This window comes from Candidatus Poriferisodalis sp. (assembly GCF_965219595.1).
Lineage (GTDB): Bacteria > Actinomycetota > Acidimicrobiia > Acidimicrobiales > Poriferisodalaceae > Poriferisodalis.
Map to the genome: position 1 here is coordinate 1,265,625 of NZ_OZ244781.1, position 55,185 is coordinate 1,320,809.

The 55,185-nt window shown below is 67.5% G+C and carries 66 protein-coding genes and 1 tRNA gene (2 of these 67 running past the window's edge); 37 read left to right on the top strand and 30 right to left on the bottom strand.

Annotated elements, in window-relative coordinates:
• Window positions 1-390 carry the 5' portion of an ATP-binding protein gene (locus ACOQPE_RS05510; RefSeq protein ID WP_420610865.1) on the bottom strand. It extends 993 nt beyond the left edge of the window, so only the first 390 of its 1,383 coding nucleotides appear in the window; its start codon is at window positions 388-390; its stop codon lies beyond the left edge, outside the window.
• Between the two features lie 179 nt (window positions 391-569).
• Entirely contained in the window at window positions 570-929 is a 360-nt protein-coding gene (gene dndE / locus ACOQPE_RS05515; RefSeq protein WP_420610866.1) for a DNA sulfur modification protein DndE, read from the bottom strand.
• A gap of 151 nt (window positions 930-1,080) precedes the next feature.
• Between dndE and ACOQPE_RS05520 the strand changes: the two genes are divergently transcribed.
• Entirely contained in the window at window positions 1,081-2,244 is a 1,164-nt protein-coding gene (locus tag ACOQPE_RS05520; protein WP_420610867.1) for a hypothetical protein, read from the top strand.
• Between the two features lie 280 nt (window positions 2,245-2,524).
• Here the strand turns inward: ACOQPE_RS05520 and ACOQPE_RS05525 are convergent, their stop codons facing one another.
• Entirely contained in the window at window positions 2,525-4,333 is a 1,809-nt protein-coding gene (locus tag ACOQPE_RS05525) for a UGSC family (seleno)protein (RefSeq protein WP_420610868.1), read from the bottom strand.
• A gap of 46 nt (window positions 4,334-4,379) precedes the next feature.
• Window positions 4,380-6,134: a uracil-xanthine permease family protein gene (locus ACOQPE_RS05530; protein WP_420610869.1), complete on the bottom strand. Its 1,755-nt coding sequence runs from the start codon at window positions 6,132-6,134 to the stop codon at window positions 4,380-4,382.
• Window positions 6,135-6,217: 83 nt separating this feature from the next.
• Between ACOQPE_RS05530 and serS the strand changes: the two genes are divergently transcribed.
• Complete coding sequence (gene serS, locus ACOQPE_RS05535) at window positions 6,218-7,471, top strand: serine--tRNA ligase (protein ID WP_420610870.1); 1,254 nt, start codon at window positions 6,218-6,220, stop codon at window positions 7,469-7,471.
• A gap of 25 nt (window positions 7,472-7,496) precedes the next feature.
• Here serS and ACOQPE_RS05540 read toward each other — a convergent pair whose 3' ends face one another.
• The 9 genes from ACOQPE_RS05540 to orn form a co-directional block, all read right to left on the bottom strand.
• Entirely contained in the window at window positions 7,497-7,826 is a 330-nt protein-coding gene (locus tag ACOQPE_RS05540) for a CrcB family protein (protein WP_420610871.1), read from the bottom strand.
• A complete protein-coding gene (locus ACOQPE_RS05545) occupies window positions 7,823-8,239 on the bottom strand; it encodes a CrcB family protein (protein WP_420610872.1) in 417 nt (138 codons plus the stop codon). Before ACOQPE_RS05545 ends, ACOQPE_RS05540 begins: the two co-directional genes overlap by 4 nt.
• Window positions 8,240-8,248: 9 nt before the next feature.
• Window positions 8,249-8,947, bottom strand: a complete 699-nt coding sequence (locus tag ACOQPE_RS05550) for a poly-gamma-glutamate hydrolase family protein (protein ID WP_420610873.1) — start codon at window positions 8,945-8,947, stop codon at window positions 8,249-8,251.
• Between the two features lie 6 nt (window positions 8,948-8,953).
• Entirely contained in the window at window positions 8,954-9,871 is a 918-nt protein-coding gene (locus tag ACOQPE_RS05555; RefSeq protein ID WP_420610874.1) for a cytochrome c biogenesis CcdA family protein, read from the bottom strand.
• An 85-nt stretch (window positions 9,872-9,956) separates the two neighbouring features.
• Window positions 9,957-10,697: a TlpA family protein disulfide reductase gene (locus ACOQPE_RS05560; RefSeq protein WP_420610875.1), complete on the bottom strand. Its 741-nt coding sequence runs from the start codon at window positions 10,695-10,697 to the stop codon at window positions 9,957-9,959.
• Between the two features lie 296 nt (window positions 10,698-10,993).
• Window positions 10,994-11,347 (bottom strand): WhiB family transcriptional regulator, encoded by a 354-nt coding sequence (locus ACOQPE_RS05565; protein WP_420610876.1) that lies wholly within the window; start codon window positions 11,345-11,347, stop codon window positions 10,994-10,996.
• Window positions 11,348-11,476: 129 nt separating this feature from the next.
• Window positions 11,477-11,719, bottom strand: coding sequence for a hypothetical protein (locus ACOQPE_RS05570; protein ID WP_420610877.1), 243 nt, complete (start codon window positions 11,717-11,719; stop codon window positions 11,477-11,479).
• Between the two features lie 112 nt (window positions 11,720-11,831).
• Complete coding sequence (locus ACOQPE_RS05575; protein WP_420610878.1) at window positions 11,832-12,920, bottom strand: MBL fold metallo-hydrolase; 1,089 nt, start codon at window positions 12,918-12,920, stop codon at window positions 11,832-11,834.
• A 31-nt stretch (window positions 12,921-12,951) separates the two neighbouring features.
• Window positions 12,952-13,548 (bottom strand): oligoribonuclease, encoded by a 597-nt coding sequence (gene orn / locus ACOQPE_RS05580; protein ID WP_420611362.1) that lies wholly within the window; start codon window positions 13,546-13,548, stop codon window positions 12,952-12,954.
• Between the two features lie 55 nt (window positions 13,549-13,603).
• On the opposite strand from orn, the gene ACOQPE_RS05585 reads away from it, so the two are divergent.
• The gene (locus tag ACOQPE_RS05585) at window positions 13,604-14,431 is read left to right on the top strand and encodes a potassium channel family protein (RefSeq protein ID WP_420610879.1); all 828 of its coding nucleotides are present in this window, start codon (window positions 13,604-13,606) and stop codon (window positions 14,429-14,431) included.
• Window positions 14,432-14,446: 15 nt separating this feature from the next.
• Here the strand turns inward: ACOQPE_RS05585 and ACOQPE_RS05590 are convergent, their stop codons facing one another.
• The 8 genes from ACOQPE_RS05590 to ACOQPE_RS05625 all read right to left on the bottom strand — a co-directional run bounded on the left by ACOQPE_RS05590 (window position 14,447) and on the right by ACOQPE_RS05625 (window position 18,646).
• Entirely contained in the window at window positions 14,447-14,737 is a 291-nt protein-coding gene (locus tag ACOQPE_RS05590; RefSeq protein WP_420610880.1) for a hypothetical protein, read from the bottom strand.
• Window positions 14,738-14,789: 52 nt separating this feature from the next.
• On the bottom strand, window positions 14,790-15,224 hold the full coding sequence (gene dut, locus ACOQPE_RS05595; protein ID WP_420611363.1) for a dUTP diphosphatase: 435 nt from the start codon (window positions 15,222-15,224) through the stop codon (window positions 14,790-14,792).
• Window positions 15,225-15,305: 81 nt separating this feature from the next.
• Window positions 15,306-15,842, bottom strand: a complete 537-nt coding sequence (locus ACOQPE_RS05600) for a hypothetical protein (protein WP_420610881.1) — start codon at window positions 15,840-15,842, stop codon at window positions 15,306-15,308.
• Between the two features lie 26 nt (window positions 15,843-15,868).
• Window positions 15,869-16,342: a hypothetical protein gene (locus ACOQPE_RS05605; RefSeq protein ID WP_420610882.1), complete on the bottom strand. Its 474-nt coding sequence runs from the start codon at window positions 16,340-16,342 to the stop codon at window positions 15,869-15,871.
• Window positions 16,339-16,908 carry a hypothetical protein gene (locus ACOQPE_RS05610; protein WP_420610883.1) on the bottom strand — a complete coding sequence of 190 codons (570 nt, stop codon included), beginning with the start codon at window positions 16,906-16,908 and terminating at the stop codon, window positions 16,339-16,341. The genes ACOQPE_RS05605 and ACOQPE_RS05610 overlap by 4 nt, the downstream gene beginning before the upstream one ends.
• 116 nt (window positions 16,909-17,024) lie before the next feature.
• Window positions 17,025-17,312, bottom strand: coding sequence for a hypothetical protein (locus ACOQPE_RS05615; protein ID WP_420610884.1), 288 nt, complete (start codon window positions 17,310-17,312; stop codon window positions 17,025-17,027).
• A 159-nt stretch (window positions 17,313-17,471) separates the two neighbouring features.
• On the bottom strand, window positions 17,472-18,341 hold the full coding sequence (locus ACOQPE_RS05620; protein ID WP_420610885.1) for an IS3 family transposase: 870 nt from the start codon (window positions 18,339-18,341) through the stop codon (window positions 17,472-17,474).
• Window positions 18,338-18,646, bottom strand: coding sequence for a transposase (locus ACOQPE_RS05625; protein ID WP_420609181.1), 309 nt, complete (start codon window positions 18,644-18,646; stop codon window positions 18,338-18,340). The genes ACOQPE_RS05620 and ACOQPE_RS05625 overlap by 4 nt, the downstream gene beginning before the upstream one ends.
• Here ACOQPE_RS05625 and ACOQPE_RS05630 point away from each other — a divergent pair.
• The 5 genes from ACOQPE_RS05630 (at window position 18,645) to ACOQPE_RS05650 (ending at window position 24,620) form a co-directional block, all read left to right on the top strand.
• A complete protein-coding gene (locus ACOQPE_RS05630; RefSeq protein WP_420610886.1) occupies window positions 18,645-22,139 on the top strand; it encodes a pre-peptidase C-terminal domain-containing protein in 3,495 nt (1,164 codons plus the stop codon). The genes ACOQPE_RS05625 and ACOQPE_RS05630 overlap by 2 nt on opposite strands.
• The gene (locus tag ACOQPE_RS05635) at window positions 22,132-23,007 is read left to right on the top strand and encodes a hypothetical protein (protein WP_420610887.1); all 876 of its coding nucleotides are present in this window, start codon (window positions 22,132-22,134) and stop codon (window positions 23,005-23,007) included. The genes ACOQPE_RS05630 and ACOQPE_RS05635 overlap by 8 nt, the downstream gene beginning before the upstream one ends.
• Before the next feature lie 477 nt (window positions 23,008-23,484).
• Entirely contained in the window at window positions 23,485-24,009 is a 525-nt protein-coding gene (locus ACOQPE_RS05640; protein WP_420610888.1) for a hypothetical protein, read from the top strand.
• A gap of 192 nt (window positions 24,010-24,201) precedes the next feature.
• A complete protein-coding gene (locus ACOQPE_RS05645; protein ID WP_420610889.1) occupies window positions 24,202-24,480 on the top strand; it encodes a hypothetical protein in 279 nt (92 codons plus the stop codon).
• A complete protein-coding gene (locus ACOQPE_RS05650) occupies window positions 24,480-24,620 on the top strand; it encodes a hypothetical protein (RefSeq protein WP_420610890.1) in 141 nt (46 codons plus the stop codon). The genes ACOQPE_RS05645 and ACOQPE_RS05650 overlap by 1 nt, the downstream gene beginning before the upstream one ends.
• Window positions 24,621-24,624: 4 nt before the next feature.
• Here ACOQPE_RS05650 and ACOQPE_RS05655 read toward each other — a convergent pair whose 3' ends face one another.
• Together ACOQPE_RS05655 and ACOQPE_RS05660 are read right to left on the bottom strand one after the other, a co-directional pair.
• The gene (locus ACOQPE_RS05655) at window positions 24,625-25,281 is read right to left on the bottom strand and encodes a hypothetical protein (RefSeq protein WP_420610891.1); all 657 of its coding nucleotides are present in this window, start codon (window positions 25,279-25,281) and stop codon (window positions 24,625-24,627) included.
• A 196-nt stretch (window positions 25,282-25,477) separates the two neighbouring features.
• A tRNA-Lys gene (locus ACOQPE_RS05660) sits at window positions 25,478-25,550 on the bottom strand.
• Between the two features lie 80 nt (window positions 25,551-25,630).
• Between ACOQPE_RS05660 and ACOQPE_RS05665 the strand changes: the two genes are divergently transcribed.
• The 4 genes from ACOQPE_RS05665 to ACOQPE_RS05680 all read left to right on the top strand — a co-directional run bounded on the left by ACOQPE_RS05665 (window position 25,631) and on the right by ACOQPE_RS05680 (window position 27,450).
• A complete protein-coding gene (locus ACOQPE_RS05665) occupies window positions 25,631-25,828 on the top strand; it encodes a hypothetical protein (RefSeq protein ID WP_420610892.1) in 198 nt (65 codons plus the stop codon).
• 23 nt (window positions 25,829-25,851) lie between these two features.
• The gene (locus tag ACOQPE_RS05670; protein WP_420610893.1) at window positions 25,852-26,274 is read left to right on the top strand and encodes a hypothetical protein; all 423 of its coding nucleotides are present in this window, start codon (window positions 25,852-25,854) and stop codon (window positions 26,272-26,274) included.
• Between the two features lie 292 nt (window positions 26,275-26,566).
• Window positions 26,567-26,983, top strand: a complete 417-nt coding sequence (locus ACOQPE_RS05675) for an IS5 family transposase (RefSeq protein ID WP_420610894.1) — start codon at window positions 26,567-26,569, stop codon at window positions 26,981-26,983.
• A gap of 29 nt (window positions 26,984-27,012) precedes the next feature.
• Complete coding sequence (locus tag ACOQPE_RS05680; protein ID WP_420610895.1) at window positions 27,013-27,450, top strand: transposase; 438 nt, start codon at window positions 27,013-27,015, stop codon at window positions 27,448-27,450.
• A gap of 373 nt (window positions 27,451-27,823) precedes the next feature.
• On the opposite strand, the gene ACOQPE_RS05685 is transcribed toward ACOQPE_RS05680, so the two are convergent.
• The 5 genes from ACOQPE_RS05685 to ACOQPE_RS05705 all read right to left on the bottom strand — a co-directional run bounded on the left by ACOQPE_RS05685 (window position 27,824) and on the right by ACOQPE_RS05705 (window position 29,908).
• Window positions 27,824-28,096: a hypothetical protein gene (locus ACOQPE_RS05685; protein WP_420610896.1), complete on the bottom strand. Its 273-nt coding sequence runs from the start codon at window positions 28,094-28,096 to the stop codon at window positions 27,824-27,826.
• Between the two features lie 5 nt (window positions 28,097-28,101).
• Window positions 28,102-28,308, bottom strand: coding sequence for a hypothetical protein (locus ACOQPE_RS05690; RefSeq protein WP_420610897.1), 207 nt, complete (start codon window positions 28,306-28,308; stop codon window positions 28,102-28,104).
• Window positions 28,301-28,570: a hypothetical protein gene (locus ACOQPE_RS05695; protein ID WP_420610898.1), complete on the bottom strand. Its 270-nt coding sequence runs from the start codon at window positions 28,568-28,570 to the stop codon at window positions 28,301-28,303. Before ACOQPE_RS05695 ends, ACOQPE_RS05690 begins: the two co-directional genes overlap by 8 nt.
• Window positions 28,571-28,580: 10 nt before the next feature.
• Complete coding sequence (locus ACOQPE_RS05700) at window positions 28,581-28,913, bottom strand: hypothetical protein (RefSeq protein ID WP_420610899.1); 333 nt, start codon at window positions 28,911-28,913, stop codon at window positions 28,581-28,583.
• 290 nt (window positions 28,914-29,203) lie between these two features.
• A complete protein-coding gene (locus ACOQPE_RS05705; RefSeq protein ID WP_420610900.1) occupies window positions 29,204-29,908 on the bottom strand; it encodes a histidine phosphatase family protein in 705 nt (234 codons plus the stop codon).
• Between the two features lie 62 nt (window positions 29,909-29,970).
• Here ACOQPE_RS05705 and ACOQPE_RS05710 point away from each other — a divergent pair, with 62 nt between their 5' ends.
• From ACOQPE_RS05710 to hemL, 10 genes are all read left to right on the top strand, one after another.
• Window positions 29,971-30,213, top strand: a complete 243-nt coding sequence (locus ACOQPE_RS05710) for a MoaD/ThiS family protein (RefSeq protein WP_420610901.1) — start codon at window positions 29,971-29,973, stop codon at window positions 30,211-30,213.
• 14 nt (window positions 30,214-30,227) lie between these two features.
• Entirely contained in the window at window positions 30,228-31,241 is a 1,014-nt protein-coding gene (locus ACOQPE_RS05715) for a hypothetical protein (protein ID WP_420610902.1), read from the top strand.
• 72 nt (window positions 31,242-31,313) lie between these two features.
• On the top strand, window positions 31,314-32,585 hold the full coding sequence (locus ACOQPE_RS05720; RefSeq protein ID WP_420610903.1) for a glycosyltransferase: 1,272 nt from the start codon (window positions 31,314-31,316) through the stop codon (window positions 32,583-32,585).
• Window positions 32,582-33,058 (top strand): YbjN domain-containing protein, encoded by a 477-nt coding sequence (locus tag ACOQPE_RS05725; protein WP_420610904.1) that lies wholly within the window; start codon window positions 32,582-32,584, stop codon window positions 33,056-33,058. The genes ACOQPE_RS05720 and ACOQPE_RS05725 overlap by 4 nt, the downstream gene beginning before the upstream one ends.
• Before the next feature lie 162 nt (window positions 33,059-33,220).
• Complete coding sequence (gene proC, locus ACOQPE_RS05730) at window positions 33,221-34,012, top strand: pyrroline-5-carboxylate reductase (RefSeq protein ID WP_420610905.1); 792 nt, start codon at window positions 33,221-33,223, stop codon at window positions 34,010-34,012.
• A gap of 62 nt (window positions 34,013-34,074) precedes the next feature.
• Complete coding sequence (locus tag ACOQPE_RS05735) at window positions 34,075-34,872, top strand: SAM hydrolase/SAM-dependent halogenase family protein (protein ID WP_420610906.1); 798 nt, start codon at window positions 34,075-34,077, stop codon at window positions 34,870-34,872.
• Between the two features lie 220 nt (window positions 34,873-35,092).
• Complete coding sequence (locus ACOQPE_RS05740) at window positions 35,093-36,352, top strand: glutamyl-tRNA reductase (protein WP_420610907.1); 1,260 nt, start codon at window positions 35,093-35,095, stop codon at window positions 36,350-36,352.
• A gap of 11 nt (window positions 36,353-36,363) precedes the next feature.
• Window positions 36,364-37,257 carry a hydroxymethylbilane synthase gene (gene hemC / locus ACOQPE_RS05745; protein ID WP_420610908.1) on the top strand — a complete coding sequence of 298 codons (894 nt, stop codon included), beginning with the start codon at window positions 36,364-36,366 and terminating at the stop codon, window positions 37,255-37,257.
• Between the two features lie 117 nt (window positions 37,258-37,374).
• Window positions 37,375-38,142, top strand: coding sequence for a uroporphyrinogen-III synthase (locus tag ACOQPE_RS05750; RefSeq protein ID WP_420610909.1), 768 nt, complete (start codon window positions 37,375-37,377; stop codon window positions 38,140-38,142).
• Window positions 38,143-38,243: 101 nt separating this feature from the next.
• Window positions 38,244-39,533 (top strand): glutamate-1-semialdehyde 2,1-aminomutase, encoded by a 1,290-nt coding sequence (hemL, locus tag ACOQPE_RS05755; RefSeq protein ID WP_420610910.1) that lies wholly within the window; start codon window positions 38,244-38,246, stop codon window positions 39,531-39,533.
• 12 nt (window positions 39,534-39,545) lie between these two features.
• Here hemL and ACOQPE_RS05760 read toward each other — a convergent pair whose 3' ends face one another.
• A complete protein-coding gene (locus ACOQPE_RS05760; protein ID WP_420610911.1) occupies window positions 39,546-40,811 on the bottom strand; it encodes a geranylgeranyl reductase family protein in 1,266 nt (421 codons plus the stop codon).
• Between the two features lie 9 nt (window positions 40,812-40,820).
• The gene (locus ACOQPE_RS05765; RefSeq protein ID WP_420610912.1) at window positions 40,821-41,600 is read right to left on the bottom strand and encodes a c-type cytochrome; all 780 of its coding nucleotides are present in this window, start codon (window positions 41,598-41,600) and stop codon (window positions 40,821-40,823) included.
• A 343-nt stretch (window positions 41,601-41,943) separates the two neighbouring features.
• Between ACOQPE_RS05765 and ACOQPE_RS05770 the strand changes: the two genes are divergently transcribed.
• The 15 genes from ACOQPE_RS05770 to nuoH form a co-directional block, all read left to right on the top strand.
• Complete coding sequence (locus ACOQPE_RS05770) at window positions 41,944-42,378, top strand: hypothetical protein (RefSeq protein WP_323671406.1); 435 nt, start codon at window positions 41,944-41,946, stop codon at window positions 42,376-42,378.
• An 11-nt stretch (window positions 42,379-42,389) separates the two neighbouring features.
• Window positions 42,390-42,806 (top strand): 4Fe-4S dicluster domain-containing protein, encoded by a 417-nt coding sequence (locus ACOQPE_RS05775; RefSeq protein WP_323671405.1) that lies wholly within the window; start codon window positions 42,390-42,392, stop codon window positions 42,804-42,806.
• Window positions 42,807-42,953: 147 nt separating this feature from the next.
• On the top strand, window positions 42,954-43,670 hold the full coding sequence (extP, locus tag ACOQPE_RS05780) for a selenite/tellurite reduction operon b-type cytochrome ExtP (protein WP_416246634.1): 717 nt from the start codon (window positions 42,954-42,956) through the stop codon (window positions 43,668-43,670).
• A 27-nt stretch (window positions 43,671-43,697) separates the two neighbouring features.
• Window positions 43,698-44,465, top strand: coding sequence for a menaquinol-cytochrome c reductase cytochrome b subunit (locus ACOQPE_RS05785; protein WP_420610913.1), 768 nt, complete (start codon window positions 43,698-43,700; stop codon window positions 44,463-44,465).
• 12 nt (window positions 44,466-44,477) lie between these two features.
• Window positions 44,478-45,368, top strand: a complete 891-nt coding sequence (locus ACOQPE_RS05790) for a ubiquinol-cytochrome c reductase iron-sulfur subunit (protein ID WP_420610914.1) — start codon at window positions 44,478-44,480, stop codon at window positions 45,366-45,368.
• The gene (locus ACOQPE_RS05795) at window positions 45,361-46,500 is read left to right on the top strand and encodes a c-type cytochrome (protein ID WP_420610915.1); all 1,140 of its coding nucleotides are present in this window, start codon (window positions 45,361-45,363) and stop codon (window positions 46,498-46,500) included. Before ACOQPE_RS05790 ends, ACOQPE_RS05795 begins: the two co-directional genes overlap by 8 nt.
• Window positions 46,497-47,393 (top strand): hypothetical protein, encoded by an 897-nt coding sequence (locus ACOQPE_RS05800; RefSeq protein ID WP_420610916.1) that lies wholly within the window; start codon window positions 46,497-46,499, stop codon window positions 47,391-47,393. Before ACOQPE_RS05795 ends, ACOQPE_RS05800 begins: the two co-directional genes overlap by 4 nt.
• A gap of 69 nt (window positions 47,394-47,462) precedes the next feature.
• The gene (locus ACOQPE_RS05805) at window positions 47,463-48,005 is read left to right on the top strand and encodes an NADH-quinone oxidoreductase subunit A (RefSeq protein WP_420610917.1); all 543 of its coding nucleotides are present in this window, start codon (window positions 47,463-47,465) and stop codon (window positions 48,003-48,005) included.
• Complete coding sequence (locus tag ACOQPE_RS05810; RefSeq protein ID WP_420610918.1) at window positions 48,005-48,613, top strand: NADH-quinone oxidoreductase subunit B; 609 nt, start codon at window positions 48,005-48,007, stop codon at window positions 48,611-48,613. The genes ACOQPE_RS05805 and ACOQPE_RS05810 overlap by 1 nt, the downstream gene beginning before the upstream one ends.
• A complete protein-coding gene (locus ACOQPE_RS05815) occupies window positions 48,613-49,143 on the top strand; it encodes an NADH-quinone oxidoreductase subunit C (protein WP_419854841.1) in 531 nt (176 codons plus the stop codon). Before ACOQPE_RS05810 ends, ACOQPE_RS05815 begins: the two co-directional genes overlap by 1 nt.
• Entirely contained in the window at window positions 49,140-50,429 is a 1,290-nt protein-coding gene (locus tag ACOQPE_RS05820) for an NADH-quinone oxidoreductase subunit D (RefSeq protein WP_420610919.1), read from the top strand. Before ACOQPE_RS05815 ends, ACOQPE_RS05820 begins: the two co-directional genes overlap by 4 nt.
• Window positions 50,430-50,556: 127 nt before the next feature.
• Window positions 50,557-51,186 (top strand): NADH-quinone oxidoreductase subunit NuoE, encoded by a 630-nt coding sequence (gene nuoE, locus ACOQPE_RS05825; RefSeq protein WP_420610920.1) that lies wholly within the window; start codon window positions 50,557-50,559, stop codon window positions 51,184-51,186.
• A 58-nt stretch (window positions 51,187-51,244) separates the two neighbouring features.
• Entirely contained in the window at window positions 51,245-52,681 is a 1,437-nt protein-coding gene (gene nuoF, locus ACOQPE_RS05830; RefSeq protein WP_420610921.1) for an NADH-quinone oxidoreductase subunit NuoF, read from the top strand.
• Window positions 52,674-55,163 (top strand): NADH-quinone oxidoreductase subunit NuoG, encoded by a 2,490-nt coding sequence (gene nuoG, locus ACOQPE_RS05835; RefSeq protein WP_420610922.1) that lies wholly within the window; start codon window positions 52,674-52,676, stop codon window positions 55,161-55,163. The genes nuoF and nuoG overlap by 8 nt, the downstream gene beginning before the upstream one ends.
• Window positions 55,160-55,185, top strand: the beginning of a protein-coding gene (gene nuoH / locus ACOQPE_RS05840; protein WP_420610923.1) for an NADH-quinone oxidoreductase subunit NuoH. It continues 1,288 nt past the right edge of the window; the window shows 26 of its 1,314 coding nt (coding positions 1-26); the start codon lies at window positions 55,160-55,162; its stop codon lies off the right edge, out of view. The genes nuoG and nuoH overlap by 4 nt, the downstream gene beginning before the upstream one ends.

Here is a 55,185-nt window from a genome sequence, read left to right on the forward strand (position 1 = left end):
GACGGTCAGCGGGAACATCTCTACGCGAGTCACCCTTCCGGTGCCCGGCCATGTCCGATGATCGGTCTCGGCTCGTACCGATCCAGTCAGGATGAAGCGTCCTGGACGGGGATCACGGTCACACGCGCGCTTCACCGCCCCGAGAACTTCGGGCACCTCCTGCCATTCGTCCAGCAGGATGGGTTCCGCGAGCCCGTCGAGCGCTGCATCGGGATCCGCTGCTGCTACCTCGGCCTCGGCTGGACGGTCGAGATGGATGACTGTGCTGGCGTGCCGGAGGGCGGTTGTTGTTTTGCCCGCCGCCCGCGGACCGACCAGCGATACAGCCGGCAGCGTCTCGAGCAATTCCGCGATCAGCGGGTCAGCGAGCCGCTCCAAGTAGCCGTCCATGCAGCGAGCGTAGCTGCCGAGTCTGGAATGTCGGTTTGCAACAGCCTGTGATGTCGGTTTGCAACACTTCATAATGTCGATTTGCAACATCATGCGATGTCAGTTTTCGACAACATGCTGCGATCTCAGCCCCAGCGTGAACTGCTGACCGTGCCTCGCACGGGGCAGCCCCCTCTCGGCTAGTCCCGGATTGCGAGTGAGATCATCCCGCTGAGCGACTTGGTGTCCTCATCACCGATCAGGTACTTGATCCCTCGGTGTAAGTGCAGCCGGAACTGATTCGCGACAGCGTCCGGCGTCTGCTCAATGCCGTCTGCCTCGCAGCGCGCTCGGACGAGCGCTGCATAGAGGTCAGCCGATGCTCCTCCGAAGGTTGACCAGGACATCTCGACGCTCGACATCATGCCGATGTCTTGTTGCGCTGGAGCCGATTCCTCGGCGAGAGAAGCACACAGGGCCCAGCGGCACAGCACATTCCAGTTCTTGATTCCCGTGCGGCGCTTAAGCGTCGTCAGATGGATCTTTGCGCGTTCGTCCACGCGGACCACATCGACGGGTGCCCCTCTCAACGATCTGCAGGGGACGAAGGTCGACCTGCCACTTGCCGCGATTGAGTACGACAACCCGACACTACGCACCGGGCCTCCGACGAAGTGGTCGGCGATCTCGTCGCTCCAGGCATTCGTTCAGATGGTCGAGCGGGCCCTCTTCCTCGGTGAAAAGTACGTCGACAACGTCAACCTGCCGGTGAGGGGTCGGCCGCCTGAGCTCACTAATGACACGTTCTTTCGAGAGCAACTTGACGTGACAACGCTCTTCCCGGCGAGCATTGCCACTAGCCGTGGTTCCTTCGACAGGGAGGAGCTCAGTCGCTTCAGCTTTCCGCGCGAGGCGGTGGGTGGGTTGACGGAACGATTCCTCCAGGGATGGGGCCGCGGCCTCCTGCACCTCCTCGGCAACGTGCTCCCGTATCGGGTCCACGCGAACGCGCTGTCCGCACTTGCTGAGCAATGGCAGCCTGCCGACGAGAGCGCGGTTGATGCCTTGGCGAGGGAGGCTGTCTTTGAAGGCGTCGGGATGTACTGGATTCTCTTGAATAGCTTCCGCCGCTGGACCGATGATGGCGGGATGGGAGACTCGACGCCTGATGTGGTGAAGGCATGGAATCACCTGACATCCAAGCGCGACGCGTTCAGACAGCTGAGGGCGACGGAATACCTCAGCGAGGAGTTCGCCGGAGATGACACCGCCGCATGCGACGATTTCTTCAGCGTGGTCAGCACTCAGGCATGTCAAGCTGGCCTGGCGCTCACGTTTGCCACACTCGCGCGAAAGTCGGGTGCCAAGGGCGAGGGGATCGTCGGCGTAGCGCGCAGCCTGACGGCTGCCATCAACGCCGGTCTCGCGGGGCGGGGCAGCAGTGGCCGCTCGCGCAGGCTCTGCTTGGCGCAGCGTGTCGAGCACCCGTTCAACCGTGTCCGGAACATGAATCCCGACCGATCGGTCGAGTTTCGATACCAGTGGCTCGAAATCGCGGTCACGCCGGAAGGACTCGCTGCGTATGCGGAAGCCGGAGGCCGTGTGGATGCCGAACTCCTGCTCGAACTTCGCAACCTTGCGCGAACCCGTTACGCAACACTGCTGATTGACGAGCGTGTCCAAGAGGCTCGACGGGGCCGAAATCTGAGTAGGGACGATGTTCTGCTGGCAGCCACCGTCGAGGTGACAGCAGCGCTGCGCACGGCGCTGTCGGAGTGGTTCAACATTGGGGGCAGCGAGTTCGATGAGTGGGCTGCAGATGCTGATCTCAGCCTTGCCGAGAGCAGCGACAGCGAGTCCGACGAAGACCTCTGATGTCCGGCCACGCGGCGAGCCGATGTGGGCCGGAAGTCAACGGCTGCGCACTGGACTGCTCGTCAAGTGGGACGATATAGAGACGCTCGAGTTCACACCGCTCAACCAAGGAGACAGCAATGGCTCGCGATAGCAGGGGCGTAGGACTCTTCGAACGTCGTGGCGGTTACATGCCAGACGAGGAATTCCCGCCTGAGCAGGTTCCGACGGATATCTACGATTCGCCACCCGTCAGCAAGCCGCCCGTGAGCCCTCCTCCGTCTGACGAGGACTAGGAAACTCAGCTGCGGCTGAGCTGCTCGACCGCGACGGCGGTGTAGTCGCCGTGGGGGCCGTCGTGGCTGAACACGTAGGCGTTGGTGCGGTTCGCGTCGCCAGCGACCGCGATGACGAACTTCGCCGGCTCCGAGACGATCGGCACCAGGCGGTCGGGATCATCTGAGGCTGCGAACTGCGACGGCAAATCGCCGGCCGCGACCACGTCGGTGAGCCGGGGGCGGCCTGCCGCCAGGTTGGTCCACTCGCCGATGAGCTTCTCGAATCGCCATGCCGGGATGCGAGCGTGCTCAAAGAGCGCCTCGGCCAGGTTCGCTTTCGTCCAGCCGGCTGCCGCGCAGGTGCGCGCCAGGATCGGCGACAGCACCAGCAGCGGCCGGTAGTGCATGCGCCCGAGCCCGTACAGGTGCCCGAGGTCCCAACCGGTGATCCGCGCCAAGCCGTCGGCAAGATACGGCACGATCTCGTGGGGTGTCGAGCCGAACGCGCTGCCGACAATGGCACCGCTGTTGAAGCGGGCCATGGTCAGCACGTCGTCGTTCCGGCCGAAGCCGAACTCGGCGCTGACGGGGTCCCAACCGATGTCGGCGAGGGCGGCGGCGTCCTCGCACAGCACCACGCGGAACGAGTTCCCGAAGGTGGACTTGTCGTGCTCGGCCGCAGTGAAACCGAACACGTTGCGCTGGTAGAGCCGCAGCCAGCGGCCGACGCTGGTGTTGGCGCGCACACCGTCGCGCAGTGCCCCGACGCCGGAGTTGAAGCCGAGGCCGGCAGCGCTCGGGCCGTCGAGGATCATCAGCGCGTCGGCGCCGGTGGTGTTGCCCGAGTGCTCAGCTCCGTAGTGCGGGTCGGCCAGGATGCGTGCTGCGGCGAGCAGCACACCGAGATGTCGTGGCTCGCAGCCCGCCATGACGGCGTTGGTTGCCACCGACCACACGGTCATGTCGCGGCCGGTCGTTCGGGCAATGCCCAGCGACTGCTGAGGATCCAAACCCGTGCCGGTCAGGAAGCGCTCGACCCGGTCCCGCGTCGGCGGCACGATCGGCAGGCCGTCGGACCATCCCCGCTCGGCGAAGGCGTCGTTGATCTCGTCCACCGAACCGCTGATCGCTGTGTCGTACGGGCCCAAGGCAGTCGATTCGCCCATGTCCTGATCGCCGGGCCAAGCCGTTCCGTTCGTGCCGTTGCGTGCGGCGGACGCTCCGGTCAGCCCGGCGACGATGGCGTCCACGGTGTGATCGACGAAGTTGCTCTCCATGTCCGAAGCGGACTGGGCGTCTACGTGGCCCACCGTGACTGCCAAGGGCAACCCTTCGAACCCGAACCCGCGTGCGGTCGCGATGGCCTGGCCGTCGAAGCTCTCGCACACGATCGAGACCGACGGCACCCCTGCGACCTCGGATGCGACTGCTGCCCGCGCCACGGCGGGCGTGCAGCTGCCTCAGCAGCCCATGCCCGACACCACGGCGTCGACAGCTCGTGAACGCAGCGAGTCGGGCAGGCGGTCGATGACGGCGGCTTCATCGCCGCCGTGGGTGTTGCCGAACGTCTCGTAGCCGACGAATGTCACGCCCTCGTAGCGGGCAGCCAGCTCGCGTTCGAGAATCGGGAACAGCTCATCGCCCCGGAACAGGTAGTCCCACAGGAACCCGATCCGCTTGCCGTCAAGCGTGTCGAGCCTCGGCGCCAAGTTCCGGCGCTCGATGCCTGAGGGCGCTCCGGGCCACACGACGTCGTAGGACGGTTCGGTCATGGGAGCATCCCCCTGCCGGCGCAATGGCTGTTGTTTCCCGCTCTTGTTCCCGATCCCCATGTGATTGGGCTCACGGGCCGCTCGGGCCACGGCTTCGCCATTCGGCTCAGCCTCTGGGGTCGGGCACGTCAACGTGGACGGTCGCGATATCCACCTCGTGATACTGCTGATGATTCACCGATGCTGCGTGATGCCGGAGCATCCGCAAGGACAGGTCTCGCTCGACTGGCCTCTCGGCGCTGTGCGAATCCAGCACGGCGAGCCGGTCCTCGATGTTCTCCTCGCTCGCCGCGGCCACGAACTCGAGGACGGCACCGCCGTCCTGCTTGCTCGCTGTCAACCGCAGAGTGCGGCCCTCGCCTGCACCAGCAGGCCGTTCGGCGTCGATCAGTGTCAGCAGCGCCTCCTCGGCCACTGCGTCGAGGCGGTCCGACATCAACCGGTTCCAGCCGTTGCGGTCGGCGAAGCGGCCCAGGAACACCCGAACCTGCGGCAATGACTGGGCCGTCAACTCGCAGCGCATCCGCTGAGGGCGAGCTTGGGCGACCTCGGTGAACAGCGTCAGGACAATGGCCGTGAGCCCGCCGGCCGTCATGCCGTTCTCGAGGAAGCCGCCGGCAAAGCCCGACAGGTACTCGGGGAAGATCACGCCGTTCTGGAAGCCCACGCCGATCCAGAACGAGAAGCCCGCGATCAGCCCCTTGCGGTAGTCGGTGGCGTCGGCGATGACGATCTGCATGCCGGTCACGAACAGCATCGCCAGCAGGATCGTTGCGTATGCCGCGACGACGGCGTCGGGCACCGCCATCACCGTGGCCAGTGCCTTGGGCACGAACGCCATCACGATGAACGCGGCACCGATGGCCACGCCCACCCGGCGCGCTGCCACTCCGGTCAGCTCAGTGACGGAGATGCTCATGGAATAGGTGGTGTTGGGCACCGTGCCGGCCAGTCCCGACAGCAGATTGCCGGTGCCGTCGGCGGCGACGGCGCCTTGCACTGCCCGGTAGTCAACGGCTCTTGGCCGCCGCCAGGACACCCGCTGAATGGCCACCGAATCGCCGATGGTCTCGATTGCGCCGATGACGGTGGCGAACACGAAACCCGGCAGGAGGATCCAGAACTCGGATCCGAACGTGAAGTCGAAACCGGGCCAGCCGCCGTCGGGCAGTCCGATCCAGCCCGCACCGGCAATCCGATCGAAGTCGTACAACCCGAAGAATGCTGCAACCGTCGATCCGACCACGATGCCGATGACTGGCGCCCACAAACGGAGACTGCCGCGGGCCTTCAGCGCGATCACCACAATGACGCCGACGGCCACGAGAGCGCTGACGGGCGCACTCGCCGCGGCCGCGCCTTCGGGTGACGCAGCCACCATGTCGAAGATGAGCGGCATCACCGAGACTGCGATGAGCATGACCACAGTCCCGGCCACGGTCGGCGTGAACAATCGCCGGAACAGGGCGAGCTTGGCAGCCAGCAGGAACTGGAACAGCGACGAGGCAACGACCAGGGTGGCCAAGAGCCCCGGCCCGCCGTCGACGAGCGCCGTGACGCACACCGCGATGAAGGCTCCGGATGTACCCATCAGCAGCACGTATCCCGCGCCGATGCGTCCGAACCGCACGGCTTGCAGGATGGTGCTGATGCCGCTGATCGCTGCGGCGGCGAACACCGCCCACGCCAAGTACGCGTCTGATCCGTCGGCGGCCCGGACAACGATGGCAGGTGTCAGCACGATGCCGGCGATGGCGAGGATGGCGAACTGCAAGCCGAGTCCGGCGGTGATCGGCAGCGGGGGTGTGTCAGAGGCTTCGAAGCGGATGTGACGACCGGGGGTTGTTGCGGGTTCCTGCATTGAAGGATGCTCGCAAGTCATGTCCCGAAGCGCAAGCACTCCGAGCCCATCGGGAGCGTGCGGGGCCGGTAGCTTCACCCGGCGTGATCGATCTCCGCCGGCTTCGGGATGACGCCGCCTATCGCGACGGCGCCGTGCGCAAGGGCGCGTCGCCGGAGTTCATCGACGACGTGCTCGCGGCCGACGAGGCGTGGCGAGGGATCACACATCAGGCCGAGGAAGCGCGCGCTGCGCAGAACGCTGCGTCCCGCGAGATCGGGCGCGCCGCTCCCGAAGACCGCCCGGCCAAGATCGCCGAGGCGGGCCGCCTCAAGGAAGAAGTCGAGAGCCTCGAGACTTCCGAGCGTGCTGCTACTGAACGCCGTACCGAGCTGGCGCTGCGGGTTCCGAACCCGGCTGCCGCCGATGTTCCCTCCGGCGGCGAGGAGCACTTCGAGACGGTGCGCGAGGTGGGGGAGCGCGGCGATCCGCCCGCGTACGACCATGCAGAGATCGGAGCGCTGAGCGGTCTGGTGGACTCCGAAAGCGGGGCTCGCAACAGCGGCACGCGGTTCGCCTACATCAAGGGCGCCGCGGTACGGCTGGAGTTCGCCCTGGTGCAGTGGACCATGGACGTGCTGGAGCGCAACGGCTTCCTGCCCGTGGTGCCGCCGGTGCTGGTGCGCGAGGAGCTGATGGTCGAAGCCGGGTTCTTCCCTGCCGACCGCCACCAGGTGTATGAGATCGACGGCGACGACCTGTTCCTGATCGGCACCTCGGAGGTGGCGCTGGCCGGTCTGCACCGGGGCGAGCGCTTGGAGCGGGACGGGTTGCCGCTGCGCTATGCCGGGTTCTCGTCGTGCTTCCGGCGCGAGGCCGGCACCCACGGCAAGGACACCCGCGGCATCTTCCGCGTCCACCAGTTCGACAAGGTGGAGATGTTCTCGTTCTGCGACTCGGAGACGAGCTGGGACGAGCTGGAGGCCTTGCGTGCCATCCAGGAGGAGATCGTCGCCTCGCTCGACCTGCCCTACCGGGTCATCAACGTGGCAGCGGGCGATCTGGGCGCCGCGGCGGCCAAGAAGTACGACCTCGAGGTGTGGCTGCCGTCGGAGCGGGCGTACCGCGAGGTCACCTCGTGCTCGAACTACACCGACTATTCGGCACGCCGGCTGGGCACACGCTGGGTGGACGACGACGCCAGCGGCTTGGTGCACACGCTCAACGGCACCGCGTGCGCTGTCGGCCGCACGCTCGTGTTCATCATGGAGAACCACCAGCGCCCCGACGGCTCCATCGCAGTGCCCGAAGTGCTCCACCCCTGGCTCAACTTCACCGAGTTTCCCGCCCCCGCCTGAAGCGCCCTGAGCCGGCTGACTGGCGCTAGACGAGCCGGAGGCCCACGGTGGCGGCGGCGGTTGCGCCGGTAATGGTGAGCGAGACGTAGCCGAGTGCCAGCAGCGGGCTGGCTCGCATGAGACGTGCGCTCTCGGGAAAGATGCCCGACACGGTGGTGAGGGCCCCGAGGCCCGCTGTGCCCACGATGGTTGCTGGGGCGCCCGATGTGCTCGCGAGCAGTCCGAGTGCGAAGGCGCCGGCGATGTTGATGAGCAGTGTCCCGCCCGGCCCGAGCGTGGTGCTCGCCCGCCACCGGAGCAATGTGCCGACCGCGGCCGCGACGCCGAACCCGACTGCCGTTGCGAACACCGTCATGGCCGTCTTCCGTAGCTGAGCACGACAGCCAAGCGGCTCATCACAAATGCCGCGGTGCAGGCCGCGGCCGTCAGGCCGAGCCATGCCGCCGCTGTCGCGATGCGGCCGTCGTCGAGGTATCTCGCGAGCTGCAGCGCGAGCGCCGACATGCTGGTCAGTGCGCCGCAGAAGCCAGCCGTCAGCCCAGGCGACGGCGCCGCAATACTCCGGCCGGTGCTGTCGATGCCGCGTCGAACCGGCGCGCGGTGCCGGGTCCGCTCGTGGCGGGCGGTTGCCCAGCCGACGATGCCGCAGCCCATGACGTTGACGATGAGCAGCGCCCAGTTGTCGTCAACCTGTGTGGCGACAGTCCAACGGATTGCGGCGCCGACGATTCCTGCTGCCGCAACCGCGGCTGCGACACGCAACGACATCGGCGTGTCTCAGTCGGCGAGCGCAGGCTCGGGCACCAGCTCCCTGCCGGCGCTGTGCGGGGCCTCCGAGGCCGTCCATGCACGCGCTGCCGCCGCTAGGCCTTCGATGAGTGCCTCGTGATGGGGCACCCGTCCGGGGCCGCGGAATCCTGTCCACATCGGGCTCTTGCCGCGGATGCGCGGCGGCAGCTCGATCTGAACACCGCCGTGGCGGGGCAGGTTGCAGGGGTTGCGCGGGTGCTGGCCGGCCAGCGTCTTGGGGATGTCGTCGAGACGGTGAAGGATCTCGTAGTGAGGCAGTCGCCCGATCAGATGCACCGCGACATGGGCCGCCAGCGTCCGGTTGCGCCCGCCCAGCAGCACCGCTCGCAGCAGCCGGGGGCTGCCGAATCCGTGGACTGCCACCACGACATCCACATGGTCGAGGAACTCGCGCAGCACCGGCGAGTCTGCGGGATCGAAGCAGTGGCTGGGCAGGTGCCACTGATCGTCGGGGCCCTGCAGGCATGCGTACACCGAGGCGCCGCTGCGCTCGGCGGCCGCCGCAGCGATGTCGTCGGTGACCTCTTCGAGCCACCCGCCGTGAAAGGCCATGAAGCCGAATCGCGAGCGGAGTCGCAGCATCTCGGTCACACCGGGTCGGGCGAGCAGTTCGGCGAAGGGCCGCTCGGCATCGAGGAGCGTGCGGTCCTTCAGGTGCAGTGCCACGGTGGCTTAGTTCAGCACCTCAGCGGCACTGCCCGCTTGATCCGGCTCAGAGGATTCATCGGCGAGGTCCGACGCCGCTGGGTCGTCGCCGCCGCGTCCGGACACAAGCATGGCCATGCCGCCGATGGCGAGCACGATGCTCATCACGAGACCCAGCCGCAGCCCGCCGACCGAGGCGACCCAGTTGCTCAGGCTGCTGCTCCACCGTTCGACCGTCACCACCAGTCCGTCGCCGCCGCGGTCGGTCAGGTCGATGAACCAGTACCAGATGGTGAACGCGCCGGCAGCGATCATCAGCACTGCCGCGATCGTGTCGGTGTAGCGCATAAGCACGCGGAGCTTGCTCAGCAGCCAGCCGCGAGCCAGCGCCAGGCTGACGGCCAGCGACGTGAGCACGAGGCCCATGCCGAGCGCATACAGCACGAATGACACGATGCCGCCGACGAAGCTGTCGTCGCCGGCCGAAGCGGTGACCACCACCAGGAACGTCGCCAGCCCGCACGACACCGAGGCCACGGCGTAGCTGACGCCGAACAGGAACAGCGAGCGGACGTCCCGGCCCGAGGCGCCTCGCTCGAACTTGGGCAGGTATGCCGTCAGGCGAAAGCCGGCGAGGATGGCGACGCCGAGTGCGATGAGGCCGACACCGATCACGATGGCTGCCCACGGCACGTAGTCGCGCAGGGCGCTCAAACCCGCCGACAGCGCGATGCCGACGATGCCGAACACCACCACGATGCCGGTGGTGACAACGGCGCCGGTGGCCAGTGCCCGTCCCACGCCGGCGCGGGAGCTGCCCTCGCTGGCGCGGCGGTCGATGCCCAAGAAGAACGACAGGTACGCGGGCAGCATGGCGAAGCCGCACGGGTTGATGGTCGCCACGATGCCGGCTGTGAAGGCGAAGGTGAGTCGAGCGCTGTTCATATGCCGCTGCGTCCTTTCTGCGGGCTCATAGCCCGCTGCGCTAGTTGCTTCGGGCTCATAGCCCGCTGCGCTAGTTGCTTCGGGCTCATAGCCCGAAGTGCTCCTCTGCTCGGGTCGTGATGTCGTCGAGGGTGAGCAGGCCGCTGTGTGTCTCGAGAATCTCACCGTTCGGTGACACGAACACCGTGGTGGGCATGCCCAGCCCGCCGAAGTCGATGAACAGCTCGCCTTCGTCGAGCCCGGTGGGGTAGGTCACGCCGCGGTCGATCACCGTGGCAATGGCGTCCTCCAGCCGATCATTGGCCGCCAGACCCAGCACAGCCACCTGCGTGCCGTGGGCGTTCCAGAAGCGTTCGAAGTCGGGCATCTCGGTGACACAGGGAACGCACCACGACGCGAAGAAGTTCACGATGAGCGGGCAACCTGCGTAGCCGGCGAATGCTGCGGGTTGTTCTTCGAGTGTCACGAAGCCGAGCGCGTGCACGCCGGTCAGGCCCGAATCCACGTCGTGCTCGACCGGGTCGATGTCGTTGCACGCCGGGGGTGGTTCCGACGCTGCGGTCGCTGTGGAATCCGATCCGGCCGCATCAGTTGCAGCTCCGTCGGCACTGGCTGAGTCGGCTGAGCTGGCCTGGCTAGCGTGCGCTGCAGCATCGCCGCCTTCGACCTCGGCTTCCATCGCCACTAGCGAGGTCATGGCGGGTTGCCCGCCGCCGGCCAGCAGGAACACCGTCGCCCCGAGTGCGTAGAGGCCGAGCAAGGCGAACAGTCCGCCGCGCCAGCCCCTGAGCTGTGCCCGCCAGCGTGCGCCGCCCGGTGAGTCCATGCAGAGGCGAGGCTACTTGTGCCCCTTGCGGCGATTGGCTCAGGACGGCAGCGGCAACACGAAGGGCCGACGAGTGGCGACGGCCGGACCGCTTCACCGCTCGACGGCCCGCCCCGGGGCTGCCAGCCGCCCATTTCGGGCAGCCTCAGTTCACCGGGGCGGGCCGTCTTGATGAGGCCTGCGGGGGCACTGCAGGCCTTGGTGCCGGGTTTGCCGGAGGGGGTCGGCAGACCCAGCGGAGGGACCCGTCGCAGAAGCTGGGTCCACTCGGAGGACGCGCCTGAGCAGGGGAAGACTCAGGCGCGGGCCAAGTCGGGAGGCAGCGGCACCTCCTCGATCATGAGCTGCGGGTGGCCGCTTCTGGGCGGCCGGCCGCGCGGGCGTTTGTCCCTGCAGACGCGCCCGTTCTCGAAGAGCTCGCCGCCCCACACGCCCCATGGCTCGTGGCGTGCCTTGGCGGCGTCGAAGCACTCGCTCATCACTGGGCAGGCCGAGCAGATGGCCTTGGCGCGAGCGATCTCGTAGAAGTTCTCCGAGAAGAACAGCGGCGTCAGGGTGCCCACGAGGTCGCGGCAGCGACCCCGTGCGCGCCAGCCCTCATTGGCGAGGGCCGCTGCGTCGTCGGTGTTGTCGATGACCAGTTCCAGCATGAGCTTTCTCCTGTGTCTTGTGAAGCAGTTGTGGTTGACGGGCAGTGGTGTCGGTGCGTGCACCGGAAACGCAAAACGGCCGCCGGGTTGTCCCAGCGGCCGTTCGGAGAGTTCTGGTGTCTCAGTGGACTACATCAGATACTCCGAAGGCCGCAGGCGGTGACGCTTGGTCGTTGGCGTCGGGTAGGCACCGTGACCGCGCACCGCATGCTGGAACATGACCGGCATGGGACCCACCGCCGCGAACTGGCCGATGGCCGTGCCGCGCGCCCGCATGCGCGTGACGGGCCGCCAACAGCGCACGCCAGTTGCCGGCACCCGTACGCGATACCCGCAGGCACGCGCTGCGGTGTAGGCGCCGTGGTCGAACATTGGGGATCCAATCGTGCGAGAGGTCGGGGCTGGTGGCCAGCTGCGGATACCCGACGATAGGCCGCAGCGGCGCCAACAGCACCACGTCGCGGCAGGCCGTGTCAAGTTATTTTCAGTCGAACTCGTATTCGAGGACGTCATCGGGGCGCCGGGAGACGCTGACCTCGCCGATGTAGCGCAGATGCTCCAAGTGAGCGAACGTCTCCGACTCGGCCATCGGGCCCCACGAACGCTCCTTGAACAACTGCTTCATGTAGTCCTGCACGGGGGCACGGCCGAGCCGGTCCGAGGAGTTGCGAAGCAGGTCGAGGCGCTCGTTGTGGTGACGCTTGATGTCCTCCACGCGTCCCGACAGGTCGGTGAACGGCTGGCCGTGGGCCGGCAAGCCCATCGTCACGCCGTCGAAGCTGGCGACCCGGTCGAGGCTGGTGAAGAAGTCCTTCAGCGGGTCACGCGCCGTGGTGATGCCCGAGATGTGCGGCGTGATCGTGGGCAGGACATGGTCGCCGCAGATCATGAGCCCGCCCTCGGGATCGAACAGGCACAGGTGATCGATGGTGTGCCCGGGGGTGTGCACTGCCACGAACTCGCGCCGCGCCAGCTTGATCCGGTCGGCGTCCTCGACGTGGTGTGTGGGATGAGGGGTGGCGAACCAGCGCCCGCCCCACCCGTTGCGCATCGCCCAGTAGCCGAGCTTGGCCCGGATGGGCATCTTGTAGCGCTGGCCGCCCCATGGTGTGGGGCCGCCCGGTCCGGTATCGCGCCCGCCGTGCACGGGGTCGGCCACGAGCTCGTTGTTCTCCCCGTCGGACGACACCTGCTCGAGGGCTTCCTCGTCTTCGTCGGCAGTGTCCCACCACAGCCGGAACGTGCGATGGGTCACCAGGTCGGCGCCGTACTCGCGGACGAAACGGCCTGCCGCCCCGAAGTGATCCGGGTGGCTGTGCGTGACGATGATCGAGTGGATGCGCTCCGGCGGCACCTCGGCTTCGGCCAGCCCCGCCATGAGCGCTTTCCAGTTGGCCGGGCCCGGCAGGCCGGGATCGACGAGGGCGGCACCGCGATCGTCGTCGAGGATGTAGCAGTTCACATGCCCGAGACCGGGCATGGACATCGGCAGCTGCAGCCGGCGCACGTCCGGCGCGAGCTCAGTGATCTTGCCGTCGGGCGGCATCTGCTCTTCGCGAGTCGGACCTGACACGGGGTGCAGACTAGCGAGCCGCCCCAACCTTCTAAAGAGCGTTCGATTCTGTGCCGGGCTCGGTGGCTGGGCCAGTCGCACTCGGTTGGAGCCACTGGTCGCGGTAGAAGCGCAACTCGTCGATGCTCTGGAGCACGTCGTCGAGGGCTCGGTGCTTGGTGGTGTTGGCGCGGGCCTTGGCCAGTCCGGCCCACTCCTCGGCAACCTCGGGCCGCCAGCGCTTGGCGAGCTCCTTGATCGACGACACGTCCACCACGCGGTAGTGCAGGTGCCCCTCCAGCGCCGGCATGTACTGGTCCAAGAAACGGCGGTCGGTGCCGATCGAATTCCCGCACAGCGGCGCGGTGCGGGGCTCGGGAACGTGTTCGGTCACGAACGCGAGCGTGCGTTCCTGCGCTTCAGCCACAGTGACCTGCGACGTCCCGATCTCGTCGAGCAGCCCGGTGCCGGCATGCATGGTGTGGACTTCCGGGTCCATCGCGTCCAGGTCGGCTTGGGATGCCCCGATGACCAGCGACGGTCCCGTGGCGATCACTTCGAGGGCATCGTCGGTGATCACTGTCGCGATTTCCACAATTCGATGGCGCCGATGATCCAGTCCAGTCATCTCCAAGTCGAGCCAGACCATCACATGCTGCATGGTAGGCACGAGCCGGGCTGCTGACCGCAATAGCGTTCAGTCGATGAAGGGCGTGCTGCGACGACGGCGGTCGCGTCGCGGCCAGCGACGCCGCGGCGGATCACGTCGGCGCCTGGTCTCTGGCGGACTTGAGCCCGTCGAGCGGCTCATTGCCGGCCTCTCGGTGCTCGCGGTCATCTTGGCGGCCGGCACGACGGGCTATGTGCTGCTCGGGCTCGGCGCGCTCGATGCCCTGTATCAGACCGTCATCACCGTCTCGACGGTCGGCTACAGCGACCCGGCGGGCACAGGCGGCCGCTACCAGATCTTCACGATCGCTCTCATCCTGCTCGGCACCGGCACGTCGCTCTACACGATCGGCGTAGTCATTGAGATGCTGTTCGAGGGACGACTCGACGACCACATCAGGAGGCGGCGCATGCAACGTGCCATCGACAGTCTTTCCGGCCACGCAGTGGTCTGCGGTTACGGCCAAGTCGGCCGGGCCATCGCCGCGGCCATGATCGACGCAGGCACCGATGTGGTGCTGATCGACCGCGACGCCGACGTCGATCCCGGCGATCTGTATCTGGTGCCCGGCGATGCCACCCACGACACAACCTTGCGGAACGCCGGGCTCGAGCGGGCCAGTTCGCTGGTGGTGGCCTTGGACTCCGATGCCGACAATCTCTATGTCGCCTTGAGCGCCCGCGCGCTGTGCTCCGAGCTGTTCATCGTGGCGAGAGCGAACTCGGGCGACGCATTGCCGAAGCTGCAACAGGCGGGCGCCGATCGTGTCATCAACCCGCACCAGATCGGCGGGGCACACATGGCGGCGGCTGCCCTGCGCCAGGACGCGACCGAAGACGGCGCGAGCCCGTCGGTGTCGTAACGGCAACTGCGCGACTCAGTCGGCCACGAGGTGCATGGCGCGGCGCGCCTGCTCGATGCGCTCGTAACCCTCGGTGTCAGCGAGGTAACGACGCTTCGCCAGCCGCGCACGGGCGCGGCGCCTGCGGGCCTTCACGGCTGCGGCACTTGCAATCTTTCGGCCAGCGCCTGCGGCAACAAGGCCGCTGGCTGCCAGCCCCGTGGACGGGGGCCGGGACGGCGTCTTGGCGGTGCGATCGGCCTCGAATTCGAACTGGGAGAGATCGAACAGGGTGAGCGGCGGCTGCGTCGGCGGGTTCGTGGCCATGCCGTCATGGCTACCGGTGGGGTGTGACAACCAAAGCGAACGATCCCCGGCTTCAGCGGCCCGAGTGCCCGAACCCTCCAAGACCCCGCTCGGTCTCGTCGAGCGTCTCCACCTCGTGCCACTCGGCCTGCTCGACGCGCTGGATGACCAGCTGGGCGATCCGGTCGCCGCGCTGGATCTCGTAGGGCTCGCTGGGGTCGGTGTTCAGCAGCAGCACCCGCAGTTCGTCCCGGTAGCCGCTGTCGATCAAGCCGGGCGAGTTCACGCAGGTGATCCCGTGCCGCCACGCCAGCCCGCTGCGGGGCTGCACGAATCCTGCGTAGCCGGGCGGGATTGCCACAGCGATACCGGTAGGCACCATGGCCCGGCCGCCGGCTGCGGCCAGCGTGACCGTCTCGGCGGCCAGCAGGTCGCATCCTGCGTCGCCGGGCTTGGCGTACGCCGGCAGTGGAAGGTCGGGGTCCAGGCGTCGTATCGGAACTGCCACCACGGCGAGCACTGTAGGTGAGCATCGAGCAACGTCGGTTGTTGACAGCAGCGGCTGGCGAGCGTGCGCCGGGGCGGTACTTCACGAACTGCGTGTGCACACAGCCTGCGGCTTGCCCGAACTGGCGGATTGCTTGTCGGCCCTGTTGAGTTCGTCCGTGGTCGTGGGGTCATTGTCACCCTTGCCAGTGGGCCGCTTGAAGATGGCTTCGACGTCGAGGTTGGTGTCGCTGTAGAGGATTTCGAGGCGTTCGCAGCGGGCCGTGAAGTAGAGCTCCCAGCGTTGCCAAGTGTTGTAGCGGGCGTCGTCGGGTGATGCCGTACGGGCTTCGCGGATGACGGTGTCTGCGGCGACGTTGGCGGCTGTTTCGCGTGCGCTCGCGCCGCCGAGTTGTTCGGCGGTGTCGTCGACGACGTTTTGGACGAGGACGACGGCGAGGGCGGCGAGTCCGGCGACGGCGGCAACTATGAGCAGCCATTCGAGGGTGGTGAGCCCGGCCTCACCACGCGGAGCGCGTCGAGAGCGCGGTCCGCTGCTGAGTGCTGAGCCGGAGGATTCGGAGGCTGGGCGCCCGGTTCGGCAGGCCCGCGTGGGCGGTCTATTGGATAGCGCGTTCATGAAGGTTCCTTTCGTTGACGACGCGATCAGGAGGCAGTGACGAACTGTGCAGCGAGGCAGACGGCCGTGCCCACGGCAAGCGCAGGAGCGAAGGGGATAGCGGCCCGGGATCCGTGATCGCGACGGGCAGCAACGGCGTGGGGCGTCGCAGCGGCTGCGGCGACGGTGAGGGCGAACCATGGCCAGGCCGGGCCCCACCAGGCGAGCAGAAGGCTGTTGGTGTTGATAAGGCGGATGTCGCCGTAGCCGATGCTGTGGGGTCGTGCTCGCCAGAACAGCTCGGTGAATGCGACGACCGCTCCGACACCGATGACGACCGTCAGCAGGTGGCGGGGTGTGCCGCTCGCGATGGCCGCAAGGCTGTATAGAGCGGCGATCGCTGTGGCGGCCCCCCAGCAGGCGTGCCGACGGATGACGCGCATGCGCAAGTCAGTGACGATGGTGTGTGCTGCGAGCGCGACCCACACGGCTACGGCCGCTGCAAGCGCCGCGGTGCTCATTGAGCTGACTCCGGCGGCGCTTCGGCCTGCTGCCCGGGCGGGAGTAGGTCGCCGGAGCGCGTCGTGGCGATGTGGGTGCCGTAGCCATACACCGTGCGTGCCGGGAACAGGCCGCGCACGGGTGCGGCGGCGCCATCAGCGTCGCAGGCGACTTGTGCGGTGACGACATGGACGATGGCGACTGGCCTTGAGCTGTCGCCGCCGATGATGCCGATGTCGGCGGCAGTGTGCGCGGTCCAGCTCCCGTCGGGATAGCCGGGCTGGGGTCCGCCCGCACAGAGCCGTTCCAAGGACGGCCGACCGGTGACGACCGTCTCGGCCACGAGTTCACGGGCGGCCGTGGCATCAATGGCGTTGCTGCCATCCATGCCTTCGTCGTCGATGGGTTCGAGGCGGTCGTCAGCCGTCTCTCGGTTGGAAGCGCTGTCGACTGGGCGATTGCAGCAGACCGCTGCGGCGACGGCAGCTTCCTGCGCGGCGAGGCTGGTGGCGAGTTCGGCTTGGGCGCTGCGCCCAGCCCACAGAATGGTCAGTACCAGCAACGCGCACATGGGCGTGAGTGCCATGAGCTCGATTGCAGACATAGATCCGCGCTCGTCACGGCCTCTTGCAGAGCGGAGCGAGGCGAGCGCCACCGCGCGGGGGGTTCGGCGCCAGTCGGTCATGCGGGGATGTCGTGGTGTCATGGCACGACGGGGTTGCCGAACGCGGTACGAGTGGGCGTGCTGTCTGCCGTTGCGAGTGCGCCGGGCTGGGTTGGGCTGCGGGGGAACGCTGTGCAGGCAGGCAGTGCTGTGGTCGCATCTTTGCCGGCGACGGGCTGAGCGACGATGCCGAGCGATTGGCCGGTGATGGTGATGCCGCGAGGCCAGATCTGTGCGGTGTCCCAGCTTTGAGGGCCCCACGGGGCGGCAACGCCGAGTTGGACGGCCTCGGCGACGATGGTGCTGTCGGCGATGTGGCAGGGCACGTGAGCGTGGTGCGCATCGTCTGGTGCATGCGTGGCGATGCTGCTGTAGGCACTGGTGTACGTGCCGCTGAGCCCGTTTGCGTCGATGCCGCGGGTGCCGAGGCTGGCGAGCAGCGAATGGGTCGCTGTGGGCTTCCCCCCAAATTTAGGAGGGTTTGGTCAGTGGTTGTTGGCTTGTTCGTAGTCGGTCGGGCTGGTCATGTCGAGGGTGCTGTGGAGCCGTCGTGTGTTGTACCAGTCGGTGATCCATCTGGCGATGTCTCGGCGGGCTTGGCGTCGGGTGGCCCAGTGTCGCTTGTGGATGAGTTCGTGGGTGAGGGTGGAGAAGAACGATTCGGCGGCTGCGTTGTCCAGGGCGCAGCCGACCCGCCCCGTGGAGCGGGTGATGCCGAGCCTGTCGCAGGCCCGGGCGAAGTCGCCGGCGGTGTACTGGGTGCCTTTGTCGGTGTGGAAGATCACCCCGGTCACGTCGCCGCCTCGGGTGGCGACGGCCATGTCGACGGCGGCCTGGGCGAGCTGGGCTGTGGGATAGGAGTTCGAGGTCGCGAACCCCACGATGCGCCTCGAGTACAGGTCCATGACCGCGGCGAGGTGCACTTTGCCCTCGCCGGTGGGGATCTCTTTGAAGTCCCCGACCCAGCGCCGGTCGGCCGCGTCGGCGGTGAAGTCGCGTCCGATCAGGTCCTCGGGGGCGGCGTCGCGGTCGTCTGTGCGGGAGCGGCGGCGCTTGGTGGGGCGTGCGACCAGGCCCTGGCGGGCCATGGAGGCCTCCACGGACTTCTTCGACACAGCCCGGCCCGCTCGTCGCAGCTGCACCCGGATCCTGGGGGACCCGTAGGTCCCTTCTGAGTCCTCGAAGCAGGCCAGCACCGCAGCGTCGAGCTCCGCCCGGCGGGCCTCGATGCCCGACGGGGACCCGTGCCGCCACCGGTAGAACCACGACTCGCTGACGTCCAGCGCCCGGCACGCGACCGCGTGAGGGATGCCGTGATCGGTCCTCTGGGAAGCCACAAACCGCGCCAGGGTCACTTTGTCGCCTCGTTCACCCACAGGACCACGGATCGTTTGAGCACGTCGCGCTCCATCTCCAGCTCAGCGCAACGGCGCCGAAGCCGAACCAACTCGGCCCGCTCGTCCGCGTCCAGCGCCCCCTCGCCGGCACCGCGCTCGGCCTTCACCCAGTTGCCCAGCGTGCCCGCGTGAATCCCAAGATCGCGGGCGACCACAGCGATCGGCTTGCCCGTCTCTGTCACGATCCTCACCGCACCAGCGCGGAACTCCGGATCGAACCTTCTTCGTGTCTCTGGCACAGCTCCCCTTTCCTCAAAGAGCATGCCTCCCAGATTCCGGGGGAAGCCCACTGTGCCGTACACGGTGCGCAAGCGGGTTGCGCCGTTTACCGTGCGGGTGCGCGTGCCGCCGCTCACGAAGACCTACATGGCCATGGAGACCTACACCTACACGGTGCGTGTGCGCTACTGCGCGCAGTATGACCTTGAGTTCGGCAGCGGTTGCGTCAAGTGGGCGTACCGCAGCGAGAAGCGCACCGGCGTGCGTGAGACGCTCATCACCGAACCCGCGTACCACTACGAGAACCGACCGGCGTACAACTACCGCAACGAGCAAGTCTGCTGCAAGCCGGTAACCCGCACGGTTTATCGCGACGAGACCCGCACCCGTCAGGTGTGCTGTCGGCCGGTGACTCGCACGGTGAGCTCCACGCGCACCGTGCGCGAGACGCAGTCGGCGGTGCCGTCGGCGTCATGCACCGCAGCGGGCTATTCGCTCAACTCGTCGTCGAGGTGCGAACGCCCGGTCGGCACTCGCCTGGGGGCGGTCATCCATAGCTGCGCCAGCGGCTGGACGGCAGTGTCGGGCGATTCCAGCACCTGCGAGCGCACCCTCTCACAAGAGCCGACTTGGGCCTGTGCTGCAGGCCATTCGATCGACCGGTCCACGACGCTGCCGCATTGTCACCCTGATCCCGATGAAGACGAAGACACCCAGGAGGACGAGGAAGACGCCGAGGAAGATGAAGAAGACGACGAGAACAGCCCGGAGTGCACCACGGCCTTGGGCACCTTGGGTTCGGGCACGGTGACTCGCAGCGGGTCGTGGGCTGCGGGCTGCGAATCAGCCCACAAGAGCACCGACCAGGTGCCGTACTACGCGTGGCGGTTCACGTTCACTGTCACCGGCGCGGCGACGCTCGATCTCGACGCGGTCTCTTCGGGTGATCCGCATGTGTACGTCACCGACAGCGACGGCACGGTGGTGGGCTCTGATGACGATTCGGGTGCCGACGGGCGCGACAGCCGCATCCGCGGTCTCAGCCTCGCAGCGGATACGTACACGATCGAGGTGACCACCGGGTCCGACCGCGAGGAGGGCAGCTTCACCCTCACTCTCAAGCTCATTGTGGCTGCCTCCGAGACAGTGAAGATCAGCGGCTTCGCTGCCGCCGAGGAGACGCCGACGCTCGGCAAGACTGCTGTCGTGGTCACCTCGGGGTTCACTGTGGCGCCTGCGGACGCGGAGTGCTCTGTCAAGCCCGATGCTGCGACGGTCGCGCCCGCGTCGGGCGCATCGCGTACGGTTAGCCTGCGAGTCGCGGCGGCCACGACGGTCACGGTGACGGTGACTTGCACCAAGGGTGCCGACAGCGACATTGCCAAGACGGACTTCAAAGCGAATCCCGCTCCTGTACGCATCAGCGGCCTGACAGAAGCTTCCGCGCCTGCGGGCGACGCCGACAGCGTGGTGGTGTCGGAGGACTTCGATGTCGTTCCCACGGACGCGAAATGCACCGCGACACCTGCGGCTGCGTCGTTGTCGCCCGCGACGGGCGGCACTCGCACGGTGAGCCTCGAAGTGGACAAGGGTGACACGGTGGCGGTGGCGGTGACGTGCTCGAAGAACGGAGCGTCGCACCGTGTCTATGTCAAGTTCACAGCGACCCGCGTGGGCGGCTGCAACAGCCGGCTGGGTGCCTTCGGGCCGGGCGGGGTGACGGTGCGCGGAACGATCAGCGCACAAGGCGACTGCACGTCGATGCGCCGCCACCGAGTCGCGGGGCGCACGTCCCATGCGCGCCGCCATGTCCTGGTGCTCACGAGCCCCGGGTGGGTGACCGCCACGCTGCGGTCCGCTGCGACCAACACGCCCTACCTCGACACCTATCTGCTGATCCTCGCCGGCGATGCCGCGGACGGATCAGGCGAGCGGCTCGCCTTCAATGACGACCAAGGCCGCGGCCACAGCACATCACGGTTCGACTCGCGCATCACCCGCAAGTTCCTGCCAGCAGGCACCTACACCGTCGAGGCCACCACCTACGGCTGGATCGAACGCCACAGCCGGCACATCACCGGCGACTACATCCTCCGTGTCAACGTCGACCACACACCGGTCGCCGCGGCGCAGCCCGAGGAACTCACCGCGACGGTCGGAACCGAACTGCGGAGAATCTGGATCTACCAGCCCGGCGCGGCAACCGCTTCCATCACATCAGTACTGCCGGACGGGCTCGTCGCTGCTGTCAACGCGGCCGACGGGTTCGCGACCCTCACCGTCACTGCCGCGCGCGTCGGCGAGCATGACATCGACATCACCTACGTCAACGGGTCGGGCACGCTCACCAAGACCACCACACTCACCGCCGCATGCCCAGCGAGCCAAACCGCGACCAGCGCAGGGCGCTGCATAGCCAGCACAGCGACGCTCGCCGCGAGTTGCACGCCCATCGCGCTGCACGGTGGGCTGGTGTGGGGGCGGCGTGAGCAGGGCGGACAGTACCGGCAGTACGCGAGCGACGCCGCCGCGGCCTGCGATTCGCTGACCCACAGCGGCAAGGCCGTCTATTACGCGTTCTCGCTGCCCAAGCGTCTGCCTGTCGAGCTGGAGCTGCGCGACCCGGTCAACATGGCCACCCAGCGCGCAGGCGGAGCGCCGTCTGTGACCGTCTGGCGCGTCGCCTCGGCGCATCCTGTGACCGGCAGAGCCGTGCGCTACATCGCGACCGCGGCACCCGCCTCTACGAGAGGCCCGCGTATCAGCAGCAGCCTGGACGCCGGGAGCTACCTGATCGAGATCGCGCCGTCGCGGCCGGTCAGCCGGTCAGTCCAAGACCGCTGGTACAAGCTGCGCACCACCATGCCGACAGGTACCCGCACGCACACCGACGTGCAGAACGTGGGCAACACCGGTCTCGGCGGCGCCGGCATGACACTGGGGTCGTTCCTTGATGCCAGAGGCAGCCTCATCTACGGTGCCCACCCGGACGCGGACAAGTCCCGTGCGCTCGACCCGTTCTATCCCGAGAGCCCCAACTATCCGTGGCTGCCGTTCACCGTTGACCGCTGCAGCATCCCTCCAGCCTGGATCCTGCACCTCGCCGAGACCGCCGCCGACAAGGCAGCGGCCCTCGCCGGGCCGCTCGTGTGGCTGGCGGCGAAGTACCGGCTGCCCAACGCCGACGAGATAGCGGACAACCCGCAGTTCGGCGGCAAGACGGTGCCGTTCGTGTACGGCTGCATGCGCCACGACTTCAACTGGCGCAACCTGCACCGCGTCAAGCATCACCTCGGCTACGACACCGCCACAGGCACCTGGAACGACACCGTCCGCAAAGACGCCGACAACCGCCTCAAAGCAGACCTGTACGGATTATGCGAATCGAAGCAGCGCAACGCATCCGAAGCGTCCAAGTACCACACTTGGGAGCTCCCGAATTCGGGTGATGTCCGCAGGTGCAAGCAGGCGGCCGACACGATCACCGCCGCGCTGGGCCGCGTGCCGTTCGGCTTGATCGGCTACGACCATGACTGAGACGGGAACACACGAAACCGGCCACGCTGCTCTGGGCCGAGAAGGGTCGCCGCGGCGGCGCAGGCTGGTTGCCGCGGTGATCGCCGTTGTGCTCGTCACCGTCGCCGTCTGGATTGGTTTCGCGTCGAAGAGTTCAGACTCGGGGTCGATCGGCGGTGAGACTGTTGACAGCATGGCCTCGCCGGCCGCGGTATCTCCCAGCTTGTCGGTGCCGCCGGAACGCCGCTACAGCGACTTGGAGTTGGGGCTAGATGCGGTGATCGAGGAAGAAATCATGCCTTTCTATGCCCGCTACCGAAGTTTTGCCGATTGGGAAGAGCCATACGAGGAACGACAGCGCTACCTCGACGAAGAAGCGGTGGGTCATGAGCGCGAGCGTCTGTATTTTGAGCGTAACCTGGAGGTCTTGATTGGCGGTGCTTACGAGGACCTGCCGCTCGAACTCGGACGCGGTGGCACGCTCGACCGTGCTTATGACTTGGCAATGGAAGGGTGCGCTGACGCCGCTGGCTGGCCGGGACTGAAGATCAATGTCAGTTCCGAGGCCGCTGTGGACGACGCGCTCGCGATATCCGGTCTCACATACGAAGGTTTTCTCGATTTGCGTCATGAGTGCGCGAAGCAGGCTGCGACGTATCCGACGTTGGACCCTGTGGTGCGTGATGAGTTGCTGGGGCGACTGCGGGAGCACTATCGGGCGGCGGTGTATGAGTATCTGCGGGAGTTCCCCGATGCGGAGGTGCCGCTGGTCGATCACGAGGGCGCTCCGCGGCCGTTCGAGGAGACGACGATCTGGATATGCCAGAAGGAGCCCGACCCGGCGGCGTGCGCTGTCGAGTTCAGGGTCGAGCTTCCGGCGACCGAATAGCGGGGATCTTCGTTTCCTGCCGATTATCTGCGGTGGACAGCTCCGATTGGGGTCAGAGCGCCGTTTGTTGCGAAGCCCCGGTCTGTGAGCGTCGGCAGCGGGGTTGCATGACCTGTGCGGGAGCCGTGTGGGGTGCAGCAGCGTTCGACGGCATGACGGTGCCATTCGGCTGGATCGGATATGACCATGACCGAGACGGGAACGCACGAAACCGGCCGCCTTTCTCGGCCCGGCGGTGCGCAACGAATTGCTGGCACCACAGCGGGCGTACTACTTGACAGCGATCTTGGGTCGTTTGGACAACGAGCTGCCATCGGTGGCGGTGCCGATGCAGTACCAGGCGGAGATCGCCGACTTGCGCGCGAACGGGTGGCAACCAAGGCTCCAAGCCGCCTGGGCGGCCGGGCAGTCTGCAGCAGGGCTGGAACGTCCGCGCATCAGCGGCGTGCCGCACCTCGACGCGGCGAACGTGGAGAGGTGCTGCCGTTGCTGATCCTGTGGCCCGCGATTGTGGTGCTGTTGTTGCTGCTGGGCGCCCAGGCGCTGTTGGTGAGCGGCGCTCGTGCGCATGCGGACGCAGCCGCATCGGCAGGTCTGCGAGCGATCTGGGACGCAACGGTGGTCGGGCTGGACGACGCGACCGATGAAGGCAGCGATCCGTTTGCGGGACCAGCGGCGATGGCGACGGCGGCGCATGATGCAGTGGCACGCACTGCGTCAGCGGGCGACGGGTGGCGCTGGTGGACTCCCGGCGGCACGGTGGTCCGCAGCGACTGGTGCCACGCTGGTGCGGACGCCGCTCTGCGACCGGTCACAGGCCAGCCAGGCTGGGTGCGCGTAGATGTGATCGGCAATGTGTTCGGCCCGTTCAGCGCCTTGTGGCCCGGTCGTCTCGACACGGTGCATGCCTCAGCTTCGGGCCCAGCGGTGCTCAGCGCCATCGTTGCCCAAGACGATCCCGAGTCGGCATTCGGAGCACCTGCGGACTTGGCGGTCTGCTGACCGTGGCCGCCGAACGGCGCTGAGCGGCAGATAGGGCGCACAAAGCTCGATACTTCGGCATCAGTTGATTTGAAAATCAATCATTGAAGCGCTTGATTTTGCTGCATTGAACATGCATGGATGTCGACCATCCGTTGCTGACGGCGATTCGCGCGCTATCGACCGCGGGTCGCCAATGGCCAGCTTCGTCGGGTGCTGCAATCAGCTCCCGTGGTGCTCGGCGAGGGTCCTCGGGCTTGCGGCAAGACTTGGACGGGCGGCTACGCGGCTCGCAGCGCTGCGCTGATTGATGCTCAGGAGGCTGCCGCGCTGACCAGCGCGATGGCGCGGCATCTGCTCTTGGAAGGGCTCAAGCCCAAGCTGGTCGACGAGTACCGCTTGGCGCCGGGTCTGTGGAATCCGATCCGGCGTGCTGCCGACGAACTCGCACAGCCGGGCCAGTTCATTCTCACCGGTTCGAAGCACTCGTGATGCGAGACCTGCGGGTCTACGCCGATGCGAACGACGCCCGGCTCTTCTACTACCGCGACAACACAGGCTTGGAGGCAGACGTCATCATCGAGCGATCCGACGGCGTGACTGTCGCCCCCATCACCACCCTCGGCCCGTAGATGCCTATATGTGTCTTTCGATTTCGCAGACTTCCCCCGGAAGTGTCCGCAGTGTCACTTTGTCACCGTCGACAAGCTCGAAGACGTAGGTCTTGAACGGCACAGTGGTGGGGATCGCGTCGGCGCCTTGTCCGAGCTTGCGCCAAGACGGACCGAAACCGTCTCCAGTTTCGTTCACCGTCACCAGGCCACCTATGTGCCCAGCCGAACCTTCGGCCGGCACCCAACAGCCTTGGCCGCGATAGCCGAAGGCTGAATGAGTGTTGGGGGCCGGCATGAAGTCGCCGAACCTGCCGGTGCTCTCCGTGAACCGCCAGAATCCGGCTTGAATGTCCTTGCCGACGGTGAAGGTGGCTTTGCTTTCTCCGCTGCTGCTTGTTGCTTGGACCGTTGCGGTGGCGGCCAAATTTCCGTTCTGGCGTTGACCTATCCAGTCGAGCACGGCTCTCGCGGTGGCGACTCGATCCGGGCCGGCAAGACGCACGATCACCGTCAAGCCGTCTACGGCGCTGTTCGGTACTGCATTGGTACCGCCGAGAACTACGACTTGCTGTCGGTCGATCATGTCCGTGTCGTCGGGTTCCACAACGCACTTCGTATTGAGCACCTGCCAGGACGCGACCAACTCGGCCATGGCGGCGTCGCCGGGTGCGGCAACCACCGCGTAGGTCTCGTCGCCACACTTCGGTTCTGATGCCGGGTGTGCAGCGGCGGCCGACGTCAACGCTCCGACGGTCAGCGCCACTGTCAGCCCAGCAGCCAGCAGCTTCTGCATTGGGCTCCTCCTCTGCTCTGTCGCGTTGGTGGACGCTACCGATGGCCGTGAAAGCGTGCCGTGTGATGAATTGCGGTTGCGGTAGGCCGCCCGGGACTCGAACCCGGCACCTTGGGATTAAAAGTCCCCTGCTCTACCCGATGAGCTAGCGGCCCGACGTCCGCAGGCACCGATTCGGCGCTCCGGCACTCGTATCGAGGCTACTGGTGGGGCTTCTCGCTCTAGCCTGACGCCAGTGTCTCCAGCATCCGGGCCCGAAGAGTCGCCTTCGCCAGCCGCGATGCCCGCCGCGGCATCTGAGCCGGATCTGCTCAGCGAGGCCGAGCTGGATGCCATCGAGGACGATCTGGCACGAGCGGAACGAACCTTGAGCCTGCTGGCCGACGACGACATCGATGCCGCAGCGGCAACGGCCTGGCTTACTGAGTCCTAGGCCGTGTTGACAAAAGGTGAGTTGTGATTGTTCAACTGGGCGCGTTGGCTGCGGTGCTGAGCTTCGCGATGTTGTCGTGGCCTCGCTTGAAGTGGCAGGTGTCGGTTCGGTTGGCTGTGCAGCTTGGCCGTAACGACTTGTTGTCGATGGTCGGGCTTCACCGTCCTACGCGTTTCGGCTGGTGGTGGATCGGAGCGAGACGACGGCTGATCGATCCTGACCATCGCCGCAGCGCTAACAGCGTGCGTTACGGCTGCCGGATCATTCGCTTGGAGAACGGTGTTCGCTGGCTGGCCTCGGTCCCTCGTGTGAAGGGTGTTCCCGCTGGTGACGACAAGCGGGCGTACGAGATGATCGAGCGCCAAGTGAAGCGCAGTCTGCGTCGGCGGCTCATGCGTCGGACCAAGCGTGTGCGGCGGCTGATGGACGCTGCCACTGCGCGATGAGCGCGCCGGAACGTGTGTCGTCGGTGGTTGCTTGACAGGCTGCGCTATTCTGGCTGCGCCGGAGTCCGGCGCTTGCGCCGACTTGTGATCGCAGCCCCCGTGGCCATCCTGACGGGGGCTGCGTCGCGCTTCAGATGGCCTCTGTCGGGGTGCTGGATGAGGCAGAATTGAAGCACGTAATGGATGTCCCTGCGGACTCCGGCAGAGCAGGCAGGGCAGGATGGAAGGAGCCAGTGATGGCTCGATTGTGCAGATATGGACGTGACCCCGCCGAGTCGGTGGAGGTTGCGCTGTGACGGCAGAGAAACGGCTCAGCGATGAGCAATGGCAGCAGATAGCGCCGCTGCTGCCTTCGGCTTCGGGCCATCACGGTCGCCCCTATTGCGACGACCACCGAAGGACCGTGGAGGGCATCTTGTGGATCGCCTACTCGGGCGCTCAGTGGCGGTTGCTGCCCAAGGAGTTCGGGAAGTGGCAGACCGTGTATCGGCGGTTCCGCCGCTGGGCTGAGCGCGGCGTGTTCTCACAGGTGCTGGCGGCGAGCGCGGACAGCCTGGATCTGTCGATCTCGCAGGTGGACGGCACGTTCATCAAGGTGCATCAGGACGCTGCCGGCGCGAGAAAAAGCGAAGGCCCCCCGCTGAGTCCCGACGAATTCAGGCCATCGGGTCCACAGCGGGGGGCCATACTTCCAAGCTCATCGCGCTGACCGACTGTGCAGGCCGCTTCGCGCGATTGATGCTCACAGCAGGGAACACCAACGAGAGTCGAGTGTTCGGCTCTGTAATCGAAGACGCCCCCTCAGGTGTCGGCAAGGTCATTGCTGACAAGGCATACGATAGCTACACGCTGCGCGACGACCTGACCGAGCAGGGCATCGAGCCGGTGATACCGCCCCGCAGCAGCAACACCCGTCCGGTGATCTTCGATCCCGGCCTCTACAAGGCCCGCCACGCCGTCGAGAATGCCTTCGCTGACCTGAAGCGGTTCCGGGGGATCGCCATGCGGTCACACAAGCTCGCCGTCACGTTCCTCGAATTGGCGTCGCTGGCCGCGTGGTACGTGTCCACCACCCCAGGGCACCGCAAGACCTCGCCGCACGTCAAGCCCGACAGCACCGGCACGCCCACAGTGGGCGACAAGCCCCGCCAAGGACGGTTCTGGCAACGAGAATGAGCGCCCCAGCCAAGAAGGGCTGGGGCCATCCCGACCAGCGTCAGCCAGTAGTCAGGGCGACTTGATAGGTCATCAGCGCAGCAAGCAGAAAGCCGATGCTGGCAGCGATACCGAATACACGAGCCATATTCCTCACCTCCCGACTTCGGCCTGACCCGGCCTCTCGATGGGATATGGGAACGCTCAGTCTGATGGTTCGCGCAGCGAGTCACACATGTGGATTTGCAGTGCTGTTCTGAGAACGACTTCGGCCCGCCGCAGTCGGAAGCGGCGGGCCGAGCGTTCGCGAATGAAACAGCGCTGAGTGGTCACTGCTGACTATAGCAGCAATCGGCGGAAACCCGCGTACCTGTTGGGATTTTGGCCGTTCGCGTCAGCAGCTATTGTGTGTGTTTTGCTCGGCCACGATCATTCCGGCACGAGCGTCCACGATCTGTCGGGCGGTCAGTTCGTGCTCGTCGTGATCGACGGTATGGCCGTCCGCTTCGACTCGGTGCGCGGCTTCATGGGCTTCGATGGCGTTGCCCCATGCCTGTTCGGCGTGTGCTTGCGCGTAGGCGGCATCCTCGCACGCGCTCGACGTTGCCGAGCACGCGAAGGATGCCGCCCCAAGCGCTGCGGCCAAGCAGGCCGCAATCATCTTCACGCCGGTCAGGCTGAGCTTCGGACGCGTCGTCCTCGACGCGGCAGCCTGCGCTGTTTCACGCTGCCGTCGCGTGCGAGACGTTGCCCGTCTCGGGTGATGCGGTAGCGGCCCGTCGGCGGGAATATCTCCCGCAGCCGAGCAGCAGCCCCGCTCCACTCGCCGTAGTCGCGTCGGGCGGCTTGCAGCCGCCGGACCGTCTCCCTGTCAGGCATGAGACGACTTCCCGGCAAGCTCCCCCCGCAGCTCGGACGCGGCACGCGCCTCTGCCAAGGTCGGGGCATTGCGTCGGGCCAGCATCCCGTTCGCTCGCAGAAGCCGGAACGCTGTCAGCGCGGCCTGCACCACGATGATCGCGCCGACCACAACCATGAGACGGGCGGCAAGGCTCCACTGCGTACGCGAGAACATCGCGGCCACGACAGCGCCCATGTAGCAGGCGCCGAGAACTATTCCCAGCCTGTTTCTGATCTGCATGACGACGCTCCTAGATGTGGGCCATGAACATCCAGCCGCAGGCAGTGCTGATGCCCGCGCCGGTCTTGCCCTTGGTCGCCGCCCCGGCACCGGCGCAAGCGACGTGATACCAGTGAGCGTGATAGTAGGGGCGTGTGTCATACACACGGTCACAAACAGTCCTGGTGGTCGGCTTCAGCGTGTACGTGCCAGCAGCGGCCTGCTCAGGCGTCTGCACCTTCGCGTAATCAGTCACGACGCGACAGTTCGACTCGACCAGCACGGTCTCATAACGCGTGTCAGCCGAAGCAGGCTGCGTAGCCGTCAACACGATGACGCTCGACAGTGCAACTGTCAGCGCCATCGCCAAAGCCAACGTTTTTCTTCGCATGGCGGTTCCCTCCTAGCGGGAGACAAGGTGTGCTTGTCACCAGCACCGCGCCAGCCGAAAGGAGGGAACCATGAACCCGACTCCCGCAATCCGACTGGCACGGCCTGAGAGGCCGCGGCACTGGTGACAGCGGGAGAACATAGGCGAACCGCCACGCGCGCGCAAGCCCAACCGTACCCAGCCAGCAGACAAGCCCTAACCCGGTACCGCCCCGACCTTTTGTCAACACGGCCTAAGAGGCGGCGTCCCGAGAGCCGGCGCGGCTACTCGATGGTGAGGTCGATGTTCGACGAGACCAGTTCGACCCTGTTACGAGGCTTCAGCTGATCCCAGCTCCAGGTGGCGTCGGCTGCAGCGCCGTCGAGCCAGAACCAGCGGCCCGCAAGGTTCGGCACCCGCTCGTCGCCGAGACCCACCCGCGCGTCGATTGTCTTGAGCACACCTGCGTGGCCCACGAGCAGGACGCGGCCGCAGACAGACATATGCCGCCGCAGCGCCGGCAGCAGCCGGCGGGCAATGCTGTCTTCAGACTCGAAGCCCGGCGGCCACCTCCTCGCTGCGACATCGCCGGGCCAGCCCTCGTCGATCTCGGCCCGGGTGAGGCCTTCCCACGGTCCCGCACTGCGCTCGCGCAGTGCCTCATCGGTCACGACGTCGCTCACGCCGAGCTGCTTGGCAATGATCTCGGCGGTCCGCCGCGCCCGTTGCAGGTCGCTGGACACGATCAAGTCGAATGCAGGCAGGTCGAACGCATGCCGACCGGTGTGCAGATCGCGCCCCCGCATCACCGGTGTCCGCCAGCTGTCATCCGCGGCAGCGAGCGTCGTTGCCAAGGCGTCGGCGGCGATCTCCGCCTGCCGCTCGCCGAGGCCGGTCAATACGGGATCGGCCTGTCCCTGCCAGCGGCCGCGCAGGTTCCATTCGGATTGACCATGCCGCACCGCCAGCAACTCTGAATGCTGTGTCACGGCGCCCGACCCTAGAGGCTCATCCTCGTTGCCTCTGGGACGTGATCGGTAGCATCGCAGCGATGCCGACGGTGACGATCCGCCTGTTCGCGGGGGCGCGCGAAGCGGCTGGCGTCGGCAGCACTCAGATCGAGGCGTCCTCGGTCGCCGAAGCACTGGACTGGGCGAAGGCGACTTTCGGCGAGGGCTTCAGCGCTGTTCTGGCCGCCAGCAGGGTGTGGCTGAACGGCGAACCGGCGCTCGGCGAGTCGCAGCTCAGCACCGGAGACGAGATCGCCGTCCTGCCGCCCGTCTCGGGCGGCTGAGCGGCGGCTGCACCGTGGCAGCGTCGCCGGATCTTGAGCCGGCGCGGCCGCGAACCTCTGCAGCAGCGCAGTGGCTCGGCCCTGCGGTCGCATTGGGTGATGCCACCATTACTGGTGGACTGATCTGGTTCGCCGGGCTGATCGGCGCGCTGTGGGCGGGGGCGGTGACGTTCGGCATCGCCATGACCGCAGTCGCCATGCTCGGCGCCTGGCAGGCCGCGGGCGTTCGCAGCCGCGCCGGAGCGACTCGCCCGACGTCGAGCGGAACTGGGGCGAGGCCGCAGGCTGCCGAATCGCTGGTGCTTCCCCAGAGTCATCGGCTGCCCGCCGCCGCACTTGCCGGTGCAGTCGGATTCGCCGGCGTTCTCGACACCCGCCTCGCGGGGGTAGTCGTCGGCGCGGCCGTCGCCGCCAGCTTCATCGTGGTCGCAGCCTTGCGGCCCCGCCGCCCAGGCGCGGCTGTGCCCGGGGGACAGGCGTCACCGCTGCGGCTCGTGGCCAACGCAGGACTGCTGATTCGCACGTGGATGCAGGTCGGTATCGCGGCCGCGTGCTTGGCGGCCGTCGCCCGCTATTCGCTGGGAGCGGCACTCGTGCTCGTGAGCGCCGCCGCGGTGTACGACGCCAGTGCTCACCTCAGTGCGTCGGGTCGGCAGCCGGGGCTGCGCGGTCCGCTGATGGGAGCGATCGCCGCGGTGATCGCCGTCTTCGCCCTGACCGGACTGAGCGTGCCGCCGTTTGCACCCACCGATGTCATCAGGTTCGGCGTGCTCGCGGTGCTGACGCTGCCGCTCGGCCCCGCGCTCGCCAGGCCGAATACCGCGTTCGCCGCGCGTCGAGAGCATCTCCCGGCGGACAAGCAGAACGCTGGCAGTCGATCAGCCAGCAGCCACAGCGCACCGGAGCCTCCAGGCGGGCTCCAGCGAGCGTGGCAGCGACTGGCCGGGGAGTGGGCCGTGCGCAGGCTCGATTCGCTGAGCGTCACGGCCCTGGCGTGGATGTGGGGCTTGGGACTCCTCGCCATCTGAACATCCCCCCGGCGCGGAGCGGCGGTTCGCTCAGTTCGTGACGCTGCGGCGATCTGCGTAGCGTTATCGGCCGTGGCACCCGAAGTACCCGACCGCCAGATGCTCGGCGAGCATGGCCGCGTCTTGCGAGTTGCCGTGTTGTGTATGCACACATCGCCGTTGCGCCAGCCCGGCAGCGGCGATGGCGGCGGCTTGAACGTGTACGTGCGTGAACTCACTGCCGCGCTGGCGCATCTCGGTGTCGATTGCGACATCTACACACGCCGCACCGATCCATCGCAGCCCGACCAGCTCGAAGTGGAGTCGGGTGTGGTGGTCTTCCACATCGATGCCGGTGCCCCATCGCTCGACAAGGATGATCTGCCGGCGGTCGTGTCAGCATTTGCCGGCAGAGTCGGCGAGCACCTCGCACACCGCCCGGTCGACGCCATTCACGCTCACTACTGGTTGAGCGGCATGGCCGGGCACCAGCTCAAGCACCGCCTGGACATTCCTTTGGCAGTCACCTTTCACACGCTGGGGCGCGTCAAGACGAGCAACGGCGATGCCGAGCCGCGCCACCGCGGCGACGCTGAGCAACGAGTCATCGATTGCGCGGACGTCGTGTTCACCTCCGGCGCCGCTGAGGCTGCCCAGCTCAGGTCGCTGTACGACGCCGCGCCCGAGCGCCTCCATGTGCTGACACCCGGTGTCGACCGGGCAATGTTCGCGCCGGGTCAGCGCCATGCAGCGCGTGCGGCGATCGGCCTGCCGCCAGGACCGGTGCTGCTGTTCGTGGGCCGCCTGCAGCCACTGAAGGGCGCCGAATTGGCGATCGAAACGCTCGCAGCCACGAGAGTTGCTGGTGCAGCGGGCGCTCAAGCCCAGCTCGCCATCGTGGGAGGGCCCAGCGGTCCGCAGGGCGAGGTCACGCTGGCCCGCTTGAAGGCGCTGACGGACGACTTGGCGGTTGCGGACCATGTGCGGTTCGTCGATCCGCTCCCGCACTACCTGCTGTCGACCTATTACCGGGCCGCCGACGTGTGCTTGGTGCCCAGCCGTTCGGAATCATTCGGACTGGTCGCGCTCGAAGCCGCAGCTTGCGGCACACCGGTCGTGGCGTCCGATGTCGGCGGTCTGCGCGACAACGTCGTGGAGGGCGATACCGGCTACCTCATCGCCGACCGCAGCAGCGATGCGTTCGCCCGCCGAGTCATCGACATCCTCGCTGATCCGCTGCTTGCGCTGCGCCTCGGCGATGCCGGTTCTCGCCGCGCCGAGCGCTACAGCTGGCGGGCGAGTGCGGCCGCGGCGCTGGAAGTGCTCGACACCGCGGCCCGGCGCGAGCTCGTCGCCTGCCTGTGACCCGTCGGCCGGCAACCGACGCCGAGCTCGATCTGCTCGAGGCCCGCATGGACGACTGGCTTGCCGACTGGGCGCGCTCGCAGGCCGATGGCGGTCCCGGCGAGCGCCCGATGCTGCTCGACGTGACTCGTGACGAGGAGGTGCCGCGGCGCTGGTACGTGCGACTGGCGGGAGAGTCGCGAGATGTCATCGCTATCTGGTTGACGCTGCGCCAGCGCACGCTGGCCTACGAGTCCTACGTCCTACCGGCGCCACAGCATCGGGCGGATCAGGTGGCCGACTTCGTTCTGCGCCGGAACTACTCGCTGGTGGGTGCTCAATACGGGGTCGGTCCCGAGGACGCCGTGTTCCTGACGGGGGAGCTGCCCACCCACTGCGTCGACGAAGACGAGCTGGATCGGATCGTCGGGTCGCTGTGGGCGTACATCGAGCGTGACTTCACGACGCTGATCCGCTTGGGTTTCAAGAACTAGCCATCGAAAATCATTTGACACTTTTCATTGATTTCTGATTGATTTGAGACTTGCCGGGGCACTCGCCGGCAGGCCGCAGGGAAGCGTCCCACTCACCGCGAGTGCCCCGGCACCGCCATTGGGCTCGGCAGTGGTCCCGATGCGGTCCGGTACCGTGACCGCATGGCGGACAAGGTCGAACTGCTCATCGTCGGCGGCGGCAAGATGGGCGAAGCGCTGCTGGGCGGTTTGCTCGCAGCCGGCCGCAGTGCCGAGAGCATCTGCGTTGCAGAGCCGATTGCCGCGCGCCGCGATGAGTTGGCCGATCGTTACGGCGTCGCTGTCTCCGGCGACGTTGCCGCCTCGGCCGGCGCCATTCTCGCCACCAAGCCCGACGTCATTCCGACCGTTGCCGCCGCGGTCACGGCCGCCGGCACCGACCGCATCCTCTCGATCGCCGCCGGGGTCACGCTCCCGACGCTGGACGCCGCTGCCGGCACTGGCGTCCCGATCGTGCGTGCCATGCCGAACACGCCCGCACTGGTGTCGGAGGGTGCGGCGGCGATCTGCGGCAACGACCGAGCCGCCGAAGATGACCTCGGATGGGCCGAGGAGATCCTTGGCGCAGTAGGCCGCGTCGTGCGCGTCCCCGAGCACCTGATGGATGCGGTGACCGGTCTGTCTGGGTCCGGGCCGGCGTATGTCTTCTTGGTGGCCGAGGCACTGATCGAGGCAGGGGTGCTCATGGGCCTGGGCCGACCGGTGGCGGCGGAATTGGCCGAACAGACTCTGCTGGGTGCCGCGACGCTGCTGGCCGAGGGACGTTCGCCGGCCGATCTGCGAGCCGACGTGACGTCGCCGGGCGGCACGACGGCGGCTGGGCTCCGCGAACTGGAGCGCCACGGCGTGCGCGCCGCATTCGCTGCGGCCGTCGAAGCCGCCACGCGCCGCTCCGCCGAACTCGGCTCAGCGTGATCGAGCGCCCGGAGGCTGAGCCGGACGGCGAAACCATGACAACCTTCGACACGGTCACGTGCTTGAGCGATCTAGGCACCGCAGACGAGTCGGTCGGCGTCATCCACTCGATCGTGCGACAGGCCGCTCCCCATGCCGCCGTGATCGACTTGTGCCACGAGATCGATCCGGGCGATACGCGCACGGCGGCGTTGATGCTGGCGCGCAGCGTGCCGCACCTTGCGCCGGGCGTAGTGCTCGCATCGGTGGGACGCCGCTTGGACCGGCCTGCTATCGCGATCTCGGTCGGTGACGGCCAGTCGATGCTGGTCGGCCCGGACAACGGCGTGCTGGCGGCTGCGGTGGCGGCGGTCGGCGGAGCGGACATCGCAGTGCGTATCGAGGCCGCCGACTGCGGCGAGCCCCAATCCGTGCTTCACCCGGCGCGCGATGTGCTCGCGCCTGCAGCCGGCCGGCTGGCGGCTGGAGCGCCGATTGAAGCCTTGGGCGCGCCGATCGACCCCTCACTGCTGCTGCCGTCGCTCGTTGCGGTGCCCCGCGTCGAAGACGACGGTTCAGTGACCGCGGAAGTGCTGTCGGTGACGCGCTGGGGCACGGTGCAGCTCAACGTCGACCGCGAGACGCTGGCAGCCCTCGGCGATCTCCTGGTCATGGAATGGACGGCAGGCGCGAGCGCGTCACAGCCCGCGACAGCGAATTCGCAGTCGGTCCGGCTGGCACCTGCGGGGTCGACGGACACAGGCAGCCTCGCCCTGTGCGACGATCCCTTCGGCTTGCTCGAGTTGACGATCGCCGGCGGGAGCGCCGCTCATCTTGGCTTCGCAGTGGGCACCGAAGTCCGGCTGCGCCCCACAGTGTGAGACCGTGACATGAGAGGGTGACATGAGACCTCGAACAGCGCTCGTGCTGGCCGCGCTCGCTGCGGTCATCCTGCTCGCCGCAACCATCCAGCTGCTCGTAGCTCTCGACTGACCGCTCTGTGGCCCCATTTGCCGCGCGATCTTTCGTCGAACGCGTGGAAACGGGGTGCCGGATCGGCGAGACTGTGCGGGCCGCATTTCCGAACCCTGGGTAGTCCTCGTGTCCATCGTTGTCATGGGCGTGAGCCATCGCAGCGCACCGCTTGAGCTATTGGAGCGCTGCACGGTTGCCGCCGCCGACGTGCCGAAACGACTTGCTGATCTCGCATCGTGCGCGAACGTCAGCGAGGGCGTGGTCGTGTCCACGTGCAACCGCACCGAGGCCTACGTCGTGGCCGAGAAATTCCATGCGGCGTTCGGCGAGATGCGCGACTTCTTCTGCACGCTGTCGGGTGCGGCGCCCGCCGAGCTGTCCGACCATCTCTACGTCCACTACGACGACGACGCGGCGCGTCACCTGTTCCGTGTGGCCAGCGGCCTGGAATCCGCTGTGGTCGGGGAGCACGAGATCCTGGGCCAAGTCCGCACCGCATGGGACACGGCACGAACCGAGGGCACCGCGGGCGCGGTCCTGAACCAGCTGTTCCGACACAGCATCACTGCCGGCAAGCGCGCACGCACTGAGACCGGCATCGCGCGGGGGACTGCTTCGATCAGCCACGCGGCAGTGAGCATGGCCAAGAACCATCTCGGCACCTTGGGGGATGCCCAGGTGCTGGTCGTGGGCGCCGGCGAAATGGCCGAGGGCATGATCGTCGCACTCGCGGCAGCTGGTCCTGCAGCGGTGCAAGTGGCCAACCGCACGCCGTCGCACGCCGAAGCGCTGGCGGCCCGAGTCGGAGGTCATCACCTGCCGCTCGGCAGCCTGGAAGATGCGTTGGTCGAGGTCGATCTGCTGCTGACGTCCACCGGTGCCAGTTCGGTGATCGTCGACCACGCCAGCGTCGGAGCGATCATTGAGAGACGCGCCGGCCGCCCGCTGCTGATCGTGGACATTGCCGTGCCGCGGGATGTCGACCCGGCTGTGGCTCGCCTTCCCGGTGTCACCCTCCTCGACATGGACGATCTGTCGCGATTTGCTGAGGTCGGTCAGGCGGGCCGGCAAGCGGAGGTGGCGGCGGTCGAATCGATCCTGGCCGAGGAGACGGAGCGTTTCTCCGCCGACCGCACCGCGCGGGAGATGGCACCGCTCATCGAATCGCTGCGCGGCATGGCCGAAGCAGTGCGCCAGTCCGAGCTTGAACGCGCCTTGGCGGCCCACCCTGAGCTCGACGACGACGCACGCGAGGCGCTCGAGCGCGCGACAACAGCGCTCGTCAACAAGCTGATGCATCAGCCCACCGTGGCGTTGAGGTCAGCGGCGGGCAAGGCCAAGGGCGACCGGCTCGCCGACTCAGTGCGCGACCTGTTCGATCTGTAGATCTTGATCGCGTGAGGATCGCGACACGATCGAGCCCGCTGGCCACCTGGCAGGCGCGCGCCGTCGCAACTGCGCTGGAAGCAGTCGGATCCGCCCAGGGTGACATCGAGCTCGTGCCCGTTCGCACCACCGGCGATGTCGACGTGTCCACGCCGATTTCGGAGATGTCCGGCAGGGGCGTATTTGTGACCGAAGTGCAAGCAGCGGTGCTGGACGGCCGCGCCGACATCGCCGTGCACAGTGCCAAGGACATGCGCTCCGAGCCGACCCCGGGCTTGACGCTGGCAGGCTGCCTGGTGAGGGGCGACGCGCGCGACGCACTCGTCGGCTTGGCGCTCGATGCAATCCCCCGCGGCGGTGTGGTGGCGACCGGATCACAGCGCCGCCAGTGCCAGCTTGCGGCACTCCGCGGTGATCTGCGCTTCACCGGTCTGCGCGGCAACATGGCTCGTCGCATCGCCGCGGCTGCCCAGCCCGACGTCGACGCTGTGATCGTTGCGGCGGCGGCGCTCGAGCGTCTCGGCGAGTCCCACCGGATCGCCCAGCGATTCGGCCCCGACGAGATCGTGCCCCAAGTCGGCCAGGGCGCCATCGCGATCGAGCACCGCACCGGCGACGCTGACGCGGCTGCTGCCGCCGGCGCGATCATCGACGAGGTGACGACACGATGCGTTCACGCCGAGCGCGCGTTCTTGCGAACGCTGGGCGCCGGCTGCGACCTGCCCACAGGCGCTCACGCTGTTATCGATGCAGGCGGGAGTATCGCCATGACTGCTGTTCTGGCAACCGCAAACCGGGACAGTGTGATGCGTGCGTCAGGCCTCCACCTCGACGGCGAGAGCCTCGGTGTGGCTCTCGCAAACGAATTGCTTGCCCGTGTCGACTCCGCAGAGCCGAGAGCGTGATGTCTCCCCGATGTGGGCCGTCCGACGCACCCGCCCAGCGACCGCAGCTCTCTCGCTGCACGCTGACTGCGCCGAACACGGCTTCGCTGTGCGCCGCTGGTTCCGTGCGCGGCGCCGGTGAGTGACCTGATGGCTGGAGATCTCGCCGGTTGCACGGTTGTTGTCACGAGGGCCTCGCACCAGGCCGGTTCGTTGGCAACGGCGTTGCGCGAACGAGGGGCGACGGTGGTGGTGGCGCCCGCGATTGCGGTGGTGCCCCCGCTCGACGGCGGCCAGCCGCTTGACGATGCCCTGCTGAGGCTGGAGCAGTACAGCTGGGTCGCGTTCACCTCTTCGAATGCCGTGGCCGCCACGTTCGCTCGTGCAGACCGGCGCGGCGTTCGCCGTCGCTTCGCACGCATCCGCACGGCGGCCGTCGGCCCCACGACGGCGGCCCGCGTCGAGGCCGAAATCAACCGCCCGGTCACGCTGGTGCCAGAGCGGCACGATGCCGTTGGACTGGCAGCGGCCTTCCCAGAACCCCGCCCCGACGAGTGGTGTTTCGTGCCCCAGTCGGCACAGGCCCGCCCCGAACTGGTTGACGGCCTGCGGGCGCGCGGCTGGAATGTCGATGCAGTGAGCGCGTACCGCACCGTCACGCCCACGCTGTCTGATCACCTTGCTGCCGACATGTCCAGCGCGGATGCCGTCGTATTCGCGTCGCCCTCCGCCGTGCAAGGCCACGTCGGTCAGATCGGCGGCGGACCGGTCCACGGAAGGGTGGTGTGCATCGGTCGCACCACCGCCGACGCATGCGCCGCCGCCGACCTGACAGTGGCGGCAGTGGCTGCGCGTCCCACCGATGAGGGTCTCGTCGAGGCTGTCACCGCCGCGGTGCTTGGCTGACGCAGCCGCGGTGTGATAGCGGTCACGGGCCGCTTGGGTCCCGCTTCGGCCCGTAATTCGACGGCGACTGCTCGCAGGGGCTTGGCCTACGCTGCGAGGCCGTGACCGAGCGGCCTCCGACGAATGCTGACCTGTTCAGAGCTGCTCAACGTGTGATTCCGGGCGGCGTGAATTCGCCGGTGCGGGCGTTCGGGTCGGTCGGCGGCACGCCGTACTTCGTTGCACGAGCCGAAGGGCCGTACGTCTTCGACGTCGAAGGCCGCCGCTATCTCGACTTCGTGCAGTCGTACGGGGCGATCATCTTGGGTCACGCCCACCCGGCGGTGACCGGAGCTGTAGCCGCTGCCGCGGCCGACGGCACGTCCTACGGCGCGCCGACGCAGCGGGAGGTGCTGCTTGCCGAGCTGATCGCAGAGGCTGCGCCCGGCGTGGAGCAAGTGCGCCTGGTGAGCAGTGGCACCGAGGCCACCATGACCGCGGTGCGGCTCGCACGGGGCCACACCGGTCGGCCGCGCATCGTGAAGTTCGCCGGCTGCTACCACGGCCACGCTGACGCACTGCTGGCTGCTGGCGGCAGCGGCGTGGCCACGCTGGGCTTGTCGGGCTCAGATGGGGTACCGCCGAACGCCGTGGCCGACACACTGGTCGCGCCCTACAACGAGGTCCCCGAGCTCGACAACCAAGTGGCGGCGGTCATTGTGGAACCGGTCGCGGCCAACATGGGCGTGGTGCCACCGGCGCCTGGATTCCTGGAGGGCCTGCGTGCCGCCTGCGACGAAGCGGGCGCACTGCTGATCTTCGATGAGGTCATCACCGGCTTCCGCCTCGGCCGCGGCGGTGCGGCCGAGCGATTCGGCGTGACGCCCGACATCGCCTGCTTCGGCAAGGTCATCGGCGGCGGCCTGCCCATCGGCGCCCTCGGCGCACGCACCGAGATCATGCAGACGCTGGCCCCGACTGGTCCCGTCTACCAAGCCGGCACGCTGTCGGGCAACCCGCTCGCGACCGCAGCGGGGCTAGCGGCGCTTGAGCAGCTCACGCCGGCGGCCTATGCAGAGCTGGAGGGCCGTGCCGGCCAGTTCGCCAACGGCTTGCGCGAAGCGCTTACTCGATCAGGCTTCGACGCCGCTGTCGTGCAGGTCGGCACGCTCGTGGGCCTGTACTGCGGCCTAGTCGCCGGGCCGGGCTGGGTCGCGGCCGACTACGACGATGCCCGCACCACCGATGAGCAGGCCTACGCCCGCCTGCATGCCGAGCTGCTCCGGCGGGGCGTGGCCTTCGCGCCCGGTGCCTACGAGGCGATCTTCGTCAGCCTCGCCCACACGCCCGACATCATCGACGAAGCCCTCGGCGCCATCGCCGACGCCGCCTCAGCCGCGTCGCAGGCCTGACGCACCCGACGCTCAGGTGCGGTCGCGCCAGAGCCGCGCCATCCCGGCCGCCGCCCGGTAGATGCCGCGAGGGCCGCGCGGACCGGCTCGGCTCTGCAGCAGATCTGTCGAGACGCGCATGGCCAGGTTCCCCATGCGGGGGGAACGGATCGCAAGCTGTGTCAGCTTCCTCATCAGCCCCGGCTGGCCCAGCGCGCGGGTTGTCAGCCGACCGAGGTGGTGGTATCGCTCCCAGCGCTCGGCGAGCACAGCCTCGTAGCGCCGCAGCTCGAGTCCGTCGTCGGCGTCGAGCGCCCGCCCGATGACCTGGGCTGCAAGCCGGCCGGTTGCCAGTGCCGGGCCGACGCCATCGCCGTTCCAGGGATTGACACTGCCTGCTGCGTCGCCGACTACCACCCAATTCGGTCCCGAGCGAGGGCGCACCGATCCTCCCATCGGCAATCGGCCGCCTGCCGGTTCGCTGCGAGGACCGGCGGGATCGATCTCCCAATGCGCAGGGATCTGCTGGGTCCACTGTTCAAAGAGGTGCTCCAGGGATATGGCCTCGTTCCCGTAGTGATGGCTGAGCAGGCCCACTCCTACATTGGCCGTGCCATCTCCAACTGGGAATACCCAGCCATAGCCCGGCAGTTGGCTCCCGGCGCGATCGGCCAACGCAAAGACCGACTCGATCCACGGTTCGGCGTGGCGCGGGGTGGGGTAGTAGGCCCGCATCGCCAGTCCCTGCGCATAGGTCCGGGTGCGCACGGCGCCGAGCGCCCGGCCGAAGTTCGAACGCGGACCGTCGGCGACCACGATGTAACGGGCGCGCGCAACCACGTCCTCGTGCAACGCTCCGCTGCCGCCTTGAGCGATGCAGCCACGCAGGTGACCATCGGTGATCAGCGGCGCTGTGACCTCCGTGCCGATGAGCATGCGCGCCCCCGCCGACTGTGCTCGGGCGAACGTCAGTGCGTCGAGGCGCGAGCGGCGCACTACTACGCCATAGTCGGGCCATTGCTCGCCCTGGGGCCACGACACCTCGAGGCTCTGCCCGTGGGCGGTGATCCGCAGCCCGCGATGCCGGTGCCAGCGCGCAGCGCCGGGGTCACAGCCCATGTCGATGAGCTCGCCCACGGCAACCGGTGTGAGTGCGTCGCCGCAAACACGTTCGCGCGGATGGGTGGAGCGCTCGATGAGCAGCACATCTCGTCCCGCCTGCGCGAGCCAGTACGCGGCAGCGCAACCCGCTGGCCCGCCGCCGACGACGAGCACATCGCAATCGAGTGTCTCACTCAAGGCATGGCGCTAGTGGCCGCCGCCACCCCCGCCGCCGGTCAGGGCGCCGCCGCCGAGATGCTCCCACTCGGCATCGCGCTCGGCTGCCACTTCGTCGCTGATCGCTTCACCGCCGATCACCTCGCGTACATAGCGCGCGACCGAATAGAGCTGATGGTCGTTGAGCACATCGCCGAATGCGGGCATGGCCGCTGCATTGTCGCTGCCGCCGGAGATGTGTGCCCCGCCTGGCCGGTTGGGATCGCCGTAGACCTGCCCGAGCCCGAGACCTTCGGAGCCCACCGAGATCCATTCGATGAACGAGTCGTCCAGGCTCGGGAACGTCAGCAGCACTTCGCCGTTCCACAGCGGGCGCCCCACCAAGCCCCCATCGGAACCAGCACCGTCGCCGCCGTGACAGCTCGAGCACCGCACTGCGTAGGTGGCCGCGCCCTCGTTGATGGCGGTGATCGGTTCGGGGGGCGGCTCGGTCAGCTTCACGTACACGAACGCCCACAGCGGCAGGCAGAACAGCACGGGCAGCACCCAGATCGGAATCCGATGCCGTGTCTGGGCCGCAATCACCCATGACGGATCGGGCGGAGCCTCAGGTTCGACCTCGAGCTGTGCCGCCTCGCGCGCGGCAGCAATCATCTCGGCTTGGGTCGGCCCAGCGGCCGCAGCTGCTCCGGCTGCGGGCGCCGCTGCGCCCGCATCACCGCCGCCACCGCTGCCGTCGTCTTCGAGGACCCCCAGCGCGATGCGACGCTGTCGCGAGCGCTCCAGCAGGTACTCGGGAACTTCGGTCACGGGATCCTCCGCGGGGTCGCCCCCAGGGGTTCTGGCACAGCGGCAGTGCCAAGTTCGCAGGGCACGATACGCGCCCGAGCGCACCGAGGCGCAAGTCTGCCATGCAGCCACGCCGATGGCGCAGACTGCCACACCTGATTGGGCCATCCGATAAGGCCGTCCGAATGGGTCAGCCCGAATTGTGGCGAGTGCTGGCTGTCGTGCTAGAACATCACGCGCCATGGCCGGGGCGCCGGTAATCTTTGCCCCGGTCTCGCTGCGGCTGGCGCACTCGATGCACTATCGATTGGGTCGGTCGCAACAGTCCTGACACGCCGACGGGAGAACGCGGGAGGAACACCGAGTGGTTGCACTCGTCACATCGATCCTCGTCACCGCGCTGATGGTCTACCTGCTCGTGTGGTACGGCAAGCGCCGGCCGACCGATCGCCCCACTACTTGGGGCGAAGCCATGCTGGGGGCCGCCTACGTCTTCATGCTGATGCTGCTGGTCTTCGGCATCGTGCCCGACCGCTGGATCCGCCTGACCGACAACGAGTGGGGCTGGTCGGTGGAGCGCTTCCTGGTCACCGAAGGCCAGTTCATGGAGTCGCCGATCCTGTTCCCGCCGACGCGCATCGACCTCAAGAAGGTCAGCGACATCGTGGTCGTCATCGAGCACCTCATCGCGTTCATCGGATTGCCGGTGCTGGCGATGTGGTGGCAGAAGCGCGACAAGGCCCAACCCGCCGCCGAGCCGATCTCCGACTACGGCCGTCCACTGGTCAAGGGCAACTGAGGGCAAGACGAATGGCTGCGAACGACGCGAACCCGCCGATGCCCAAGTTCCGGGACGACTACCTGCTGCAGCAGGTCGACGCCTCGTACCTCGATGCAGCCGTCAAGCCCAAGCAGTTCATCAACATCGACCAGTCCGAGTGCATCCAGTGCGAGGGCTGCGTCGACATCTGCCCGTGGAAGTGCATCTGGTACGTGTCCACAGAGGCGGTCGACGAGGCCGTCGGCGTGGACCTGCCGGGGCTGGATCCCACCGACAACGCCATCTTCATCATCGACGACGACGTGTGCACCCGCTGCGCACTGTGCGTCGACCGCTGCCCGACCGGCGTGATCACGCTGGGGCGGGTCAGCAACAACCCTCCGCCGTCGGGCGACGTCCACGGCCGCACCCACACCCACGGTTACGCCTACGGGATGCGCCTGTAGGCCGGCGGGAATGCCCGTACTGCTGAGACTGCGAAGGACCCGGTCCACCTAGATCGAAGAGATATGGCGAACACGCTCGAGTCCCCCGATACCAAGCCGAAGCTGCCGCAGCGTCTCCAGAACGCGCAGCAGCAGGCGGCCGATTGGATGCAGGACAGCCAGTTCTGGACGTCGATCTTCCGGCCCGGGTCGATCTTCCGCAAGGGCTACACCGACAGCCCCCGGAACCGGTCCTACGTCATCATGAACAGCGTCCTGTACCACCTTCACCCGGTGAAGGTGAAGCGGCACGCCGTAAAGGTGAGCTACACGTTGTGCCTGGGCGGTCTGAGCTTCTTCCTGTTCATCCTGCTGACGATCACGGGCATCTTCCTGATGTTCTTCTACCGGCCGACCGACACGGCCGCGTGGGCAGACATCGAGAGCCTCCACACGCAGGTGGCGTTCGGCCTGCTCGTGCGCAACATGCACCGATGGGCCGCGCACCTCATGGTGATCACCGTGTTCCTGCACATGGCCCGCGTCTTCTATCACGGTGCCTACAAGGCACCGCGAGAATTCAATTGGGTCGTCGGCGTCATGCTGCTGCAGCTCACGTTGCTGCTTGCCTTCACCGGCTACCTGCTGCCGTGGGACCAGCTCGCGCTGTGGGCGGTCACGGTGGGCACGAACATGATGGGCTTTACGCCGGTATTCGGCGAACAAGTCCGGTTCGTCCTACTAGGCGGCCAACAGATCGGAGCAGAGACGTTATTGCGCTGGTACGTGCTGCACGTCTTGATGCTCCCCTTTGTCATCGTCATCTTCATGGCGATCCACTTCTGGAGAGTGAGAAAGGACGGAGGCATTTCGGGGCCGCTGTAGGAAGCCTGAACGTCCCGAGCCATCAGCATGACTGAGATCCCCGAACACCTCCTGCGCCGGAGCGCCGAAGCCAGGGCCCGCGCAACCGGCGCGCCCGCAGCCGGCGAGGGCGAGGCGCCGGCTGCCGCGCAGCCCGACGACGATGACGGTGTCGCGATCCCTCGCTCACTGCTGGAAGCCAGCCAGCAGCCCGGCGGTGCGCCCGCGGTCGCGGGCATGGCCCCGGCGGGCGGCCCCGCGGCTGCCGGCGGGGGGGTGGCTACCGCGCTGCCGCCGCTGATGGCAGGGCCTGCAGGCAACACTCACCGGCTGCTGACGGTCGTCAAGTCGGGTTCCATCCAGGACGTCAAGGCCAGCCCGGGCGACAAGGTCCACGTCTGGCCGCACTTGCTGGCCGCCGAATTCACCGCAGCACTGTTCATCACGGCCTTCACGCTGGTCTTCTCGCTGTTCATCAATGCACCGCTGCTCGAGCTCGCCAACCACAACGAGACGCCCAACCCGTCCAAGGCGCCGTGGTACTTCCTGGGCCTGCAGGAACTGCTCACGATGTTCGACCCGATGATCGCCGGCGTGACGATCCCCGGCGTCGCGCTCATACTGCTGGCCTTCGCCCCCTATGTCGACAAGAACCCGTCTCTGCGCCCCGAAGACCGCAAGTTCGCCATCTCGGTCCAGACGATCCACCTCATGTTCTGGGCAGTGCTGGTGATCATCGGCTCGTTCTTCCGGGGGCAGGGCTTCAACTTCACCTACCCGTGGGACACCGGTCTGCACGGCATCTTCCACCTGTAGGAGCACGTCGGCATGTCCACCGGAACGATTCTCGCGATTGCCATCCCGGTCATCGTCGTGCTGGGTGCCGTGGTCGCGTTCGTCTCCTTGCGACGCCGGGACGCCACCGGCCTGGGGTACCTGTCGCGTGAGACTCGCCGGCGTGACGAGGTGGCGGCCAGCGCCGGTGGCGACGACGATGCCGCTGGCGACGACACCGGTGCGTTCGGTGTCAGCGCGCAAGCACAAGAGTTGGAACGCTCGGTGGCCGCCGAGCGCCGCCCGTCGCCTGTCGCTACCGCGGAACCCGAGCTGCCGCAGGACTGGGCGCCGCCGCCGTCCGACGAGGTGGGGGTCACCCGTCGGCAGTTCCTGAACCGGTCCTCGGTGTTGCTGATGGCGACCGGCCTGGGCACGTTCAATGCCGCCATGCTCGCCTTCCTCTGGCCGCGCCCGACCGGCGGATTCGGCTCGAAGATCAAGATCGGCACGGTCGCATCGGTTGACGAGGCGATCTCGTCGTCCACTCCCGCCGAGAACTTCTCGTACTTCTCTGAGGCGCAGAGCTACATCCAGCCGTACCCCACCGATTCCGCGACGCTGTCCAACGCCGAGACGGTGTACGGCGGTGCGGTGCTCGAGGGCATGCGGCTGGGTTATGTCGCGCTATGGCAGGTCTGCCCGCATTTGGGCTGCAAAGTGCCGGTGTGCGGCAGCTCGCAGTGGTTCGAGTGCCCGTGCCACGGTTCGAAGTACAACCGCGTCGGCGAGAAGAAGTCCGGTCCGGCACCTCGTGGCATGGACCGCTTCCCGGTGACCATCGAGGGCGGCAGCGTCTTCGTCGACACCGGCAAGGTGTCGCAGGGACCGGCGATCGGCACCGACAGCACGGGCCAAGGCCTTGAGGGGCCGCACTGTGCCTGAGCTCAGCCACATGCTGGCCGTCAGCACGGAGCGTTCGATCGCGATCGTGCTGCTGGCGGTTGTCGTGGTCGGCTGGGCGATCTACGTCTTCGTCAACATTCGCCAGGCGAAGGCCGAGGCGGGCAGCGAGATCGAGCTGGCGCCCAACCGCGGCAACCTGCCCGACGACGAGGAACTCGAGGGCCGCCGGCTGGAGAAGGTGCAGGCCTTCGGCGTGCTGATGCTGCTCATCATGGCGCTCGTGCTGCCCGTCTACTGGATGCTCGAAGGCGGGCGCCGTTCAGGTGCGGAAACGTCGTTCTCCGAAGCGGCCGTGAGCCGCGGCGAGGCCGTCGCAACCGCAGCAGAGTGCTTCGACTGCCACGGTGCTGATCTCGGCGGCGCGCGTTTCGCTCCGGTAGTGCTCGACATCGGCCACCAGTTCTCCGACAAGGAGTCCTTCGTCATCAACACGACGTGGGAGGCGCCGTCTCTCGACGACGTGTTCACGCGTTTCGACACCGATGCCGAGACGCTGGACGAGGTCAGCGAGGTGCGGCAGATCCTGGTGTATGGCCGAGGCGTGATGCCGTCGTGGGGCCTTGAGGGCGGCGGTCCGTACAACGATCAGCAGATCGACGACCTCGTGGCATGGCTGTGGGACAACAGGATCACCGACGAGGAAGCACAGGCGCGGGCTGCGACGCGCTACGAGACGGAGTTCGCGGCTCAGCGTGAGACGAATCCGGCGGTGACCCAGGGCGAGGTCTTGTTCGATCTCCACTGCGCCCGGTGCCACACGCCGCGCTGGCCCGGCCGCGGCGGTGCCCAGCTGCCCAACAACGGCGGAACGATCGAGGTGCTTCCCGGTCCCGATGGCGCCGGACGCTACGGACCGGCGCTCAACAGCGTGAGCCTCCGGAGGCTGTTCCCGGACATGGCAGACCACGTCTCGTTCATCTCCGATGGCGCCGCAGACAACGTGGCCTACGGTCAGTTCGCACGTCTCGGCAACTACGGCATGCCCGGCTTTGGACGGGTGCTCAGCGAGCGTGAGATCCGCGCGATTGCCGCCTACGAGCGCAACCTTGATCCGCAGCGCCAGGCCGCGATCGGCTTCGACCTGCTGCACGAAGCGGGAGACGACGAATGACCGCCTCGCACCTTCTCGGCATCGTCAGCTGGGATCCGGTTCTCACCGGGTACTTGGCCGTCATCATCGGCATCGCCGTGCTGTGCGGATCGGTGTACCTGCTGCTGGCCACCAACCTCGGGGTCCGTCTCGGCTTCCTGGTTGCGTGGACCGGGCTGTGGGGCTGGATGCTGCTGATGTCCATCGTGTGGTGGGTGTTCGGCATCGGGTGGATCGGCAGTCAACCCGGATGGAACGTGCTGCAGGTGACCTCCAATCCCGCCACGGTGCTGGTCGATGAAGTGCAGCAGCTCGAGGGCGTCCCGGTCGATCAGCCGCCCCCCGGCTGGATCGAGATCGTTGTCAAGGAGAAATCAGACGACGACGCCGAAGAGGTCACCGATCCCGAGATTGTCGAAGCTCAGGCGTTCGCGGCTGACGCCCGCTCAGCGGCCGACGGACATGTCGTCTGCGACGGTGCCGACCCGCGTCGGCTGCTGGCGGTGAATTCGTGCCTGTTCTCGGCCGCGGACGAATACAAGACGTACCGGGTGCTGATCCGGGGCGGCGAGCGCTACCGGCCGTTGAGCATTCCCGACAACGCCGTCACGCAGTACTTCCTGCCGAGCAGGGGCAGGCCGCACTACGCCGTCGTGCAGATCCAGCCGTACCAGCCGAGGGTCGAGATCGATCCGAACGTGTTCGGCGACGACGGCAAGATCGTGGTGCCTCAGCCCCAGATCGACGAGAACGAGCCGGTGTATTCGGTGGTGCTGGTGCGTGACCACGGCAGCGTGCGGCTCCGCCCGGCCCTGCTCACGATCTTCTCCGCCCTGCTGTTCGGCTTGGGCTGCTACCACCTGCATCGACGGGACCAGGCGATCTGGGCGGTGCGCGAAGCTGCGGGCCAGTGACCGGCTGGCCTGTTTTGGGCCAGACTGGGGCCGGCATCTGATCACCGACGCGCCGAAGGGGTCCGGGGCATGAACAATGGCTTGGCGGAATACCTGCCGGTGTTGGTTCTCGGCGTGCTCGCAGTGCTGTTCGTGCTGGTGAGCATCATCGCCTCGCGGCTGCTGGCGCCCCAGCGCAGCACGAATGCCAAGCTGGCCTCGTACGAGTGCGGCATCGTCGACCAGGCCGCCATTCCCGAGCGATTCCCGGTGCGCTTCTACCTCGTGGCGATGCTGTTCATCATGTTCGACATCGAGATCGTCTTCCTGTACCCGTGGGCGGTCGCGAACAGCCAGCTCGGCCTCTTCGGATTCATGGCGATGCTGATCTTCGTCGTGATCTTCTTCCTGTCCTTCGTCTATGAGCTGGCAATGGGCGGGCTGGAGTGGGGCCCGCGCAAGCGCCGCGTCCTCCCGCTGCCGCCGGCCAGCCGCAGCGGCGTTCAGGGTGTACGCACCGTCGGGCTGACCGGCCGCGAGCACGTCCCCGACGCCACATGGAGTGGCGCAGGCCAGCACGACGCCGCGTGGAGCGGCGCACAGCAACCCAGCAGCCGGACGGCGGCAGGCTGATGGCGGGCATCGACGACCTCAAGTCGCGGCTCGGCATCGACGACGGCCTCGCTGGGCTCGGTCACAACGTCTTCACTGCACCGGTGGAGGAGCTGGTGAAGTGGGCACGCCGGCGCAGCCTGATGCCGGCCACGTTCGGGCTCGCCTGCTGCGCCATCGAGATGATGGCGACGGGCACGGCCCACTACGACCTGGCCCGCTTCGGCATGGAGACGTTCCGCGCCTCGCCTCGTCAAGCCGATCTGATGATCGTGGCGGGCCGCGTCAGCCAGAAGATGGCGCCCGTGTTGCGCCAGATCTACGACCAGATGATGGAGCCCAAGTGGGTGCTGTCGATGGGCGTGTGCGCGTCCAGCGGCGGCATGTTCAACAACTACGCCATCGTGCAGGGCGTCGACCAAGTTGTGCCGGTCGACATGTACGCACCCGGTTGCCCGCCGGGGCCCGAGACGCTGCTGCATGCGATCCTGGCGCTGCACGAGAAGATCCGTACCGGCGAGCTGACCCAGCGCCGGGCCGAGCGGGCCGGCGGCGCTGCTGTCGATCTGGCGGCACATGGAGTGCCGCAGTCAGACCCAGTCCCGCAATCGGGCACGGCGGCGCGCTGATGGCAGACGAGGGCGTAGCAGCCGACGACGCCGCGCCAGCGACAGAGATCGCTGAGCAGCCCACGATGTTCGGCGTGCCGTGCACCGACGAGCGTGGCCAGCAGGTGCTGCATCCGAGCCGCGACGAGTACCTCGATGTGCTCGGCATGGCTGCTGCCGACGGATTCGAGCTGTGCGTTGACGTGTGTGCGGTGGACGGGCTCACGAATCGCGGCCGCGCCGTAGCACCCGGCATCGAGCCGGAACGCTTCGAAGTGGTGGTGAACCTGCTGGATCTCCGTGGCCGGCGCCGGCTGCGCATCCGCACCCAAGTACCGGCCGACGATCCGCAGGTGCCCTCCGCGGTGGGCCTGTACCCGGGCGCCGAGGCACCTGAGCGGGAGGCGGCCGACCTGTTCGGCATCAGCTTCAGCGATCACCCCGATCCGAGCCGCATTCTCATGCCGCCGGACTGGGATGGTCACCCACTGCGCAAGGACTACGCCATCGGTGCCATCCCGGTGCAGTTCAAGGCGGTGGAAGGCCGATGAGCACTGCAACGGCCGCCGCCATCCGCCGGCCGACGGATGCCGTGCTGCGCATCTCCGAAGAGGCTGCGCTGGATGCAGCCGCTGTTGACGACGACGCGGCGGCAATCACAACAGAACCTGGCGACGGGCCGATGCTCATCAACATGGGCCCGCAGCACCCATCCACCCATGGCGTGCTGCGCATAGCGATGGAGCTCCAGGGCGAGACAGTGCTGCGGTCCAAGCCGATCATCGGCTACCTGCACACCGGGATGGAGAAGACCGCCGAAGACCTCACGTTCCTGCAGGGGCCGACGAACGTCACCCGCATGGACTACGCCTCGCCGCTGTTCACCGAGCTGGTGTTCTGCCTCGCGGTCGAGGATCTGCTGGGAACCGAGATCCCGCCGCGAGCCACCTGGATCCGCATGCTGATGTGCGAGCTGAACCGGATGAGCTCCCACCTGCTGTTTCTCGCGACCAACGGCATGGATCTCGGCGCAGTCGGGATGATGCTCTACGGGTGGAAGGAACGCGAGGAGATCCTGCGGTTCTTCGAGAGCGTCACCGGCTTGCGGATGAATCACAACTACATCCGCCCCGGCGGCGTGGCAGCCGACCTGCCCGACGGCTGGCAGGACGACGTGGAGCACATTCTGACGGTGCTGCCCGACCGGCTCGAGCAGTTCGACACCTTGATGACCGGTCAGCCGATCTGGCGAGACCGCACCCAGGGCGTCGGTGTCATCACCGCCGACGAGGCCATCGCCATGTCGGCCACGGGGCCGCTGCTGCGCAGCACCGGCGAGGCGTGGGATCTGCGCCGCACCATGCCGTACCTGGCCTACGACGAGGTCGACTTCGACGTCGTGGTAGGTGCCTACGGCGACACGTTCGATCGGTACTCCATCCGCCTGAACGAGATCCGCGAGTCGATGCGCATTGTGGAGCAGTGCCTCGACAAGATGCCGAGGGGCCCCTACCGCACCGAGGACCGCAAAGTCACGCCGCCACCGCGCGCGCGCATCGACGAGTCGATGGAAGCGCTGATCCACCATTTCAAGATCTTCACCGAGGGCTTCCGGGTGCCGCCCGGGGAGACGTACGTCGCCGTCGAGTCACCCCGTGGCGAACTGGGCTGCTACCTGGTCTCCGACGGCGGGCCCAAGCCACAGCGGGTGCACATCCGCGCGCCCTCGTTCGTGAACCTGCAAAGCCTGCCTCATCTGATGTACGGAGGCCTGCTGGCCGACGCCATCGCCATCATCTCCTCGGTCGACCCGATCATGGGGGAGGTCGACCGGTGAGGGTTCGCGACCGCCGCGTTGGTGCCTGTTCCGCGCCCGACGGTGGCGGGGAGCAGCCGGTGAGGGTTCGCGACCGCCGCGTTGGTGCCTGCTCCGCGCCCGACGGTGGTGGGGAGGTGGACAGGTAATGAGTTTCTTTACTGAGGAGAACCGCACGCTGGCGCGTGAGATCATCGGCCGCTACCCGAAGCGCCGGTCGGCGATGATCCCGCTGCTGCATGTCGCACAGGCGCAGGCCGGCTGGGTCACCGAAGAGGCGATGGTGGAAATCGCCGAGCTCGTCGACACCACGCCTGCCGAGGTGCTCGGCACCTGCTCGTTCTACGAGATGTTCAAGCGGGAGCCCGTGGGCAAGTACCTCGTGAACATCTGCGCCACCATGTCATGCGCGCTGGCCGGCGCCGCCGAGCTCATGGAACACGCCGAGGAGCGGTTGGGCGTGCGCGCCGGCGGCACCACCCCCGACGGTCTGTTCACGCTGGCATCAGCGGAGTGCCAGGCCGCCTGCACCGAGGCGCCCTGCCTGCAGGTGAACTACCGCTACCGCTACCGGGTCGATACCGACGGGTTCGACCAGCTCGTCGACGATCTCGCTGCGGGCGCCCTCGACGACGAGATCCCGCCGCACGGGGTCACGGCCCGCGTGCGCCAGCACATTCCGGCCGGCCGAGCAGTCGGCGCCGTGCCTCCCGAAGCGGTCAACGAACCGCCGGTCTGGATGGCAGCACCCGCCAGCAATGGGGCAGGTTCAGCGTGAGGGCCCCCAGCCGCCGCGTTGGCGTGCGGTCCGCGTTCGACGGCGGAAGGCTCAGCTGATGGCGTCGTACACGATTCCTCACGCGCCTGGCTTCGTAGCCAACGATGCGCCCCGCATCGTCACCGAGCGATTCGACCATCCCGACAGCTACACGCTCGGGCGCTACCTGGCCACCGGCGGCTATGAGGGCCTGCGTGCCGCCCTGGAGCGCACGCCCGATGACGTCCACGGCGAAGTGCGCAGCGCGACCCTGCTCGGGCGCGGCGGCGCCGGCTTTCCTGCCGGGGTGAAGTGGGGCTTCTGCCCGCCCGGTGTGTGGCCTCGCTACCTCGTGGTGAACGGCGATGAGTCCGAGCCCGGCACCTACAAGGACCGCCTGCTGATGGAGCTCGACCCGCACCAGCTCATCGAGGGGTGCCTCATCGCTTGCTACGCGGTCGGGCTGTCGCAGTGCTTCCTGTACATCCGCGGCGAGATGGCCGTCGCGCAGGAGCGGGTGGCACAGGCCCTCAACGAGGCCTACGAGGCCGGCTGGGTAGGCCGCAACATCTGCGGCACCGACTTCTCGGTCGACATCGTGCTGCACTGGGGCGCCGGCGCCTATGTGGTAGGCGAGGAGACAGCGCTGATCGAGAGCTTGGAGGGCAACCGGGGCATGCCGCGGCTCAAGCCTCCCTACTTCCCGGCCGCCATCGGGCTGTACGGCCAGCCGACCATCGTCAACAACGTGGAGACGCTGGCGAACCTGCCGTGGATCCTGCGACACGGGGCCGAGGCGTTCACCGCCATCGGCACGCCGACGTCGCCCGGAACACGCATGGTGGCGGTGAGCGGGCACGTGCAGCGCCCCGGCGTGTACGAGATCACCAACGGCACCACGACATTCCGAGACCTGATCTACGGCGACGACTACTGCGGCGGCATGCATCGGGGCCGCGAGCTCAAGGCCTTCGTTCCGGGCGGCGGCTCAGCGCCGTGGTTCACGCCGACACAGCTCGACCTGCCGTTTGAGGCATCCGAGGTGGGGCCGCAGGGGTCGATGCTGGGTTCCGGCGCAGTGATGGTGATGGACGACACCACCGACATTCCGGCCGCTGCGCTCACGCTGACGAAGTTCTATGCCCACGAGTCGTGCGGCAAATGTGTGCCGTGCCGGGAAGGGGCGACCTGGCTGGAGCGGGTGCTGCGGCGGGTGTGCGACGGCACCGGCACGCCACGCGACCTCGACGTGCTGTTCGAAGTCGGCGCCTCGATCTGCCCCGGCGACTTTCCCCACGCCGCGGTACCCGAACGGGGCCTCGAGCCGAAGCCGTTCCCGTACCAGATGACCACCATCTGCTTTGTGGGACCGTCCGCGTTCGCCCCGGTGCACTCGGCCATGACACTGTTCCCCGAGGAGTTCGAGGCCCGGGTTGCGCCGAACGCGCACCTCGACACCGGGCCGTCTGATGGCCCTGCACCGAATTCAGTCTCGGAGGTGGCCATCCGTGTCTGACGCCACAGCTGCCGAAGCCGCGCCGAGCACCGTGGAGGTGACGATCAACGGCGTCGCCGTGGATGCGCAGCCGGGCGAACTGGTCATCGCGGCAGCGGATCGTGCCGGGGTGCACATCCCGCGGTTCTGCTACCACGAGCGGATGAGCCCGGTGGGCATGTGCCGCATGTGCCTCGTCGAGATCGACACCGGGCGGGGGCCGCAGTTGCAGCCTTCCTGCATGGTCCCCGTCTCGCCGGAGATGGTGGTGGACACCACCAGCGAGCGGACGCGGCGGGCGCAAGAAGGCGTGTTGGAGCTGCTGCTCATCAACCACCCGCTCGACTGCCCGGTCTGCGACAAGGGCGGCGAGTGCCCATTGCAGGACCAGACCATGGCCTACGGCCCGGGCGAGTCCAGGTTCGTGGAGGAAAAGCGGCACTTCCCCAAGCCGATCCCCATCTCCGACTTGGTCCACCTCGACCGTGAGCGCTGCATCCTGTGCGACCGCTGCACCCGCTTCGCAGACGAGGTCGCCGGCGACCCCCTCATCGACTTCACGGAGCGGGGAAACGAAACACAGGTGCTCACGTTCCCCGGCGAACCCTTCTCGTCGTACTTCTCGGGTAACACGGTGCAGATCTGCCCCGTCGGTGCGCTCACTGCGTCGCCGTACCGCTTCAGGGCGCGGCCGTGGGATCTCGTCGAGACCGAGTCCACCTGCACGACATGTGCCGTGGGCTGCCGCATCGCGGTGCAGTCGTCGCGCAATGAACTGGTGCGTTACCTCGGCGTCGACATCGACCCGGTCAACCACGGCTGGCTGTGCGACAAGGGTCGTTTCGCCTTCGGCTCGGTGTCGAGCCCGGACCGGGTGACGGCGCCGCTGCAGGCTCGCGCGCCGTCGGGCACCACCTCCGACATCGCGGACGCCGAGCCGCTGCGCCGCTTCCAGCCGACCGACTGGGCGAGTGCCCTCGGTGCCGTGGCCGCTGCGGTGAAGGCGGCCCGACCCGGCGCGATTGCCGTGCTCGGCGGTGCCCGCGGCACCAACGAGGACGCTTACGCTTGGTCGAAGCTGGCCCGCACGGTGCTGCGGACCGACCATGTAGATGCGCAGCTCGGCGACGGCTTGCCTGCAGAGCTGGCAGTGGGCCTGCCGGCAGCGACGATCGATGAGGCGTGCAGCGCCGACACCACCCTGCTGGTGTGCGGAGACCTCCGCGAGGAGCTGCCGGTTCTGCACCTGCGTCTGCGCGGCGCAGCGCGAGCGGGTACGACTCGTCTGGTCGAGATCGCCCCGACCACGACCAGTCTCACGCGCAACGCAGTTCGCAGCGAGCAGTGTCGCGGCGGCGAGGCAGCATCTGTGCTGCGGAACCTGCTCGACGGCGATGACTCGCTGGCCGGCGAGCTGGCATCTGGATCGGTCGTCGTGGTGCTCGGCCGCTCGTCGGTGTCGGAATCCGCCGAAGCGACGGCCGAGGTGGCCGCGGTGATCAGCGCCCGCATCCCCCACGCCCGCTTCCTCGTCGCCGCGCGTCGAGGCAACGTCCGCGGCGCGCTCGACATGGGCTTGGCGCCGGGGATGCTCCCGGGGCGGGCATTGAGCGCCAGCCCGCCGCAGGAGCTCGCCGCGGCGTGGGGCGAGCTGCCGGGCGAACGTGGGCACGACGCCACCGGAATCCTCGCGGCAGCCGCCGCCGGAGAGATCGACGTGCTCTTCCTGCTCGGCGCCGATCCCCTGACGGACTTCCCCGACAGCATGCTGGCGCGCCTCGGCGTGTCGGGCGCAGGCACGGTCGTAGCGGTGGACTCGTTCGTGGGCCAGTCGGCGGCGGAGGCCGACATCGTGCTGCCGGCCGCTGTGTTCGGGGAGAAGTCGGGCACCACGACCAATCTGGAGGGACGCGTCTCGGCCGTCGGCGAGTTGGTGACCGCACCCGGCTCAGCCCGCCCCGACTGGATGATCGCGGCCGAGCTGGCCGTGCTGTGCGGCGGTGACCTCGGCTTCCTGTCGGTCGGCGAGATCACTGCCGAGATAGCGGCCGTGTGCGCCACGCACGCCTCGGCGGTCGGCCCTGACCTCGCCGCTGACGGCGTGGTGACGCTGGGAGCGGCCTTCGAGCCCGAGTTCCCGCCCGAACACGTTGCTCCGGCGCGAGACGCCTACGGCCTCCGCCTGGTCTGCAGCCGCAAGCTGTATGACGGCGGCGTGACGGTCAGCCAGACGCCTGCGCTGGCGTCGCTGGCGGCCGACACGGTGATGCGAGTGCACCCGGTCGACCTGGAGCGAGTCGGCGTCGAATCGGGTACTGAAGTCGAAGTGCACTCCGACCGCGGTGCGCTGCGGCTGCCGATCGTGGCCGACGCCGGCATCGCCCGCGGCAACGTCGTCGTGCTGTTCCCATCGGCCCACATCGACGTGGGGGCATTGATCGACGTGACGGCACCAGTCACCGACGTGCGGATCGAGACCCGCGCCGGCGAGGTGTCGCGATGACTGGCGACCCGCTGTTCGCGGA

Excerpts from the sequence above, each read along its gene's own strand:
- ACOQPE_RS05520 (WP_420610867.1), top strand. The coding sequence starts at position 1,081 with ATGGTCGAGCGGGCCCTCTTCCTCGGTGAAAAGTACGTCGACAACGTC.
- ACOQPE_RS05530 (WP_420610869.1), bottom strand. The coding sequence starts at position 6,134 with ATGCAGGAACCCGCAACAACCCCCGGTCGTCACATCCGCTTCGAAGCC.
- ACOQPE_RS05540 (WP_420610871.1), bottom strand. The coding sequence starts at position 7,826 with ATGACGGTGTTCGCAACGGCAGTCGGGTTCGGCGTCGCGGCCGCGGTC.
- ACOQPE_RS05545 (WP_420610872.1), bottom strand. The coding sequence starts at position 8,239 with ATGTCGTTGCGTGTCGCAGCCGCGGTTGCGGCAGCAGGAATCGTCGGC.
- ACOQPE_RS05555 (WP_420610874.1), bottom strand. The coding sequence starts at position 9,871 with ATGAACAGCGCTCGACTCACCTTCGCCTTCACAGCCGGCATCGTGGCG.
- ACOQPE_RS05560 (WP_420610875.1), bottom strand. The coding sequence starts at position 10,697 with ATGGACTCACCGGGCGGCGCACGCTGGCGGGCACAGCTCAGGGGCTGG.
- ACOQPE_RS05565 (WP_420610876.1), bottom strand. The coding sequence starts at position 11,347 with ATGCTGGAACTGGTCATCGACAACACCGACGACGCAGCGGCCCTCGCC.
- ACOQPE_RS05570 (WP_420610877.1), bottom strand. The coding sequence starts at position 11,719 with ATGTTCGACCACGGCGCCTACACCGCAGCGCGTGCCTGCGGGTATCGC.
- orn (WP_420611362.1), bottom strand. The coding sequence starts at position 13,548 with ATGGTCTGGCTCGACTTGGAGATGACTGGACTGGATCATCGGCGCCAT.
- ACOQPE_RS05585 (WP_420610879.1), top strand. The coding sequence starts at position 13,604 with ATGAAGGGCGTGCTGCGACGACGGCGGTCGCGTCGCGGCCAGCGACGC.
- ACOQPE_RS05590 (WP_420610880.1), bottom strand. The coding sequence starts at position 14,737 with ATGGCCACGAACCCGCCGACGCAGCCGCCGCTCACCCTGTTCGATCTC.
- ACOQPE_RS05600 (WP_420610881.1), bottom strand. The coding sequence starts at position 15,842 with ATGAACGCGCTATCCAATAGACCGCCCACGCGGGCCTGCCGAACCGGG.
- ACOQPE_RS05605 (WP_420610882.1), bottom strand. The coding sequence starts at position 16,342 with ATGAGCACCGCGGCGCTTGCAGCGGCCGTAGCCGTGTGGGTCGCGCTC.
- ACOQPE_RS05610 (WP_420610883.1), bottom strand. The coding sequence starts at position 16,908 with ATGGCACTCACGCCCATGTGCGCGTTGCTGGTACTGACCATTCTGTGG.
- ACOQPE_RS05630 (WP_420610886.1), top strand. The coding sequence starts at position 18,645 with ATGCCTCCCAGATTCCGGGGGAAGCCCACTGTGCCGTACACGGTGCGC.
- ACOQPE_RS05625 (WP_420609181.1), bottom strand. The coding sequence starts at position 18,646 with ATGCTCTTTGAGGAAAGGGGAGCTGTGCCAGAGACACGAAGAAGGTTC.
- ACOQPE_RS05635 (WP_420610887.1), top strand. The coding sequence starts at position 22,132 with ATGACTGAGACGGGAACACACGAAACCGGCCACGCTGCTCTGGGCCGA.
- ACOQPE_RS05650 (WP_420610890.1), top strand. The coding sequence starts at position 24,480 with ATGCGAGACCTGCGGGTCTACGCCGATGCGAACGACGCCCGGCTCTTC.
- ACOQPE_RS05680 (WP_420610895.1), top strand. The coding sequence starts at position 27,013 with ATGCTCACAGCAGGGAACACCAACGAGAGTCGAGTGTTCGGCTCTGTA.
- ACOQPE_RS05690 (WP_420610897.1), bottom strand. The coding sequence starts at position 28,308 with ATGCCTGACAGGGAGACGGTCCGGCGGCTGCAAGCCGCCCGACGCGAC.
- ACOQPE_RS05695 (WP_420610898.1), bottom strand. The coding sequence starts at position 28,570 with ATGCAGATCAGAAACAGGCTGGGAATAGTTCTCGGCGCCTGCTACATG.
- ACOQPE_RS05700 (WP_420610899.1), bottom strand. The coding sequence starts at position 28,913 with ATGGCGCTGACAGTTGCACTGTCGAGCGTCATCGTGTTGACGGCTACG.
- ACOQPE_RS05710 (WP_420610901.1), top strand. The coding sequence starts at position 29,971 with ATGCCGACGGTGACGATCCGCCTGTTCGCGGGGGCGCGCGAAGCGGCT.
- proC (WP_420610905.1), top strand. The coding sequence starts at position 33,221 with ATGGCGGACAAGGTCGAACTGCTCATCGTCGGCGGCGGCAAGATGGGC.
- ACOQPE_RS05775 (WP_323671405.1), top strand. The coding sequence starts at position 42,390 with ATGGCTGCGAACGACGCGAACCCGCCGATGCCCAAGTTCCGGGACGAC.
- extP (WP_416246634.1), top strand. The coding sequence starts at position 42,954 with ATGCAGGACAGCCAGTTCTGGACGTCGATCTTCCGGCCCGGGTCGATC.
- ACOQPE_RS05785 (WP_420610913.1), top strand. The coding sequence starts at position 43,698 with ATGACTGAGATCCCCGAACACCTCCTGCGCCGGAGCGCCGAAGCCAGG.
- ACOQPE_RS05790 (WP_420610914.1), top strand. The coding sequence starts at position 44,478 with ATGTCCACCGGAACGATTCTCGCGATTGCCATCCCGGTCATCGTCGTG.
- ACOQPE_RS05800 (WP_420610916.1), top strand. The coding sequence starts at position 46,497 with ATGACCGCCTCGCACCTTCTCGGCATCGTCAGCTGGGATCCGGTTCTC.
- ACOQPE_RS05805 (WP_420610917.1), top strand. The coding sequence starts at position 47,463 with ATGAACAATGGCTTGGCGGAATACCTGCCGGTGTTGGTTCTCGGCGTG.
- ACOQPE_RS05810 (WP_420610918.1), top strand. The coding sequence starts at position 48,005 with ATGGCGGGCATCGACGACCTCAAGTCGCGGCTCGGCATCGACGACGGC.
- ACOQPE_RS05815 (WP_419854841.1), top strand. The coding sequence starts at position 48,613 with ATGGCAGACGAGGGCGTAGCAGCCGACGACGCCGCGCCAGCGACAGAG.
- ACOQPE_RS05820 (WP_420610919.1), top strand. The coding sequence starts at position 49,140 with ATGAGCACTGCAACGGCCGCCGCCATCCGCCGGCCGACGGATGCCGTG.
- nuoE (WP_420610920.1), top strand. The coding sequence starts at position 50,557 with ATGAGTTTCTTTACTGAGGAGAACCGCACGCTGGCGCGTGAGATCATC.
- nuoF (WP_420610921.1), top strand. The coding sequence starts at position 51,245 with ATGGCGTCGTACACGATTCCTCACGCGCCTGGCTTCGTAGCCAACGAT.